Here is a 51,418-nt window from a genome sequence, read left to right as displayed (position 1 = left end):
CAGCAACTTCCAGCGCCATTGCGATGCCTTACGCAGCCGCTATGTCAATTGGACGAGAGGATGGAGGCGCAAAACTCTCGGCGCAAGCCGATCGAGCCGCTCCGCAAGAGATCAGGTGCGAACCTTGCCATCGTTCTGGGAGCCTATATGGTTAACAGAACGTTAACCGGAGCAGTATGCATAACATTTTGGAAACATTGTTGTCAGGTGCGATGACCGAAGCGAATTCGAGATTGGCTCCCTGTCCGAGATGTGTCCGAGGTGATTGAAAACAGTCAAAGGAACTGCCCAAACAGCCGAGTGCTGAATGAGATGAATTCGGGCCTGAACCGCCCACCGGATCCACTTTGTTCCCCTTGTTTCCTCGCCCGACAGGCCAAACCCTGCTGCTACGTTATAGCCGGCAACTAGATGAAGCGTTGACGGAACCATCCAATTCCATCGAACTTACGACTTTGAACAAACGTGGCTTTGCGTTATCAAGTTGCGTCAACGAATTGCCAAGGTACGCCGATGGCCGCCACGCCGCCGAACCCACGCCTGATCGGATATGCCCGCGTATCCACGGACGAGCAGACGACCGACCCGCAGGTGGACGAGTTGAGAGCGGCTGGATGCCTCGTCGTCCATCAGGAGAGCGCATCTGGCGCGTCCCGGAGCCGTCCGGTGCTGATCCAGCTTCTCAAGCGGATCGAGCCGGGCGAGACCCTTGTGGTCGTCCGTCTGGACCGCCTCGCCCGCTCGGTGAGCCACCTGCTCGAGGTCGTAGAGCGTCTGGAAGCCAAGGGAGCGCATTTCCGGTCCCTGAAAGACCCGATCGACACCACCACCCCCCAAGGCATGTTCTCGCTCCAGGTCCTGGGCGCAGTCGCGCAACTGGAGCGGTCGCTGATCGCGGAGCGCACGAAGGCCGGGATTGCGGCGGCTCGGAAGCGCGGGAGGCATCCCGGCAATCCCGGCATCCGCGCAGGAGACCCGACGGCTATCAGGAAAGCGGCCACGGCGTGGAGGCGGGCCCACCTTGACAAGGTTATTGAGACCGCCGACGAGTGGTTGCCGACCGTGCGGAGGATGCGACCGCACCACCGCTGGAAAGACGTTGCGAACGTCCTGCGGGCAAAAGGCGGCAAGGACTGGGATCCCGACGTTCTCAGGAAGACGGTCCAACGGATGGTCAAGGAAGGATTGGCGGAGCCGGAGCTGATGGAACGGTCGCCGCGACGAACGGACAGCGAACGGCTGGTGTCGCTCGTCGCTGGCATTGCCATGTCCGATCCCGACAAGACGCTGCGCGAGATCGCCAGCCAACTGGAGAAGATGCGGGAGCGAACGCCTCGAGGCGGCGTGAAGTGGGGGCCGTCCTCGGTGAAGTCGCTCCTCGATCGCGCCGCCAGCCTCGGCTACGAGGTGCCGAACCGGACGCTCAAGGACTTTCTCATCGAGAGTGCCGGCGCGGCCGGGGACGACGATGACAAGTTCCTCGAGGACGCGATCCAGCAGGTTCGGGCGATGGGCCCCGCTGACAGGTGACGACGTGGAAACGCTCCTGCATAGAACGTCCATGAAGAACGCCTTGAGCATCCTTCGCTCCGGCCGGATACACGGCATGAACGACCCCAAGGGAAACGGCGGCAAGGTAGAGAGGGAGATGCTTCCTCACTTCACCCCGGAGGGCATCGAGACGGGCTCCAACGAGCTCAACGCCACCCATGAGGTCACGCTGATCTTCGAAAGCGCCCTCCCCAGGAAGCATGTCAAGCGGCATGTTCCCGTCAGCACCTACAAGCGGAACTGCATCTACACGGTGAACGATACCCTGGAACGGTTCTGGCAAGCGGTCATCGTTCCCGGCTCGAGACCGATCCGTTTCTGCGGGTTCGAGTTCGCGGCCGGCTTCGAGCCAATCGAGGGGCAATTTCGGGAACTCAAGAAGGCGGCGCGATCCCAATACGCCGTCTGGCCGAGTTACATGGAGGATCCCGACTTCCGTCGCTGGAAACTGTTCTTCTGGCGGCTCGGGCATCGGTTGGAGCGCATGTTCGCACCAAGCCGCCACTGACGGCTAGGTCTCAATCCTATGGGTCGTTCAAGTTAAAAGACCCTTTCGCCCTAGTCCGGGCGGAAACCTTAATTGCAAATACTGTTGGCACGCAGTGCGTGTGTGAACTACAAGATAAGATTATCCGCTAAAGATACAAAAAACAGAGATCCACAATGAAGGCTATAGTTGGGGCACTAACCGCACTCCTAATCCAAACAGGCTCAGTATACGCACAGCCAAAAGCAGTAAGCTCAGCGGGCACCGCAATCACAACTAACTCGCGATGGGTCATCCTCGCCGCTCGACAGCAACTTGAAGAGGCCACCTTATTTGCTCAGCAATACAGTGGTCAGCTTCCGAACCTGCGGATCTTCCAAGCCCAGAACGGCTGGTATGCAATTGCACTGGGGCCACTTCAGGCGGCATCCGCGCAAGCATACAAAAACAATCTGGTAGCCGCAGGATCCATACCACCCGATTCCTACCTCTCGAAAGGCGACTTCCTTGTCGCAGAGGTTAAAGCTGGCAATCAGGCACCTCCAACGAGAAACGCGTCCCCAGCGGTTGTCAGTGTGCCCACCTATGCGCAGCAACAGCAGCCGACAACACAATCACGGTTACCGAGATCAACGGCCGAAATGGAAGTTGGCGATCTCGTTCTCCTGTTCAATCCGGCAAAGCAGAATGAGCGGATTGCCAAGAATTTGGACGGTAAAGTAACCGTCCGTCAGCCACCGGGACGCAGTGATATTTGCAAAGATCACATGCTGTATCTCGACTTGAAAAACCTGAAGGAGAAGCCGCAATACGGACTTTATAAGGAGTTCATGGATGGTGAGCTGAAGAAACTCAACCTTTCCATCGACTTCGAGAATACCTATAGCTGCGGAAGCTCCTCAAACCCGACCTTCACGTTACTACTTGTGCGAAAAGAAGGATCTCTCGATGGTGACTTGGATGAGCTTTGGGGCCAGACAGAGCCCCTGCTTCATATCAAGTGGCGTGATTATCAGCGACATGTCGCGGCCAAACAGGAGGAACAGCAGAAGGTTGCCTCCGCGATAGCGTCCATGACGCGATCGGTGCTGAATGGTTCTCGGAAGGGTTACGGGATCCTCGTTACTGGGCAGAAGGGAGCATTCTGCGTCTCTGCTTCGGACCCGAGCACTGGAACCGAATATGGTAAGAGGGTTTTGAAGGGACTGGGCTGGGAAGGCGAGCCCTTGGACCCTCGCGGATCCCTTGAGGATGCCTTCGTTGACCTCAAGTCCGGCCGATGTGCGGCCTATATCGGCCCCTCGAGAGATCTAGCCACTCTTGGCGGTGCGCTTGAACGTGAGCAACGGGTAGTCATGATCACCGATCGATGGGTCAGCGACGAGGATGCCACGAGGATCAAGGTCGCAATCGCAAGGGAAGAGCAAGAGCGTGCGTCCCTTAAGTCCAAGGTGGCGGAATGGGCTAGATCGGAAACCCGAATTTCAGGGATATCGGTTGATCTGCTCTCGAACGCGTTCGCGATGAAGTCGGCCTGTCCGAACCTTGGATCACGCTTCTCAAAGCAACTTGATCTCATTGCTGAATATATCGGAAACGCGCAACTGCCAGACAGTGTCTCGAACCTGACTGAAAAGATCGCCACGTTTCGAGACTTCGCGAGCAGACAAGGCTGTGAGCAGGCAGTTGACGTGGCAGAAGTCACTTCGGCAGCACTCGGTCAACAATGTTCTAATGATAGCGGCTGCGCGGACTACGTGAGCACGATTAGGAACAGGGAAGATCAGCGTCGGAGGGAACAGGAGCAGCAGGCAGCCCGAAGCGTGGCGATGCAACGAGAAGCAGATCTTACTGAATACCCATACGAGGTCCAGATCTCTTGCCACATAGGCCAGACCCCCCTTCCGCTTATTGGTTGCACCGACGGTGGTGCGATCCGAATCCGCAATGGAAACAGTGGTCAAACCTACGATGAGCAAGCCCTCATGCAGGCTGGACAGGCAGTACAGGCAAAGCTGAGACGAAGCTTCGAAGTAAGTGCAAGGACGAATGGTGAGAGCAGTTTGGTCGTCAAAGTGGTCGTGAGTGACCGGAACGGGAAGGTTCTCTTCTCGGATACAGCAACTGGCTATGCGACAGTAAGGATCACGAACTAGGATCCCAGCCGACCAGCGGCATACAATCAGGAAACAGCCTTGCACAGAGATGTCCGGGGCTGCTCCCTTTTGGGGCTAACCTAAATCCATCTGGCAGTTTGATCAGTTTTCCATGATCCTATTGAGTCGATCCGCAAATGGGGCAGGTGATGTGCAATCTCTATTCCGTCTACACGACGCAAGAGGCCATGCGTCGGGCCTTCGCCGTCGCCCGGGACAATGCCGGCAACGTCCCTCCTCTCCCCGGCATCTTCCCCGATCAGATGGCTCCAGTCGTCAGGATGCAGGATGGCGAACGCGAGCTCCTGCAAATGCGATGGGGTTTCCCTCCACCGCCGAAGGTCGGCAACCAACCGGTGACCAACGTACGCAACGTCTCGTCACCGTTCTGGAAGGCGTGGCTGAAGCCGCAGTATCGCCTCCTTGTCCCTCTTACCTCGTTCTCAGAATACGCGGACATCAAGCCAAGGAAGACCCCGATCTGGTTTGCTCTGAACAAAGAGCGACCGCTAGCAGCCTTCGCTGGCATCTGGCGCCCCTGGAAAGGTGTCAGGGGGACCAAGGCAGAACCCGCGGAAGGGGAACATCTCTTGTTCTCGTTCCTCACATCGGAACCGAACACCGTTGTTGCGCCGATCCACCCAAAGGCGATGCCAGTGATCCTGACGACACCGGAGGAATATGAGGCCTGGCTGACAGCCCCCGTTTGAGGATGCGTTGAAGCTCCAGCGGCCGCTGCCAGATGAGCTGCTGGAAATCGTTGCCGAGGGGCAGCGGTCGGATAAGCCGGACGCGGCATAGATAGGACGGTGGCCCTTCCCCATGATATGGAGCGGGCAAAACACCATCAGGATAGGTCCATGTCAGACTACGGTTCCAACGCGCGCTTCATTTGCCCGAATTGCCAAGCCGTGAACGTCGTTTGGCTGTCGGTCCCGGAACCGGACTACACAGCGGAGAAAATGTCCGACATGGACTCGGAGGGGGAGGATGAAGTCACCTGCACGAGCTGCGGCGAGACCTTCATGGGATCAGCGCAAGATTTGTGCCTGATTGTGCGGTAACGCAGTACGTAGCAAGAACGCGCGCCCTCAAGCAGACGAATAGAACTCGTCAAAGCCTTGTTAGGCTTGGTTTTGGTGTCTGAGACGTGGTCGCGGGCGGAGCACATGGATGAGAACGGTAGAACCGCTGGATGCGTCGTCAGAATGGTCTTGTGATGCTGAGTCTGGCGCATAGGATTCGTCCTGAAGCAGCAAGGTGTTAGCAGATGATCGTGAGCCTTCCTCTGCTTTGATGCAGCGCGTCAGATCTATCTCCTCGCCGACAGGGTTGCCGATCCGTTCTATCTTAGCGCTCAATCTGACACAGATCTTGCGCTAGCCCCTGGGAGTACCGTGCTCAACGTTGGAAGGTATCTGTTGCTGATATGGAGGCGAGGCGAAATGGGCCTGCCCGATCAAGGGTAACGTCAGCGCTTCGGGCGAGCGAATCTACCATACGCCGTGGGACCACTTATACGGAGCAACAAGCGTTAATACGGCGAAAGGCGAACGTTGGTTTTGCAACGAGGCTGAGGCCGAAAAGGCAGGCTGGAGACGCGCATCCCGCTGAGGTTATGTTTTGTCACACCGACGCATATACTGCAATTTTTTTGCTGTCCACCTTAACTACTCTTGAAGACTCGTAGACACGAACCTTCACTTGTTTGTCGCGACTGATGGCGCAATTCCAGCAGATTCCATATAACATAGATTTGCCAGATCAGTGTTGTCTTGCTTCAGATGACCTTCCCTCAAACGGTAGATCTGCCGCCGGAGTGTTTCTTTTCGATCTTGCATCCGAGTAGCCAGTTCCGCAGCTTTGCTGTGCTGGGTGCGAGCATCCACGAGATTCGCCTCAAAGAGATCTCGTTCGCGTGAGTTCTCGCACATCGGCTTCGCCTTACAGTCCGTGAGGAGCGTATTTGCGGCTCGTATCCCCTCATCCGCGACAGATGTTAGGTCAATAAGAAGGTGAAGGACTCTTTCTGCTTCGAGCCATCCCAAGCATAGGGCCTTGAGATCCGATGAGGCCATCGATTGACGAGATAAGCTCGCCGCGTTGGCCTCACCGGAAACGGTCAGTGAAACTTTCAGTAAGAGTCCGAACAGAACTGAAGCAGACCTTAAACTCGAGCGCTGTGACGAAAGCACGTGCCCTCCTTACGATGCCGGCGCACTGATTTTTCTGTTGCGCTCCTCTGCAATCTTGACGGCATTAGCGAGCGAGTCCCCAAGATCTCTCAAATTCATCAACGCAGCTTCCATTTCCTTTCTGGCTCGTTCCACACCCTCGCTAGCGATGATGTCTTCGATAAATGTTCGATCCTTCGAAAGTTGGGTGAGCGTATTTTCGGCTCGATCTACTTCCTTCAATAAATCCTGGCGAAGTTGCCGAAGATTGTCTGCATGGCCCTTCCAAACTGCAACTCGCTCAACCCACCTTGGATCACTTGCTGCTCTATCCTCAGCATTCTTTCTTCGTTGGTCGACAGAAACCAACAAGTCATTAATAGCCTTCATCACCTCACCCTTCTCGCCAAATGTAGTGAGGGCCGAAGTAGAGGTTCCAATCAGGTTGTCCAAAAACTTCCTTGCCTGCTGCGGGTCGGCAGCTAGATTGATTGCGTCAAGAAGGGCTTTTTGCTGGTCGTTCAACTGATCGGCGGACTTTTTCGCGCTCGTTAAAGCGGTTGTCATCCGTTGTTGGAAATCGTCACTTTGAACCGACTGACTGGCAGCAGCCCCGGTTAGCGAAGCTAGGATTAGCCCCGCTAAGCACCATTTCTTCATCGTTTGCATTTGTTCCATCCTTCAAGATTTTGGGTTAGCCTAAGGAAGGCCGCTTCACGTACCGCTCTCACCAGGCACGGGTTTTGGCATCTTCTTTGTAAAATCCTCGAGCGCCTTATTGAATCGGTCTAGCGCATTAACCGTGACGTCAAACTGTTTGCCGCTTTCCGCGAAAGCAATTCTCGGCTTAGCCGCCTGAATATCTCGAATCGCTTTTGCGAGTCCGTCCTTTTGAACTGTGGTGGCGGCTGCTATTTCCGTGAGGCGCGCCAGCCGCTCCTTTTCTCGGTCGACTTGGTCCGGATAAACCCTTTGCGCCTCTTCAATTCGCTTCTGGATAACACTTCCGCTCCGATTTGCCTCTTCTATAAGGCCGCCTGTGCCCTCAATTTTATCGATGAAATTCCGCTGCGCTTCGATGAGCTTATCAAGTTCCTGTTCAATCTTGGCCCACGATGGTGGCGATCCGGCTTGCCCACGCAGGTTTCGAAATGACTCAGTGATGCTCTTCGCGCAGGCTTCTCCTATCTTGGCGGCATCGACGAGCCGCCCGTACCGCTTTTCTACCTGATCAGGGTTTCCCGCTGCTCCGGTGCTGTCGATGCTGCTAAGGAGGCTGTTAAACTCCGCGCACTTATCCGCTGGAAGTGCGTTAGACGAAGGTGCTGAATTATCAGGTGACCCTTGCTGGGCATGCACGGCAAAACTGCCGAATAACAGTCCTGCTGTGATCGCGACAACTTTCAAACTGTTGGACGACATGAGTTTCTCCTATTGTCTAATCAAAGGCTGCATTGTTTAGTGCTGGACGCAAACGACCCTTTGATTGACTCGACCGTGCCTAAATAGTCCTTGTGTTCATGGATCAAACTGACGTTTTCAATCTTGATGCGGATTAAATCGGCATGAATTTTGAGCAAGAGTCCGACAGGCTCGGCGCTCCCTTTTACGTTGTCGACCTCTTTTTCTATTTTCGTTGCCTGAGTCTCTACACATGCATTAAAACTATCAAGAACCAGGCCCTCATTATTCTTTTGCATGAAGGAATTCATAGCCTCAAGTGCTTTCTTCATTGGATCTAGGTAGGCCTTACAAAAGGCTCCAATATCCGACTGTTGCGCTTTCTCTGCGATTTTACGCAGAGACTTCCACTCTTCCACTTGTTCATGCGCTATCTTGACATGGGTTTTGATAAGCGCGAGTCGACTTGAGTAGTCAGGCGATCGGGCCGGACAATCTTTTGGTACGACTGGAAGGCGTGGTATTGGTGCACTCGGTGCAGTTGCTGTGGCAGCACTTGCTGTTGACGGCGGTTGCATTTGGGGCAGATCGGTTTTCTGGCTAGCCTCGACAACCTTAATATCCTCCGGGTGCTTGAGCGGTTCCGAAGAAGGCCTCTGCTGCATCCTTATGTTGCCAATGTAACTAGAGTGAACCCATCCATATTTGCATGGCCCGGTGTAGGACCTCTTCGCCGGCGATGGTGTTTGTACGTTACAGTCATTTGTGCCCTGTTGGGTCGAGTATACAACGGCAAACCAAGAATCGGTTTGTTGGCAGATTGCAACGGGAGACCCGTTGGTGAGCCGATCGACCTCTCGGTGCGATACCCCGGGACCGCTGCGGACAGAGAGGAAACTCTCTGTTTGAGGCTTAAGGCGGGAGACAACACCCGTGCTCGGACAAGCTGGATTATTGAAGTCGCCTCCAACCACCACTGCGATGCCATCTGGAAACGGAATAAAACTGTCGATGATCGCGCCGGCTGTCCGATCAAAATAGGAAGCAAGTTCCTTTTCGTAACTGATCAACAGACCTCGTATCTCTTCTGGTCCAGCAGTGTAGGTTTGAAGGAATTTACCTTTGGGTGTCTCCCCTACGATAACAAAAGAGTCTGCCTCAAATTTCGAATGGTTGATTTGTACGTTAGGCCGGATCCGAGTAATGTTTTCGTAGATTTGGCGTAGGTTAGAGGTGTTTGAGTTTCGAACGGTGTCAACAGTAATTCTATCATCAAATGTTTGCCAGCGGCTTCCGCCATTTTGGCTTACACCTTCCTTGATCAAGATGTGGGTAGGCAGTCTGATCTCTATGCCAGTTCTTGAATCAGTGACCTTTGTCAATGTGCTTGATATGGTTACAGGACCAGATGGAGCGATAGGTTGTCGGGTGCGCTGTCTGTCATTCTGGATACCTTGCTGGATCATCTCGCGGATAAGTGGGTCAAAGAGATGTATTCCTCCAGACTGGGAGCGCGCCGAATAAGTCGGCACAAAGGCGCCGACGAGAACAAGCAAAGTGAGGAAAACACTTATCCTGGGCATTTGTGAACTTTTGGGAGAAGTACTGGAGTGGATGGGATCAACGTTGGGCGGGTTTGTAGATTATGGCGTAAGTTCTTCATACAGGGGATAGCAATTTGCGGCTACTCCTTTCCGTTGGAATGAGCATCAGATCGAGTGGGCGGTAAGCAAGGATATAGGAGCGTGGCCCCGCCGAAGATCAGGGTGTAGTATTCTGGGTTCCAGCCGCTCTCTGACAGGGAATGGGATCAGGCTGTGGCGACTTGCGGCGTCGCAGCCAGATACATCTGGAGGCCGGGCGCAGATGTGATGTGGTCGCCCGGCGGGATCATCCTTGAAAGCCTTATTCAAGGCCATGTAGCCGCGAAGCAGCAACAACGGCCTTTCGCCAGGAAGACCGCCGCCGTCCACGTAGGATTTCATGGTGGAACGTGTCAGGACGCAACGCTCGGCCGCCTCGCGCAGCGTGAGCCCGCTTCCCCTGAAAAGGGCGATGAACTCGACCTTGCGGGCGCGCCTCGTTTCCATCGAGTCCGGCATGGCATTCCTCCTTGTATGGATGTTTCCTCGATCCTGCGGGGCAGTAATTTTCGGCGCAAGGCAAATCCTACGCCCATGGCGTAGACAGTGACCGCCGGCTACCATCCTCGGCATGAGACGCATTCACCCATTCCGTCCCCTCGGCCTCGCCGTCTCGCTCGAACTCAATGATCCCCCTGCCCTGCTGGCGGAGCTTCGGAAACTCGCCGCCGCCCAGGCCGGAAAGGCATCGTCCGGACTGTTCAGGGATGCATACAAAGCGGCGCACTTCCTCGCGCAAGCGGCCTCGCTCTTCGAGGAACCGCGCTATCCGAAAGCGGCCGTCAAAGCACCGGAGTTCGTCCGCGCGGCGCAGGAGGCAGCGCGTCACCTTCGCGCCGTCGTCGCCCAGCCGTGGCCCGACGTGACCCCCGAGGGCAGGGAGAAGGCCGCGGCGGCATACGAGGATTTCGCCGCAGGACTTGAGTTGATGGCCGCAGGGACCGTCGTCAGGCCCGACTGGAACAACTTCCTGACCAATATCGGGAAGGCAATCGGGACGATCCCCGGGCGGCGGTTCACATGGCGGTTCGACACCCTTCCAGGCTTCGCCTAGGGGAAGAGGAAGGAAGAGCAAGGCCGGGAAGGCGGGATCGCCCTCCAATAAGGAAACCCCGCCGTAGCGAGGCTCCAATCCTTCACTGGTCGGTATCGGCTGTCGCGGCCTTAAGCTGCGCCCTCCTGCCGGGTGTCCCCACGTTCGGGTCGCCAAAGTGCCTGTTGCTGGTGCATGTGAAGTCGGCTCCCCCGTTCTCGCAGTGATCGCCGCCCGCACCCGATGGAGCGGGAACCGTGACCTGAAAGGTGGTGCCGTCGTCGCGCACCCAGGTTTGCGTCTGTTGAGACTGTTGCGCGGTCGCGCCGACCGCCGACATGGATACGAGCGCAACCGCGCCGGCGATCCCGATAAGTGTCCGCTTTGCGATCAAATGCCCCTCCCCCGTTATCGGCCGGCGACATGCCAGCCGTTCCAATTCGTGTTCACGTCCTGATCGAATCCTTACGCGGCGACGGCGTAGGGCATCGCGCTCTTCTTCGGGAGCTCGAGATAGACGAGGCTGTCGTTCCAGATTTCATCGACCACGCACTCAATAAGGAAGTCGTCGCTGCCAACGGACGCTCGTCGCGGGCGACCGTCAGCCAGAGATCCTCGTTGGGTTCGCTATGGTCCTCCAGGACGGCAGACCACTCGTTGACACCGCGATAGATGTAGAGGGTGCCAAGGCTGGTTTCGGAGCCGTGGGAGATGCAAACGGTGCGTTCGATGGTGCGGCCTTCGGTGGAGATCATGGTAGCGTCCTTTCGCGGGTAACGTTCGATCGTTACCTTTATAGGATGGGTGTATTTCGCCCCCACGTCAACGCGCCGACAGAAAATGTTCGCGGCTCCCGGGAGCGCGGGGCCAGCATGTCACCAACCGCTCAAGGACTTGGCTCCGATCCCCTGACTCACTTCCTGTTCCTTCTCCCCTAGACCCGCAGGGTCTTATGGATTCATCGGCTCCTACCGTCAGGGGACCCATAAGGAATCCTATATGAATCGCCTGACGGTCCCAGAGCGTCGCGGCAAAGGAAAACCCCGCCGAAGCGGGGTTCCATGTCGTCCGGGAGGGACCCGTCAGTAGTAGTAGGAGAGGTCGATGTTCCCGAACGCCGAGTAGACCTGCCAGGACTGTCCCGGTCCGACCGGGAACGTGATGGCGCACTGCTTCCAGAGCGAGTTGTTCGCGTCTGCGTCCATGGCGCGCGTGATACCTTGGACTTTTCCTTCGAGATGGCAGACGTTGAAGCCAGGATACCCGCCATTAAAAGCGGTCACGATGATCGTGGACCCGGTGTCATTCACGTCAGTGTAGTTCCCCCCAATGATCCCGAGGTCCTTGTATTTGCCTGTGAAGCCGCTTGGCATGGTCCACTTGCCGCCCATGCAAGTCAGGAGGTTTCCCTTGTTGTCGGACTGGACAAGCCCCCTGGGCGAGCAGGATTGCCCGGCCACCGCGTCGGAAGCCAGGCGGAGTTCGTCCGCCGTGATCCTGCCGCCGGCAGTCAGGGTTTGGGTCTGAACATCGTAGGTGGTGACGGACGCGCCCTGGATGTTGGCGTTCGTGTAGATGTTGCCTTCCGCCCAAACGCCTCCCTGAGTGGTCACGCCATGCCTGGAGGTAAGCTGACCGTTGGCGGCATTGATGTTCCCATTGTTGGTGGTCACGCCCCATCCCGCCGTGACGGTGCCGTTGGCCGTCATGTTGCCACGCGCGGTCACGTCGTGGCCCTCGATGGACTGCGAGGCCCATATGTTGATGCCCGACACGGTGGCTCCCGACGAGACGTTACCGCCCGCCTGGACGTTCTGCGTGGCATAGACGCTCTGGTCCGTGGCAAGGTAGCCGTCAGCGGTGACGTTCCCGCCAGCGGTCACGTCCTTCTTCGAGGCAATGTTCCCGTCCGCCGAGATCGTCCCCTTGGCGGTCACGTCCTTCGCGTCCTTGATGTTGTTATTGTTCATGTCGATCTGCGTGTGCATCCGGTTGGCTTCCGGGACACCAATATCGGTCCTGTAGAGGTAGTCGGCCATTGCCGTTCCCTCCATGTAGGCCAGGGTGGCGACGAGGGACACACCAGCGCGCGGAGCGGCACCGCTCGTTCCCCAATCCGCTGCCTTGGACCGCCAGCCGCCGCCCATGCCGACGATGTGTCCCGCGTCGTCGGAGTTTAGGGGCTTGGCCGGAACGTAGCCGCCCGATGCACCGACGAATTGTGCAGCCTTGGCAAGCACCCGGTCGTTCATGGTGCCAGTTGACGACCAGCCGCCGCCCATCGGCTGGGCCGTGGTCACGATCCCCTCGATCTTGTCGCCGCTCGGGCTGGAAACCTTGCGAACGATCAGGACGTGGCCCTGGTTGTAGCCGTTCTTGTCAACGAAGGATGGGGGTAGGACACCCGCTCCCTGCAAGGACTTCAAGCCGCCGACGAAGGTTCCGGTCCCGGTGGCCGGGATCACGGTGGGCGAGGTCGTCAGGTTCGCAAGGAGGGTCGCGTTGTTGGCCCTGATGTAACTGGCTGCGCCATACTGGACCTCGATCAGCCGCTCCGCCATCGCCTTGGCCTTCATGGTTTCAGCACTGTCACCCTGCACGGTGGCGAAGTGCGCCAGCAGGGCCGAGGCGACCCCGAGGACCGCGGCCGTCTCGATCAGGGACAATCCGCGCTGACGGCGAATGCTATGTTCCTTGATGCTCTTCATCGAAATCATGGTTCCCCCCTTGGTTCTTGGCACCCTCAATCCTGAGTCCGGGCGGATTCCGCGGCAAGCGAAAAGTTACGCTGTGAGCGTAGTGGCTTCCTCCTGGCTCCACTCGATTCCACGCAAGGCTTCTGCAAGTTTCAAAAGGAATGTCTCGATCTCATCGAGTTCGAGGCCCGACGCACCGCTGACGGAGCCGCCCCACCGCCGCCCGAACGGACGAAAGTTGATACTGACACGTCGGTCCTGCCAGCGTCCCTCGCATCGGGCTTCAATGAAGATGAGGGTCTTCCTGGTCGTGACCCTGACCTCAAACGGCCCCGCGAAAAACTCGGCGGATCGGGTGAACGCCCTGCGGGCCTTCTGGATCGCAAACCTCGGCGTGGCCCGATAGAGACGGTCACAGGCTGCGGTGACAGCTTCGAGCGTCCCCCGCGCCGGATGGTCGGCCTCGCCCCGGGTGGGCGCGGTTGCCGCGTCAAGAAGGACGGAAACAGGATTCATGTAATGGCCGGCCGTCACTGCCCGCCCCCGGTCTGCGTCTTGGGCTTCGCGAGCGCCTGCCGGATCGCGGAATAGGCGCGGAGCCATTCTGACTTGGAAGCCTCGATCGAGCGCGTCACCTCGGCCTCGATCGCGTTCCGGTTCTCCCATGCGACGGCCGCGAGTTCCTCAAGGTCGCCCTGCGTCGCCGTGGCGAGATCGTCCAGGGTCTTGACCCTCCCCTCAAGCCGCTCGATCGCGCTGGAGGCCTGGGGAGCGGCATACGCCCCCGAGGCAAGGAGGAAGCCGGCCATTCCAAGGACGGCGGCGATGGTGGTCTGCGTGGTCTTCCTCATGTCTGGTTCCCTCCCTGTTCGTTCTTGTTTCCTGCTCCCCAAATGGCGGCAGTGCCGCCTACTGGCCGTCCTGCCCCGGCATGTTCACGACGTTCTGGCCGACGAGCGGATGGGACGTGAATGAAACCGGAGGCTTGACGCGATCCGGAAGCGGCTGGCCCTTCGCCGCCGCTTGCATGTCCTCCCTGGCATCATCCAGGGCATTGTTCGCGCTGCGGATCAGGTCCTCGGCCCTGACAATCCTCTGCATCAGGGGAAGACGCTTCGCCCTCCAGGCGGGGTTGTCGTCCTCCTTGTAGGTTTCCCTGATCTCCGTGCTCACGTCGCGGACCTCGGCGGTCAACGCCCTGATCCCGGTGTCGCTTCCTGCCCCGGCAGGGACGACGATGAGTGCGCCAGCGAGTGCCGCGATGCCGCCGATGAAAGCCCCGACGATGTGGTCCGTGTTGAAGTTCATGGTGTCTTGCCCCCTGTGATTGTGTTGACCGTGAAAGACCTGCTCACTTCTTGTCGGGCGTGGTTGCCCCGTAGACCGGGCGATGGTCGATCCACGGCTCCATGCTGTCCAACTCGGCCTTGTCGGCGGCATTTCTCACGGCGTTTTCAGCCTCGCTCCTGACCGCCGCCAGTTCTTGCTGGATGCGCTTGAGCCTCGTCTCAAAGACGACGATCGTGAAGAACCACTCGATATTGTCCCGGGCGACCAGCTTGTGATCCCCGGCTGCGTCCGCTCTCATGATTTCGTCACGGAGCGATCCGATAGCCTTTTCAAGTCCCCGGACGTGTTCGAGATGATCCAGCTTCGGTTCCGCTGCGGCTGGCGTGACGGCCGCGCTCCCGAGGACGGCCAGACCGAGGACGGAGGCGGCGATGTGGTTCCTGATGCTCTTCATGGTGTTCCCTCCGTGTTTGGTGTCGTTCCTCAATGTTTCGGCAATTGCCATCGCTTCCCGGTCTCCCTCTCCCTTGCCTTAGCTGCTTCCTCTTCGATCGCCTGGAACATGGCCTCGTCCTTCCTGTCCTGTTCGGCCTGTTCCTCGCGGGCCTTCCGCTGGAACTCTTCGTATTCCTTCTCGGCTTTCGCGGCCCGTTCTCGGTCCTCCTGCTCCGAGGCCAGGAGTGCCTTTTCTGTCTGCTCCAGGCGGTAGCGCGTGGCCCCAAGCGTTGTTACCCACCACCCCCGGTCGGTCCTGCTCGAAACCGTGGGTTCGGCAACGCGCAGTTCCGGAAGAACCGCCTCAACGTCCTTCTGGATTGCTATGGCCTCGAAGTAGGCCGCGTTCACTCGGTCCCTGACGGACTCGATCGTGAGCGTCGGCTTAACGTCGCCGCCGAAAGCCCATCCGGCCAGCACGGCGGCGACAACGCCGACAGCGGCCCCTTTCAGGAGCGGGAACTTGCCGCCAGCGAGTTTCAGGATGCCGTCGCCCAAAGCGTCCACGTAGAGGGACAGGGAATAGGAGAAGAGACAGCCGGCCAGCTTGGCCTTGCTCATCTCGCGGACGACGGCCCCTGCGGCGGTGCCTTTCGAGGTGCGGAAGCGGCCGTTTTCCAGTTTCGAGAATGCGTAGGTGTCAAACCCGGTGACGATCCCCAGGCTGGAGCGGCAGCAACTGCAAATGACCTTGAGGTCGCTGGGCTCGAGCCTGCCGTCTTCCTTGCGATCCCCGCTCTCGACCCAATCGTCCATGTGCAGCGGCTCGACCATCCGGCCGCACTCTTCGCACGGCAGGGTTTCGAACGGATCGTAGCCAAAGGACTCGTCGTCAGCGAAGTCGTCGTTGTCTGCCTGAATGCTCATGCCCCCTCCCCGCTCGTTGTGCGTAAGTCATGCTGTGCGTAAGTGTCACCTCGTTGCAAGTCGCCGGCGACGTTCCGGGGAGGGAACCGCCGCTAGTGAGGCACGGCGGCTTCCTTTTCGCGCTTGATCCTTCGCCACGCGGCGACGGCCTTTCCGACCCCCAGGAAACCGTCCAGCGCGTAGGCGAAGGAGTAGAAGAGCATCATCAGGGACAGGGTGAATGCCCCGAGGTGGAACTTCTTCCCGTTCAGGACTACGCGGTAAGGCTTCTTCCCCTCGTCGCTCAAGGAAACCAGGATGTGCTGCTCTTGCCTCCAGGCTTCCTCGCGCCAGTCGCGGCACTCGATGCACATCGGCTTGTAGTCTCCTGGCTTGCCCTCGCGGCCGACGCACACAAGGTCGGTGTCGTGGAGCCGCTGGATGGTCTTCTTGCAGTCGCAGCACTGGACCGTCGTGTCGGGATCGAATCCTTTCATCTCGATCCGGATACGGTTGGCGCAGCACCCGCAAGCCGTCTTCATCCACTTCGCGCCGTTCGAATCCTTGGCATCGACGTAGGTGAAGCTGTCGAAGTCGCTTCCGGGCTCGGTTCCTTCCTCGGTGCCGCAGAACTCGCACACCATCGGGGCAAACGGGTTGTCGTCGTCGGTGTCCCAAAAGTCGTCGTCGGACGGCGTGGCCTCCGTCGTCTCGTCGGCGGTTTCCATGAACGGGTTATCCGGACTCTTGGCGAAAGCTACGACCTCGGCCATTGCCGCCTCGGGACCGTTGGCATACAGACGCTCCATCGCGTCCGTCAGGTCAGCGATCCTCGCCTCTAGCTCTGCCTTCCTGTTCCCCTTCGGAAGTCCCTCGGAGCAGGACGCGCAAAGGATAGCGTCGTAGGACGCGTCGCCGTCCTGGATGTGGAGAAGCGCGGCCTGTTCCAACGCCTCGTCGGGGATCCCGGTCCCGCAAGCCCCGCAAGGGATCGGCTGGAGCGGATCGAAGCCGTCGGCTTCCTCGGGAGCCTCGCCCGGGAGGCGGAAGTAGGTGCCTGTCTTGCGGCGGAACGTGTCCCTGACGTGCCGAATGAAAGCGTCCTCGTCCTCGGTGTCGCGGATGAAGGAGTGTTCAAGCCCGAACTCGCCGTTGGTTTCGAGGACCGGGACCGCCTGGTGGAAGGAGATGCTGTTCACGTTCACGATTGCCACCCAGCAATCGGACGTGTGATGGACGGCCAGGACGGCGGGAATGCTGCCGTAAAGGAACACGACCCTCTTGATGGTCAGTAGGTCGTTATCCTCCTGGTCAACCGGACGCTCCGCGATAACGGACGGCTCGGTGTCGATCTTCCGGACTGCGCTCTCAATCATGGTGCTTGCCCTCCCCCTTGTTGCTGTCAGCCTTGGCGGCTGGTGCCTCGATCGTCGTCGCTTGCTTTAGGGCGACCGGAGGCGGCGCGTCGTCGCCCCCGAACAGTGCGCCCATCAGGAAGACACCGAGGAACCCGAGGGCGATACCCGATGCAAACGTCCGCTTCTTGGATTCCGCGATCCAGAGAAGAGGGATCGCGAGGAACAGGACGGCGACGGCGACCGCGAACAATGCCGTTTCAAGGAAGTGCGCCACCCGAGACGGCCTGGTGCTGGCCTTGGTCTTCGGCTCAGACTTCGGCGTGGGATCGACCATCTGCCTGACCGTCTCGGCAACGTCGCCCTTGGTGCGGTATTTGCGGTTGCCTTCCTGCGAGATGAGGAATCCGCCGTCGTCGTCCCACTCGTCGGGAGTGATGACGATGCTCCCCTTGGGAAGGACACGCGTCGCTACCTCGTCGGCAAGGAGCAACTGGTCGTCAGTCTCGGCTTGGTGGTAGCGGTGCCCATAGAAGGGTCTAGGCGGGACGATAACCGTTCCCGGCTCCAGGAATCGAAACGCAACATCCTCGGCGCTCCCGAAGCTGTCGTTTCCGCCCTTCTCGAAGACACGGTAGCGCGAACCCCTGCCATAAGGCCCGGCGACAATGTAGCCGTCAGAGATGAAGCGGGCTCCCAGCGCGTTGCCGTTGACGTAAGGGTCTTCCGGGAAACCCGGCTCGTTGACGCGGTAGAAGCCGCCCCTCACAGCCGTTGCCGTGAGCTCCTTCGGCTCGGCCAGGGGAGGCATCGGCATATCCGCGAACTCGTCACCCTCGAAAAAGTCCACGTCGTGAGATGCGGACTCGGAAGCGGCCTCGGCCCTGTCAACAATTGGCTTCGCGCAGTCGGGGCAGTAATTCACCCAATGGGAGCCGCCGCTGCTCGTTTCGAGGGCCAGTTGCCACCTCGTTTTCTCGGTGATCGCCGTGCCGCACTTGTCGCAGGGGCCATCGAACTTTTCCGCGTCCTCCGCGAACGGATCATCATCGAAGTCGTCGTGGGAAGGGATGGAGGACGGAAACGCCTCGGCCTTCGGCTCGTCGCTCCAACTGGAGAAGTCGAAATCCGCTCCGATTACGTTCCCGATCGGATCGACTGGCTTCGGCGCGGCGGGAGCCTCGTTCGATGCCTTGGGCGACTTCCTGCTCATGGTGGGCTTCTTGGCGTTCGTCATGCGGTCAATCCTTTCGTGCGTGGACTCGGATCAGGGGAAACCGGAGGCTTGCAAGCTGCTAGCCGTCGCCGGCTCCCTTCCGGTTGCGGGAGGCGCGAGAGATGCCCCGGAACGCCGCCTCGATGGCGCGGGAAATGGCCGCGAACACGTCTAGGATCGTGTCGGCCACCTTCCACAATGATTCCTCGTCGGGCTTCCGTAGGCTGGGCTTCTTCATGCCGCCCTCACCTCGACCTGATCGGTCACGTCCTCGATGCCCTCGGGAGCGACCAGGTAGATGCGCCCGCTTTCGGGGTCACGGTAGAGGTATTCCTTGCCGTAGGGCTTCTTGCCCTCCATGCGCTCGTTCCAGCGAACGATGATGCGGTTGAGGCAGAAGCCGATGGGGAGGACGCAAGCCAGCACCCACCAGCCGCTGAACGGCACGGAGGCGGGAACGTCCAGATACCAGTCGTCCCACATATGAGTCCGCACGGTCCTGAACGCATTCGTGAGGTTCTCGAACACGTAGTAGAAGAGGATCGTCGCCCCTAGGAGATACGGCCACGCGTAGGCGATGAAGCCCTTCCCTTGGTTCTCGAGCTCCTGCTTGGTTTCTTCTTTCATCGCGTGTCCCTCCTATCGGTTGTCGTTGCCGCGCTGCGCGTGGGCCTCGCGGATCAGGTCTGCCAACGTCCCGAAAAGCTGGACGCGCTGTGCCTCGGGCATCTCGTAGGGGCAGGACACGGTATCCGTGACCTTGAGCCAGTGAAGGATTCCGAGTGCCGCGTATTCCGCAAAGTCGTAGCGGCTCGTGTCGCGGTCGATTTCTTCGAGCGTGTGAAAGGGGAACTCCTCCCCTCTCTTGAGCATTCGCCGGAGCTCGTAGATACCCGGAGCGATGACGTATGGCTCGGTCATGTCGCCCTCACTCCCCGCAGTCGACTGGCTCGACGCAGGACGGCGTGTAGCCGAGCGTCCAGGTGTGCTTGCACTCCATGCAAACGGCCTCTTCCCGGTCGCCCATCGCATCGCAGGGCTGGCAATCGTAGTCCTTGGAACCGCACTGGTAGCAACGCATGTTGTCCTCCCTTTTTGCTGTTTTGTAATAGAATCATGCTTGTCGGCGGCGTTCAGCGCAATCGAAATCATTACGCTGTGAGCGTAGTTGGTTGACGGCGTGAGCAAAAAGAAACCCGCCGAAGTGGCGGGTTTCTCAAAGGCTCCGGGGTGTCGGCGGTTCAGGACGGCGGGACCACGCAGCCCTTCCAAGATAGGTAATCCGCATCGAGGCAGGACGGACATTTGACCACGCTCGTATCCTTGCCGTCTGCCTTGTTGATGGCCGCGCAAGTTGCCTCATCCTTGATCGTGCGGCTGACTCGTGCGGAATCGACGATCCAGTCCCCTTCTGGGGCCGCCGCGAGGTAATTGCCCTCAACCAGCTTTTGAACCAGGGCACCGTCAATTTCGGGCGGATACCGTCCATGCTCGTCGTGGTATAGCTGCAAGCCGCCCTCGATCGACATCGCGCCGTTGGTGTATTCGATGAAATGCCGCGTTGCGGATGCCTCTGAATACACCTCGCCGCCATACCAGAATGCGGCAACGGAAAGCACTGCGATCAACAGGACCGAAACGACGGCGACAATCAACTGGAACATGCTCGTCCTCCCTCTTGTCTCTTGCCTGAACTCTGGTCGCCGGCGGAAAGGATTGGGAGTCACGTATGCGTGAGCGAATGTGCAAAAGGAAACCCGCCACGCGGGCGGGTTTCTCGATGCCTCGAAGGGATCGGCTAGTCAGGAGTGGAGCAACCCGGAAGCCCCTTTTGGGCTTCGTCGTCGCATCGCGGACACACCGCGCCAAAGCCGGCGGCTTCGTTGATGATCGCGCACTGTCCCGTCTGGACCGGACGGTAGAGTTCGTCGGTCGAGATCTTCCAGCCCTCGTCCCGGAGCGGCATGAGGTAATTGCCGGATACCAGGACTTCAACCAGCGCGTCGTCCCTCTCGGTCGGCCAATGGAGCTTGTCCTGATAGTAGAGTTGGATAGCAGCGTCGATCTGCTGCGCCGTCATCTCAATGCCGACGAGCTTCGCCCTGCTCGATGCCTCGGCGAATGCCTCGCCACCATACCAGATCGCTCCGATCGCAAGCACGGAGCAGAGGACGATCGCTACCGTGGCGACAATAAGCTGAAACATGCTGTCCCTCCCTTTTTATGATGACGTACAGGGTGCATTCCGCCCCTCTTCGGCGCAACCATGAAGTTACGCCGTGAGCGTAGTGGCGCGCAGCATCCGGGATTCCCTTTTCCTACCCCCTCCTTCGTGCCAGCGCGTCAGCGGCGGAATGGCGCAGGACGGCCGCGCGGGACCGGAACGCGACTGGTCCGCTCGGAGCGGACCAGTCGGGGATGCCTTATCGAAGAGGTAGGCGGGGGATTACTCCCCGCCGTTGGCCTTCTCCTTGCGGGTGCGGATGACCAGGCGACCGCTGACCGTGATCCCTGCGGGGATCGTGAGGTTGAAGCCCTCGCCGTCGTTGTGAGCCCAGAGAGCTCCGACCTTGTGCCACATCGCCTTCTCTCCTTCGCCCTCGACCACGAACATTTCGTGCGACGGGAGGTTGGAGCGGCGGGTTTCGGAAGAGGTGGTGTTGGTGAGGGTGTTCGCGTTAGCCATCTTGGCTCTCCTTCGCTTGGGGTCGCCCTATGCGACCGTTCGATGCCCTCCTGTCCGGAAGGGAAGAGCCGTGTAGCTGGATGGCCGTAGGCCACGCTTGCGCCCGTCCGTGAGCGCACGGAGCGTCCGACGTAAAGGTATGGGTATCAATGAACGGTGCTTGGGAACGGCCCTTGAAGGGGAGCCGGAAATGGCAGAGCCACCCTCGCCCCACCGATGACGGACTTGAGACGCGTCCCCCGGGATGCTGCAAGGATCGAGGCTGATCGAAAGGAAGAAGGCCCGCAGAACGGGCCTCCAAGGGAGAAGGAAAAGCGAATGGGTCAGTAGGCGGCTTCCTCGGGAGGAAACAGATCGGCCCAACTGGTTCCGAGTCGCCCGGCATAGGCATCCTCGTAGCCCAACTCGGCTTCCGAGGGGTCTTCGATACCCATAGGATACGGCAGACCCGACGACACCGCGAAGGCGTAGCCCGCGAAACTCCCCGCGCGGTTGTCCGGAGGCGTTCGGCGCATTCCGTCCATGAAAGGACGAGAATCCGCGTCCAGCGCTTCCGAGACGGCCTCAAGCCACTCGGGATTGCTGCGGTCCTCGATCGCCAGCCAGATGCATTTGAAGATGTAGAAGGTGAGAAGGTCGGGATCGCACTGCAAAGAGAACGCGATGGCACCGTATCCGTCCGAGAACGGCACGTAGAGAGCCGGCACCGGTTGCCACACGTCGGTTGGCGATTTCGGCTCCTTGAAGATGGACGTGGCTTTGATCGGTGTCCCGAAGCGGACGTTGCCGCGCACGGCGGGGACGTAAACCCGCGGCGCATAGGCAATGTTGACCCAAGGGGCAAGCTTCTGGATGAGCATGACCGTTGTGTCTTTCTCGGCGGCTGCTGCCCTGTTGACCGGGCCACCGGACATAGCCCAGCGGCCAACCTTCTCTTCCCACGGCAGCGCGTAGTCGAACGGCTCCTTTCCGGGCTTGATGATCTTGGCGTAGGACTCGATCTTGCTAGATGCCATGAGCCGCCTCCCTGAACAGGACCTCGAGGTTGGGGTTCATGGTGTCAGCCCCTGGCCTGGCGGCGGGCCTTTTCCTGCCGCCTCCGGACCCTTTCGAGTCCGTCAGCGACCTGATCGGCGGTGATGCCGGCCACGGCTTGCTCGATGCCCCGGTAGAGCGTGAGGTCTTTCTCTTCCGGCCACATCGTCTCGTAGCCGTCACGGCAAATGCGAACGCGGACCCAAAGCTCGTCGCCGTCCCGGAAGGCGTAGGGAGCAAGATACACGTCGGCCGACTCGTCCCCGACGTAGAGGGCGATGACCTCGTTGTCGTCCTCGGCCACGCGGAAGGACAGCCCTTCGATGGAGGCGATGGCGGGTGCTTCGCCGTTCCTGATGACTGACCGCGCCGTCGCTGCGTAATACTCGCTGACAGGATTCTTCATGTGCGCTGCCCTCCCCTTCTGGTGGTGATGCCTCGCATCCTCACCAGGGATCCCGCCGGCGGAAAGTGCAAAAAGCAAAAAGGACAGGGCGATCCCTGTCCTTCGGATTCTTGTGGCCGGGGTCGGTTCCCGCCGTCAGTTGCCGCATTCGGTGGCGGGCCTCCCCGGATCAGCGGATAGCCGGATTGGCGTAGAGGTATGCAACCTCCTTCGGGACAGGCATCAGCTTCCGCATGACGGCCCCAAACAAGACCGAGTGAAGAACGTCCTTGGCGACAAACCAGGCCACGCAGACGAAGAGCGCGGGGATGATGCCGTGCCGCTCAGCGATAGCGGACAGCAAGGCGATCTCGATCAGAACCAGCGGAGCCGTGAAGAAAAGTGTGAGCATGTTGTTGTCCTCCTTGATGTGAATGGTTGCGGGATGGAGAGCCAGAAACAATCCCGGCTCCTGTCTATGCGGTGCTGTTAGCCCCACCGCCTCCTGCGCCGCCGCGGCTTGTGGTTGGGATCGGTGATCTCGATCCAGCGGCGGATGATGGCGGTGACTTCCTCCCGGGCGACACCCGGCTCCACCTCGCGCTCGGCAATCGCCAGCATCTGCTGTCGGGCGGCATCATTCTGGTAGGGATTCCCCTCGATCCGCATGAGGCCGTCAATGTCTTGTTCGGAAGCGCGTGGCTTGACGAGGTAGCGGATCAGGTTCGGATCCAACCAATCGTATTTGACGACGTTCTTCTTTCTCATGGCGGCGTTGCCTCCTTCCTGGTTTCAGGTCCTTCCCCCTGACGAGCCGTCGATCCGGTTCGGCGGCTCGCGAGAGAGAAGGCCGGGGACTGGACCCGGCCCGGTTTCGATCAGTGGATTTTCTCGGACAGGACGCTGTTCGCCACGCGGCGGAGATCGCTGTCCCCCTGGGTCATCCCCAGCACGTTCTTCCAACCATGCCACCTTTTGATCTCGCCCTTCGACGGCACGTATTCGTCGTCGTGGAGGCTGTCGCAGTAATCCAGGATCGCGTCCTCGGCAGCGGCGCGGATTTCTTCGGCGGAGAATTCGATGCGGCTCATGGTGGTGTCCCCTTCGTTGTGCAACGTTCACTCGTTACATCCTTATCGTGGGGGTAAAACGCACCCAGCACAACACGCCGGCAGGAAATATTTTCAGGTTGTCGAGTCAGTCGAAAAGAGTTTTTGACCCTCACCTGGGACGGCAGCGGCAAGTTGTTGACGAAGCCGCGCAAGCACAGAGAAAAGCGGTATCGTCCACATTATTTTCGGATACTGACCCATTCCTTGTTCCTTCTCCCCAAGACCCTTTGGGGCGTGTCGCACCCGGACAATTCTTCTCGCCGGCTCTTGCAATGGGGGAACATACGCACACACGATCATTTCGCACAGATAGCGAAAAAGGGAGGTGCGGAATGGGTGGTGAGAAGAGCAACAATGGGATGGCTCCCCTTAACGTGGTGGGGTTGGCTTACCTTGGGATCGCCTGCACTTTTGCGGTCGCGGCCGCGCTCCCGTTGACGAACACGGCGATCGGACTGGCGCACGTCGGCGGGCTGGTCGGGCCGGAAACGCTTGAGAGGGTGCAGAACCCGTCCTCGTCTACGCTAATCGCCGTCGCCCTCGCACTGTTCGCGGCCATGATGACCATCGGGTTCCGCAGCGTGAGGTCCACGCTGCGGAATCTTCCCGGGAATGGATGGAATGCGGATCGGATGGATGCCGTCCAGGGACTCGGTCCCTACTTCGCGTTCCCGATCTCGGCCGCGACCGTGTTCCTGATTTGGAAGGGTGTCTCATTCGGCGTGACCTTCGCCCTCGGCCTCGGCCTCCTGCTGGCGTGTCTGGCTGGGGTAGCCGGCTACTGCGTCCTCAAGGATCGTGGCACCGGAGGCCGCGCATGAGGAAGCTTCTCAAGTTCCTCGCCTACGTGACTGGCACGGCATCCCTGCTCTTCCTGATTGCCGTGATGCACGTATGGGCCGCGTTCCGGATCGTCGGTAGCTTCAAGTCCTGGCAGGGCGCGATCACGGACACGATGGCGAACGGCGACCTTCTGGTGGCCGTCCTCTTCGGGTTCCTCGGGCTCGCAATCATTGGCGAGTGGACGATCCGCCGCATGTTCGGCCGTCCGCTTCGCAAGCGTCGGTGGCGCGGTGTCGTGCTGGCCTCTCTCGGCCTGTTCGCTGCCATGACGGCCTCCCTCGTCTACAACGGGATGGTCGTTATCGACACCGTGAGCCGCAAGGAAGCCGGGACTCTCGCACTCGATACCACGCCCGCACTGGCCGACTATGTGCTGGGTTTCTCGGTCCTAATCCTGCCGTTCGCGGTGTTCGCGGCCAACTCGCTCTTCGGCCTCGCCGTCCTCTGCATGGGCCGTCTCGCTTCCGCAGTCCGTCGTCGTCTCATTCCCGGGACGGCCTCGCTCAAACTCAAGGGAGGTGTCGCATGATCCACGCACTCAAGCACTCGGCCAAGAGCCGCATTGGAATCCTTCTGACGGGCCTCGCGCTCTACGGCGTGGCCTTGATGGAACTCGGGAAGCCGATGGAGTTCGGTGATCCCGCCAGCACGGCACTGGCCGTCGTCGTCGCCGGCATCGGCCTCTGGATGTGGGAGGTCGTCCATAATGCCCGAAGGGAGGCGGGTTGAGCGGTAGGGGGTTGTGACTTGCTAGGGCGCGTCCCGCTCTTTGGGGAAGCGTCCGGGAACGGAGGGAAACGAAGGACTCAATGACACCGCCGCGCAAGCGGCAAACGAAAGGGGGGACCAATGGCCTTTGACGCACTCGGCCAATACGAGCCGAAACCAATCGACCTCCTGGCGCAGCCGGGACAGAACGACATCGCTTGGCAATTCATCACGACGATTTATCCGTCGGGACAATACACCCCGTTCACGATGGCGTCGTTCTATTTCAACGCCGCACTCTGCATCGTGGCGATGATCTTCCTGTCCTACTACGTCATGCACTTCCTCGTTCAATCCGCGAGGTCGGGCTATGTAGGCGGCAAGGAGTTCAACAACATCTACGGGCCGCTCCGTATCGCGTTCGGCTTCGCGTCCCTCGTTCCGATCTTTTTCGGACTAAACGGGGCGCAGATGCTTGTCCATCTTCACACGCGGGTCGGAACGAACATGGGGAACATGGTCGCTCTCATCCAGGTCGATCAGACCGTCAAGGAGGGAAAGCCGATCGCAAACACGGAGATCGGCGGTCACGAACTCGTCCTCAAGATCGTCCGTGGTGAGGTGTGCCGCACCGTCTTCAACGCCAAGGTGGAGAAGGTGTGGATGCCATTCGGCGACACGGCGAACCGATACTTCCGTCCGCTGCCCCCGGTCGGCGGTGAGGACGTGAAGGGCATTCTGGTTGACGGCAAGCGGTGGGATTACGGCCCGGAGTGCGGCGCGATCACTATCAACATGCCGAAGACGGAAACTGGCTTCGAGACGAAGCGGTATGAGGCCGTCAAATCCGTTATCGGCTCAGTCCGGACGGGAACGGAAGGCGCTGGTCAGGTCGGAGGCTCCATCGCTCAGGCTTACGTCGAACTCTACGGGAACGGCCTCGGAACCCACGGCGATGCCCGCGAAGAGAACGTGGTCGCCGGGGACAAGGCCGAGCCGATCCAGGTGAAGGCGATGCTCGAAAACGGCTACCTCAAGGCGCACGTCGCCCCGGTCATCAAGAAGGCCGGTGACACCTACGACGCGGCAGTCATCGCGGCTGCGGCGGAGGAAACCTCAAAGGTGAACGCCGCCGTCCGGGAGAAGCTGGTTGAGAACATCAAGGACCAGGGCTGGGTCGCAATGGCGGTCTACCCGCGCGCGCTCGTTCAGGCCGGAGCCCTGACGGCTAACTTGGCTGGCGAAAAGCCCGCCTACAGGGAGCCGAACCGGACCACCTGGAAGAGCTTCGGGGCCCAGATGAAACTGGTCTTCGAAGTCCTAGACGAGCAGATCAAGATCGAATCCGAGGGCGTGGGGCTTTCCGCGAACGACCTCGCGTTTGCCGGCGACGAGTCGATGAATTGGCTTGCCAAGGGACTGGCGAAGTTGAGCCGTCCGCTCATGGAGTACGCCATTTCGATCGGCAAGAACCCGTCCAACGATCCCACGGGCGACTCGATCCAGTTCGGCAACATCGTGGTCATCGCCACGGAGAACACGGTTGCCCTCCTTGCAGCGGCGACCATCCTGACGCACAACTTGGCCTCCGACTCCCTCGGTGCCGATGGCCCGGTCACGTTCCTGACCCCGCTCATCCTGGCGATCATCAAGTTCGTCTGGATCATCGGTGTCCTGAACGCCCACATCCTTCCCATGATCCCGGTGATCCATGTGATCTTCGGCTTCCTCGGATGGCTTCTCATGGTTGCCACGGCGACCATCGCGGCCTCGATTTGGGCGTTCCTCTTTATCCGCATGGAGGGCAAGGACTTCTTCGACGGACCGCACAAGGCAGGTAGCATCATGCTTCTCAACGTCATGCTGCACCCGCCTCTGATGATGCTCGGCTACGGCCTCGCGCTTATGCTCGATGTGCCGCTCCAGAACTTCATCAACAAGATTTTCCCGCTGGCCTTCGCTGGTCAGTCCGGGGGGTCTCTGAACACCATCTCGGGGCTGTTGGTCAGCTACGCGATCTATCTCTATCTCAAGTGGCACGTCAGGATGAGGCTCTACGGGCTCATCATGCGCGTTCCCTACATGGCGATGGAATACGTCGGGTCGCGCCTCCAGGGCTTCGGTGAGGATGGTGCCAACACGACCATCGGTGGCCTCGCCAGCATCAACCAGCAGGGCGGAAATCAGGTCACTGGAAGCCTCGGCGCGGGTCACAAGGCCAACGAGGATGCGAAGAAGGACAGGCTGGAGCAGGAACGCCGTGGCAAGCTGGATCGCGTCATGTCCCGCAAGCGCACCTGATCTGGCAGAAGCCGGAAACGTTGAAGGGGAGGCTTTCGCCCCCCCTTTTCGTTGCCTCGATCGCGGTGATGGTCAGTTTGGGCTGGGTGTCGGCTTCCTCTTCGTCTTCGTCGGGAGCCTGATGACCTCGGGTTTGCTGCGGGGAAGCCAATCCCGGGGCGAGCTCAGGAAGACCTTGAACTCTTCCACGCGGCCCCGGCGCATGGTCCAATTTGAGAGTGCTTCCTTAAGCATGAAGAGCATCGGGAACCATGTGAGGGCGTAGAACGGCCACCAGGACCCCACCTTGTAGGAGATGAGAACGTAGGCGACGGCGATTGCGCCCAGGAACCAGAAATTGGCCCAGGACTTCTCCACTCCCTGCATAATGTCCTTCTCGGTGTAGCCTTCGTGAGCGGCCACATACAGCCAGCGTTCCTCCGGGGTTCCTTCCGGAGCCTCGATGGGACGCTTGGCGGTCGTCGCCCGCTTAAACGTCGCCTTGGTCAGATCAATCTGCATCTTCGTATTGCCGAAGATCGACTTGACCCAGTTGATCGGCTCGTCCGCAGCCGTCAGTCTCGCTACCCATTTCCCTACCATCGTGGCCCTCCCCTTCTTAGTGTGTGCGAAACGATGGTGTGTGCGTATGTCCTTCCATGTAAAGAGCCGGCGGGAATGCGGGCGCGGGTTCGAGCCGGGGACAGTTGCCGCTATTGGGAGCGGTAGAACTCCGCAAACCGGAGGGTGCTTTCAATCATCATCCGCTCATATTCCTGATCGGCCTCGGTCCGGTCGTCGCCGTCGCTCGTATCGAACGGGAACTTGCGGAAGAGGTGGACTTGATACTCATACGTCTGCGCGATGATTTCCTTGGCTGGCCGTCTGTCGCTACCCGTTATCCCGTCGAACTCGATCGCTTGCGAAGGGTCGAAGAGCGGCACAACCCGATCCTCGAACTGGCGGAATAGGATTCCCTGCCCCGGGAACTCGGGATCGCTGTGCGTCGCAAGGAAGCTGTCCGTCCCGGTCACGCCCCAATAGCCGCCGCGCCAGCGGGGACTGTCGTCCGGGAGCATGATCGGTTGGAACAACCACACGGACGGCTTGATGAGATCGAAATCAGAGATGCGCGACTTGACCTTGTGATCGTAGCTCAACCCTTCGAGCAGGAGCCTTCCGGCGTTCTCGCCGCCGGCAAGCTTCGTGATTGTGGCCGGATGGGGAAATCCGCATCCGTGGGAGTATGCGAAATCCGTAGACGCGTTCAGGAGCAAGAGGTCGTTGATCCTTAACATGAAGCAACTCGGCATCTCCGCGAAGACCAGCGAGTTCACGCCGAACGCGTTCAGTCCGTCCGGATGGTCCTGGAGCGGGTAGATCGCAAGCATCCGGTCCTTTTGTCCGACCCTCTGGTTGACGTAGAAGTTGGGCGACACCTCGACCGGGTGGTTCTGGATGAGGTGGTAGTTGATCCAGAGTCCGGTCCTTACCTTGTCAAGCCAATCGAGCAGCGTGACGTAATCCCGAGCGGCCACGGCCTCTCGTTTCAAGAGCCGCCCGACGACCTCCTTCGCGCGGGTTTCGAGCCGGGAGTATTCCCCATTGCATTCCTTGCAAGCCGGGACGACCAACCCGTTCCAGGAGAACCGGACCTCCTTCCCCCGAGAGTAGTCGGTTCCCATCGTGACCGTCCTCCTCGGATCCCCGGTGAGTTCAAGGAGCCACATCGGGAGCATGTGTTCGCGGTTTTTGTCCCTCGGCTTCTCGCCGCAGAAAACGCACGTCTGCCGTTCAACGATCACTGATTGCCCCCACGTCGTCCTTGTTGACTGGAGGTGGCGGCAGGAAACGCCCTTGTCAATCCGGAGACGCGCCCGACGCGCGGAACCGTCAGGTGGCTCATATAGGATTCCTATGGGTCGCCTCACACTAGGAATCGGTCACTGAAAGGGACGATCCTTCGGATCGAGAGGGGGATAGGAAGGAAGAACGCAGGGCAAAGAAAAACCCCCGGGGACGGACCCGAGGGCAAGGCGGCGCAAGAACGCGTTCGAAAGGAGCGGTGTCGTCAGGCGATCAGAAGAACGAGTAGACGAAGCGGTCGAAGCCCGACGCGTAGATGAAGTAGTCGATTCCACGTCCCGTCAGCGGGTTCACGAAGGCGTAGACCATTAACAGGGTGCCGAGGCCAACCACCGGAAGGCCGAAGAAGTTACGCAGGAGGCCACCCTCTCCGCGGATTGCCATGCCGATACCAGCCAGCATGAGGCCCGGGAAGAACACGGAAACAACGTCGAAAACCAGCTTGGTCTGCGCCAGGAGCAGGAAGAGAACTCCGAGGCCAAGGGCGACCTTGAGAATGGTCTTGATGTATGCCTCTCCAACCGCCTGCATCACGCCCTTCTGCTGCGGGACCTGGCGAATGACCTTGCGGGTGGTAGGTCGGGAAACGGTGTGCGCTGCGATGGTCATGTCATGAACCCCTTTCGATCTTCGAACTATCTCTACATTAGGGTGCGTAATACCCCCTGTCAACGAAATCTGCCTGGAATCCCCAGGACTTAGCCTAACCCTCTGAACCAGAAACTCCTTTTTCCTTCCCCCCAATCCGCCGGCAACGCCGGTGGTCTTCCGGTCGTCGTCAGGCGGCTTGTTTGGTAACGTTCCTCGTCCTCTTCCGTGGGGTTCCCGCTGGCTTGATCTTCCGCCCCTGCAACTCCGACTGCGTTTCCGCCTCGATCTCCAGCAGCCGCTTCCGGTAGGACCGGATTTCCTCGGTCGAGAGGAAGAAGGCCACTCGGTCAACCATCACGACCTCGCCCCAGGGAAACCCGGTGCTGGCTGCGTTCCAGGTGTTGAGGAACGGTGCAACCGGACGTGTAGCCCCGTTGAACGTTGCGCGATATTCCGCGAAGCCCAAGTTATTCATCGCGCGGACCAGCGTGAGGTTTGGACTCTTTCCCGGCCGAAGGATCGCTGCCGCCCCGGCCAGATTCCCGGCCCACTGCGCCTCGTAGAAAACGTCTTCCGGCTTCGTTCCGGGCTTAATGGCTCTCATTCCCGACATGGCTCCCTCCCCTTGTTATGTGTGCGTAAGTGATCGTGTGCGAAAATGCGCTTTCACTGCAACCGCCGGCGAAACGTCGAGCGTCGAACGATCTCGAAATCCTAAAATTGCCGGCTTCACAAACGGATCGGAGCCCGGGATAGTAGCCCGGCTTCAAACAGGAGAGACGCAATCGTGACGACGGGAACGGAACATAGGACCAAGGGCGACACCGCCCCTGCCCTGTCCGCCGTCGTGCGTCCGGGAAGCCTTCGCATCGCTCGAATAAAGGGGCCGCTGGTCCGGTGAGGCATCCCCGGTGATCCCCGGGGCATCGCTCGTCAGGCCGCGGCAAGGACTCCGAATCCTTTCCATCCTTTCGAAATCCGAAGGAACGAGCGATGACCCTCTTCTTCACGTCAGACACCCATTTCCGCCATGCCGCCATCCTGCACCACGACCGCCGGCCGTTCGTCTCGGTCGAGGAAATGGAAGCGGAGATCATCCGACGCTGGAATGCCCGCGTCCGTCCCCGCGATACCGTCTACCACCTGGGCGACTTCGCGTGGGGGAAGGCGAAGGTCGTTGCCGAAATCCTCCCACGCCTGAACGGCCACATTCACCTGATTTGGGGAAACCACGACCACAACACGGTTCGCCGGATGACGGAGTGGGCCTCTTCGCAGCCGTATCTGGAGATCAAGGACGGCGACGACCTGGTTTGCCTCCACCATTACGCACAGCGGACGTGGAACCGAGCGAGATACGGCAGCTACCACCTCTTCGGTCACTCCCACGGCAATCTGCCGCCGCAAGGCCGCTCGATCGACGTTGGAACGTGCTGTTGGGACTACAAGCCCGTCACGCTGGCCGAGATTAAGGCGCGCCTGGACGGACTCGGGCTACTGGAGCTCGCCGGCAACGAGAAAGCGGAGGCGGTGAATGGATGAATGTGGCAAGAGATGCCTACTGATACCAGCGGCTTGTATCGACCTGAAATACAACCTCGTCAAAGTTCGTGAGGGCATCCACGGATGACTGCATCGTCATCTCGAATGGAAAGCTCTGGCGCATCTTTGCTCCATCGCCTCGCCGCCAATCCGAGTTCGAACCCCATTGGAGCTCCACGGACAACGAGCCTGAAAGCTTGAAGTGAACCGTTGTTTCAGTAACCGCCGTGATGGCCATGTCCTCGACGTAAGCCTCCTCGACAGAGTGGTGGGTAGCAAGCTCGTCCACCTCCGGTATCGTCTCAAGCACGAACGCTTCCACGGCCGCCCGGTCGATAGCGTCCTGGAGCGTGTGCAACACTTCCTCACTGCACTCCGCGAACGACTCGAAAAGGCCGATCAACGCAGATAACGCCTCCGAGACAAAGGATTCGACCTTTCCCTTGTCCGGTTCGATCACTCCCGGGCGAACGTGGGTGAACTTGTTCAACTCGTTGATGGCATCAATCGCGGCCCGGTGCAGGTGTTCAACGTCAACGCCGACCTCGGCAATGAACTCATCCGATAGCCCCCCTTGGGTCGCAAACTTGGCCCTTTGCGCCCTAGTCGGCCCCTTGGTGCCTGGCTCGAGTCTATACCAAGAGCATTTCGTGACCCGCTCGTCCGGGGCAAGCAGATGAAGCGTGTGGCTATAGAGCTCGCGCACCGCCGCAGCGAATAGGTTCAGGCGGATAGGATTTTTCTCGTCGCGGACGACGCGCATCGCCCCGGTCAACACATGCTGCGAGAATTCGTCCAGCAGCTTAGGCCGCAGCTCCTTCTCCAACTCCGTGTCAGATCCTGGCTTCAACACACATGCTCCCCAATCGAACCAAGCGGATGCTCGATATACCGAGATTCCGGGCCGGGTCCATTGCCGTCTTGGCACCGATCCTGTCGCTCGGGGGAAGCCAGATCCTTCCGGACCCCTACCTTGTCGTCCGCGTGTAGATGTTCCTGACGATGGAATGCAGTCGCTCCATCGCGTCCCTTACGTCCAGGCTGTCGTCCACGACCTCGTTCGTCCGGAGCCAGATGAAGTGACGGACTTCCTTGAGGATGCAGAGGGACACGCGGTGATAGTCGCCAAGCATTCCTTCGGCCGAAACCCAGCCCTTGTCGGCCGCTCTCTCCTTCTTCTCGATCGTCTCAACGATCTTCGCGTCAACGGCCGCAAGATCGCCCTCGCTCTCGCACCACTCCGCGATCTTCCCCCATGTGAGGACGCCTGGAGCGGCCATGAGCGCGTCGTCGGACCAGGCAATGGCCGTGACCGGATCGGCGGCGACGGCCTTCTGAAACTGTCGGAGGGCGTTCTCGGCCAAGGATTCCTGATACCGGGCCTCGTCGCGGAGCCAGTTGATGGCCCGGTCCCCGCGCTCGGGTTCGTCGGGCATCACGGCAAGCCGCGCCCGGGACGGCGGTTTATAGACGTGGCTGTCGTAGATCGGCGTGGTCGGCTTCAAGCCCTTCTCACGCCAGCGGTCGAGGACCGCGAGGGCGCGACGCTCTCTGTCCTCGTCCACGTCGGAAAACGGTTGCGGAGGATCACACGCGACCATTGGCCCGTCGTTGCTCACGACGAGACGCAGACGGTGCCGATCAGGATTTGCGGTGTCGTCGGTCATGCCGGAAACCTCAAGCCGAGGCGGCGACGGAGGCTTTCGGCTTCCGAGTGGTGAAGCTGTCGATCGCCTTTGTGCAAATCGTCCGGACGATCATCGCCGGGATCAAGGCGAACCAGTAGGACCACGAAAAGAACTCATCGACCATGCGAGGGAGCAGTTCATAGGGCGCGAGCTCGATGGCCGAGACGTTCTGGAACAGGACCCCAAACCCGAGAAAAATGGTTCCAAGCCTGTTGATCTCGTTGTTCCGCGCCTCGATCTTCCCGAGGCGGTATGCGGCTTCGATCTTCGCCTTGGTCGCTTCCGTTTCAATGGTGTCAGTCATCGTGGTCCTCCCTTGTTGTTGTCCTTGAATCTTGCGGGCCGGCGATTCCGGCGGCAAGGAAAAGTTACGCTGTGAGCGTAGTGAGTCCTTCCCGGGCAAAGGAAAACCCGCCGTGAAGCGGGTTCCCTAGCGGTCAGGATTCCTGTTTCCTGTTCCCGCCTCCGGTGCCGTCCTTACTGGCGGAAGCCTCGGACCTTGCCGAAGGCATAGGAAACGCCCGAGATCACTCCCAGCGCGAGGATACCCATCATGCCGAGGAAAGCTGCGGCGATACCGAAAGCCGCTGCCGGATGGATCACGCCGCCGCCAACGTCCCGGAGGATGGTGCCGAGGTCGAAGAAGCCGACTTCATTCATGGCGTGATGGATGCACGTGGCCGCACCGACGATGAACAGACCTACGAAAGCGTCTGCGGCCTTGATGTTGCGGATGCTTGCGTTTTCGATCTTGTCGGTCATGGCTCGTAGTCCTCCCTCGTTGATTGTCGTCGCTCGGCGGGAAAGTGGGGAGCCGGGGACTGGACCCGGCCCCGGTGTCGTCAGGCGGCTTCCTGCGCCTCGGCTGCGGCCTTCTTGGCGGCATCGTTCTCGGCCCAGCGGGCGTAGAGGTCGTCGTCCTTGATGGCCCACTGGAGAGACTGACGCGCCTCGGACAGTGCCTGGAGGTGAGCGAGGCCCAACTTGGTGAGATAGTTGCTGTCCCCGATCCTCGAAGTCATGCCCTCGATCTCCGAGTCAATGCGATCCGCGATCTTACGCACCGTCTCTTCGCCCTGGAGAATCTTGCGGCAGATTTCGCCCCATACCTTGATCCGGGCGGCGGAGACGTGAAGGTCCGTCCGCATCTCAAGGGCGCGGAACGGATCGGCGGCGAAGTCCTCCTGGAAATACGCGAGGGTGTTGAAAGCACTCGGGAGATACCGCTTGCTGGCGGCGATGACGGCTGCGTTCAGGGTGGGCGGCGTGAAATCGGTGTCGCTCATGGTAAGGTCCTTTCGCTGGCAATGCCCCTCGGCATTACAAGCAAATGGTGGGTGTAATTCGCGCCCACGTCAACGCGCCGGCAGGAAAAAGTCGCCGCTTTGAAGGGCAGCGGAAAGGACTCGATCCTCTGGCTGGCTGCGAATGCTTCGAGGCTCGAAACATCTCAAACGGAAAAGCCGCCGATCCCTGTCAGCGGCCCCCTGGAATTCTATTTTCCTTCTCCCCTATCCTTGAGGAAAGGCCGGGATCACTCCCCGGCCTCGGCCTCCGCTTCTGCGGCGTAGGACTCGTTCATGGCCCGCAGGGCATCCTGGAGACGCTGGAGGGCGCGTTCGACCTGTGCGCTCTTGAGGTCGTTGGCGGCATCGTCAATGAGGTGGAAGAGTTCGTGGCTGCTCATGGCTGGTAGCTCCTTTCGTCCGTAACGTGCGAACGTTACAAGGAAAGTATGGGTGTAAATAGCACCCACGTCCATAGCCGGCGGAAGGATTGGGATGGCCGGGGATCGGACCCAGCCAAGGATTCAGGCGGCGAGGGCTTCCCCGATGCGCCGTCCGGTTTCCTGCTGCAATGCGTCCTCGGCGGCGCGGAATGCGACCAGTGCGCGGTCATGGGCCACGGAGGCGGCGCAATAGGCTTCGAAGGCGGCGCGACGGCGTTCCGACCTGACGCTACGGAGTGCCTTGCGTCCTTCCTCCCGGGCAGCTTCCAAGTTCTCGGTCGCCGCCGCCAATGCATCGGAAGCCTCGTCGTAGGCGCGGCGGAGTGCCGGGTCTTCGAAGTCGCGGATGTTGATGGTGTCGATGTTCGTCATGCTGGCTGTCCCTCCCTTGCTGGTTGTTGTCGGGGCTTCTGCCCTCCCCGAAGCCGTCAACCGCGCTCGTCGGCGGCTCGGGGGAAGGCTGGCGACTTCTGCCGCCGTGGCCGTCCGGTCAGGCGGCGTTCTTCGCGGCCTCCCTGGCGGCGAGGACCTTTGAGATCATGCCGAGGCCGACGAGTTGGTGGATGCCGCCTTTCACGGCGTGGCACTGCCCCCTCTGAACCTTGACCCCGTAACCGTTCTCGTCTTTCACGTAGAGCTCCCATTGGTCATAGGAGTTCCGGCGATAGTAGGAGAAGCCAGTCTCGATCCCGTCCAGGAGGACGGCCCAATGCAGGTTGGTGTAAGTGCTTCCCCACGGATGCTGAAACTCAACGCGGGACTGCTTCTTGCTGCACCGAGGCAGCAGGGCATCGACCTCTTTCCAGTGAAGGCGCACGGAATCGAGTTCGGAGTAAGCCGGAAACACCGACTCCTTCATCTCGAACTCGGCGGAACCCGCGGCCCGGGCGGCGCGGACCTTCTCGGCAAAGCCGATCTCCGCGAGGTAGCCCATGCGGTCCCTGATCTCGTTGTTCCGGCCGCTGCCCCTGATCCAGCCTCCAATGCTGGACTCGCATCGGGTCCAGATGTTGAAGAGCGGCTGGAACCCGAGGTTGGTCGGCTTGCCGTTAACATGGACGATCTCGGTGTAGTCGATCTCGATGATGGTCACGCCGTTGTTGGTGTCGTTGCTCATGGATTCAATCCTCCTGCTGGTTGTCGTCGTCGGGGAAGGTGCCGGGGGCTTGCCCCGGCTCCGGGGATCAGGCGGCTTCCATCTCCTTGAACCACTGGCCTTCCGCCAGGTCGCGGAGTTGATGGGCATTGAGGCCGAGGCCGAGGCGGGCGCGGGCCTGGAGGACCAGCATGGCTTCGATCGCAATTGCGACCTCGTTCGCCGTCATCCCTTCAACGAGGCCGAGGACGGTCCAGCGGTCGCTGATCGCGTCCAGGCGGTCGATGCCGAGGCCGACCTTGGCCTGGAGGTCCTTGTAAGCGGCCTCGTCCTTCGCCTTGTAGGCGGCTTCGAGTGCCTTCTTGTCCTGCTTGAGAACCTTGTCGGTGTGCCGCTGGAACCCGTCCAGGGCTTGGTCGATGACGAGGGTGACTGCGTGGCTGCCGTGGTTCTGCATGGGTGGTAACTCCCTTTCGATGTGCAACGATCACTCGTTACATTTACGATGGTGGGTGTAAAACGCTCCCAAGTCAAACGCCGAAAGGAAGCCGACAGAAGAAAGTTCAGAAGGGGGGAAGGAAGGTAGAGCGGCCAGTTATGGGGAGCTCCCCACGCACGTTATCCAGTTTCGATTGGCTGGTTCCGTCCCGAATGCTTCGGGTTTCGAACGATCCCGACGCGGAGACCGCTGGGCGACTTCTGCCGCCCTCGATCGTCAGCCCGGGATCGTGGAAGCCGGGATGCCGCGATCCTGGTAGGCGGCGTTGCCTTGGTTGGCCGGCCGCTTGCCGATGACTTCCAGCCGAAGCTTGAGGCGGACATAGAAGTCGGTGTAGCGGTCCAGCCATTCCTTAAGGTCAGCCTGGACCCGCTTCTTGAAGAGGTCGCCGTTGGGCCGCTTCCTCTCGGAGTAGTGGCCCGTGGGTGCCTCGGTGCCGTCGTCGGCACGGAAGATGAGTTCGGCCCGGTCGTTGGCGGGATCGGAAGCCTTGACGGTCACGATCTCGTAGCGGCCGGCGATGGTATGCAATGCGTCCCTGTCCTCCATGATTTGAACCTCCCTCGTTCGGGTGGCGGATGAGCCGGGGATCGTCCCCGGCCCGGTTTCAGCTTGCCAGTCGTTCCGGCTCCCCAAATGGAATGTCGTCCGGATCGGTGCCGGCGGCATCCAGCTCTTCCAGTGTCTCGACCTCGCACCGCTTCCCGGTCGCCGCGCGGTGCCGCTGGTAGAACTCAAGGACTCCGAGAAGCTGGTCCCGGGCATCGAGCCCGATCGGGTCGTCCTCCTTGTCGGTGAGGACCGCGTGAAACGTCCGGGTGATCGTGCCGTCCGCCGCCAGGAAGGCGACGTAGGCAAGCCACCGAGGACCGGATGCCGGGTCGAACGGGTGTCCTTCCTCAAGGAAGATCTCGTAGTCGCCGGCGACGGCGTGGAGTTTCGCGTAGTCCGTCATCAGGCCGCTACCTTCGCGGCCTTGCGGGCCGTCCTTTCGGCATTGCGGACCTCGATCCTCGCCACGGTGTCGTTCATCTCCCCGACCTCGAAGCGAAGGCCAGTGCGCTTCCGGTAGGCGCGGAAGTTGCCAAGGGCTTTGATGAGCCTGCAACGGACCCGCCTCTGGTTCTTGTCGTGGGCGATCGTGGTGTCCGCGTAATGCCCGGTCGCCGTCTCATGGCCGTTCGAGTCCTTGAAGACGAGTCGGGCCGCCCACATGGGCGCGGACACCTTGTAGGGGATGAACGAGATGTATTGAGTTTCCTCAACGATGATCTCGTAGTCGCCCTCGGCCGAGTGAAGTGTTTCATGGTCGGTCATCGGTAACTCCTTTCGGTGCGGTGTCTTGCGGAAGGTTGGAGCCTTCCCCGAAGCGGTCGCCGCCGGCCGCTCGGGGGAAGGCCGGGGATCACTCCCCAGCCCCGCCGTCAGTCTTCGAGGCGACGCAGTGCGCTCATGGTCCGGTCGAACGCCGCCGCGTCCAGTTCGTGGCCCTTGAACGCCTCAAGCACTTCCTCGGCTTTCCGGCAGACTTCATCATCCCAGCCGGAGCCCTGCATCACCCGCAGGGAAATCACCTCGACAACGTGGGTGCGCTGTTCCCTGTGTCCGGCCTCAAACCGGGCCTTGGTTGCCTCGTCGGCGTTTGCGGGAGGGAAGCCGTAGTAAACCTTCATGGTAGTTCCTTTCTTGGTGGCTTGCGGGAGGTTGGAGCCTCCCCCGAAGCGGTCGCTGTCGGCCGCTTGGGGAGAGGCCGGGGTGGTCCCCAGCCTCGGTCGTCAGGCGGCTTGCTCGTCGGGCCAGCCCTCCGTCTCGCCAATGAAGGACTCGTATTCCTCCGCGACGTGGTGCTGGAACCAGTTGCGGCGGAGTTCGTCCCAGCCGAAGTCCTCGATGTGTCCGACGCTGACCCGATCCCCCATCAGCCAAGCGGCGAACTTCCTCATGTGTTCGTCGTCGCGGCCTCGGGCCTTGCCAACGTCGCGGAGTGCGTTGACCACATCGTCGGCATCAATCGTGATGACGGCAGTCAGGGTCTTGGCGGTGGCGTTGCGTGTGTTCGTCACTGGTAAATCCTTTCTTGGTGGCTTGCGGAAGGTTGGAGCCTTCCCCGAAGCGGTCGTGGCCGGCCGCTCGGGGGAAGGCCGGGGACTGATCCCCGGCGATCCGGTCACGCGCTCTGGCGGACCTTTCTCTTGGCCTCTCGGGCCCGCATCCGGTTGATCTCAAGCCGGCGGCCGGTCTTGGCGCGGTGTTCGCGGTGGCGATGAAGTTCGCCCCGGAGCATGGCCCGCAATCCGGAGTAGTCGGGATCGTCGGACTTGAGCGTCATCGCCTTGATCCCGGTCCAGGTCTTCTCGCCCTTGGAGTCGATGAAGACGACGTGGCCTTTCCATTTGTCGTGGACGATCGAGAAATGAATCCCGTCCATGACGATCGAGTAGTCGGCCTCGATGTGGAGCCGGTAGTCGCCCTCGGCGGCGTGGAGTGCTGCGTAGTCAATGGTCACTTGGTAAGTCCTTTCGATGCGGTCTGGTGGAAGGTTGGAGCCTTCCCCGAAGCCGTCGCCGCACACGGCGGCTCGGGGGAAGGCCGGGGACTGGCCCCGGCCAACCACCGTCAGTCAGCGACCGAGGCCAGGAGGTCTGCCCTGGTGCGCGCCGGCTTCTTCTCGGCCGTCGCGGCCTCCCGCGCCGCCAGCCTCGCGGCCTTCTCGGCCTCGCGCTTCTCCTTCTGCTCGATCTCCCACCGCTTGCCCGTCTGCTGGCGATAAGCCTTGAGGCGGGTGAGCGCGTTGAGCAGCCTGGCGCGGACGATCCGCTTGTTGGGATCTCCAGCCTGCGAGGTTTCGGCCTTGTAAGAGGTGGGGGTCTTCACGCCCTTGGAGTCGATGAAGACGACCCGGGCCATCCACCTCATCTCCGTCATCGAAAGGTCGGTGCGGAGCCAGAAGCCCTCGCTGATCTCGATCTGGTAGTTGCCCTCGACGGCGTGTTGTGCGGCGTAATCCATGCGGTAACTCCTTCCGTAGTTGTCAAGTGATGTTGGAGCATCACGATACTAAGGTAGCCGATCCTTAAGCATACGTCAAGACTAAGCCGTTTCCGCCGATGAAATCGCTTCGAAAGTCAATGCATCAATACGCTATGAATACAATACGAATACTATATATCCACAGGATATCCACCGGAACTACTTACGGGCTCTACTTGCAGCCGGAATCGAGGGCATTTGAGGCCGAAATCGGGTCTGCGGGTGACCCGGGCGGCGCATCCTGTCGCCAACGGCTTGAGGACAGCTTTCGGACGGCTCTGGCGACCCAAGGCCACTCTTTCCTCCTCTTCCCCTAGACCCGCAGGGTCTTCCAGAGTCAGCGGTGTCTACCGTGAGGCGACCCATAGGAATCCTTTAAGAGTCGTCTGACGCTACCGAGCGTCGCCCCGGGCGCGACGGCCTCCCCGAAAAGAAGAAACCCGCCTTGCGGGGCGGGTTCGCTTCGTCACGGTGCCGGATGCCTATGCGGCCTTGTCGTCGTGTCCTTGGAGGGACCGGATTTGCGCCGCCATGCAACTGACGGCTTCGGCAAGGTTCATCGCCGCCGATCTCATGTCACGCGCCCCACCGCCCCGAAACCGCATGTCCTGCTCGATGCGGTTCGCCTCGGCGGCGTTTACCTCGACCAGCTTCATCAGTTCCTCGATCCGGGCTGCGTAGTCGTCCTTCCGCCTGTAGTCCATCAACTGCATCTGCCCCCTCCCCTTGTTGGTTGGCTCCTGAATGGTTGCCGCCGCCGGCTGCATCGCAAAAGCGGTCAGTGGTCGTCGGCGCATAGCCGCTAGAACCATACCTCGATCGACTCGTCCCTGCCGCGATCCCGCAGGAATCGGCTGTGATCCTCGATCTGCCACCTGATCTGTGGTCCCCAGGCGATCTTCCCGGCCAGCCCGCGATTGAGGGCGGCGTTCACCGCCTTCTCCACGCCGTCACGCGCCGCCACGTCGGCCGGCACGTTGGCCTTGAAGACGTAATCGCGTCCCGACATGCGGACGGACAAGTCGCGCTGGGCCTCGCCCTCGACCAGTCCGTCCGCGCGGCCAGCCTTGAGTTCGGCACGGATCTCGGCCTCGATCTCTTCCATGAAGTCCTCGTTGCCGATGCACATCGCGTCCATGTAGTCGCCGTTCATCCGCTGTCCTTTCCTTTTCACTGAATCCTGACGGTCAGGTCGTCGTCACGTTCCTCCGTGACGATCCCGAAAGCCCGGGCTGTGAGTCCGATCTCGAATAGGGCTTCCGAGAAGTCGCGGGACAGTCCCTTTCCTGCGTCGATCCGAAACTCCCGCGCTCGGGAATCCAGGTAGACGCGCGTTGTCACGTCGCCCTGGAAATCGGGATTGACCGCCCAAAGGACGAGGTAGAGACGCTTGCCGTCCTTCGCCGGCATCTTCCCCTTCACGAGTCCGGTCGCCATGATCGCGTCGGCGGCTTCCGCCATCGGATGCTTGGCGACCCGGGCCATTGATTGGCCCCCGGTGCCAGCTTCGGCTTGGTTTCCTCCGCGATGTGAACGGCTCCCTTGAGTCCGCGGACCAGGAGCGCGAGTGTCGCGGATTCCGTAGGGTGAGAATGCTGGATGCGTTCCGCGATCCACTCGATGTTGCTCGATGCGGAGGCGATCGCGTAAATCGGGCCTTCCAGCGCGGCTTCATAATCCACGTCGTCGTTCTTCATGGATGGTAGCTCCTTTCGTCTATTGGTGATGGAACCCCTCAAGGGGGAACGTCGCGGCTATGCCGCGACGAGCTCGAACGGTCCCTTGATCGGGAAACGTGCGGTGCCATCCCACGTCGAACCGGACGGCTCGATGAAGCGGAACCCGGCCTGTTCGGCGGCTTCCATGCCGTCAACCCCGAGAAGGGACTTCGAGACGGCGTTGAAGAGCGAGAGGTTCGCGTAGTGAAGCGCGTCCAGCTTCTCCTTGTAGACGGCCTCGCGGTCCTGATTGCCGACGATCACGGCCTTGCGCTCGGCCTTGCCGCCGATGTGGGTGTCCGTGATGGAGTAGGCGGCGATCTCCGTCCCGGTGCGGACGATCAGGTGAACGTCGCCGTCGTGCGGGAAGAGAAATGCTTGCTTCGTGTCGGTCATGGTGTCGTTCTCCCTGTGTTGGTGTTGAAGTCGTGGAGGGTGTCGGGCATCCCTCCCCGGAACCGTCGTCGCCGGCGGCTCGGGGGAAGGCCGGATTCTTCCGGCCCCGTCGTCAGTCGGCCCCGAAAAGGTCAACCTCCGTCGTCGTCGCCAGCTTGCCGAGTAGCGGCCTGACACGGTTTGCGATCATGGATTGGCTCATCTCGGTCTGCCCGGGCGACCGCTTGATGGACACGGTGCCTAGAGGCTCGATCTCACCGCCGTCCGCCAGCTTCGAGACTTTGACGCGGACCTTGGGAGTGTTTGCCTGAACAAAGCTCCCCTCGATCTCGTAGAGGTGGCCGTTCAGTTCGAACCGGGAGCCGTGGTGAAGGGGAACCATCTTCTGCAAGGATTCCAGCATCACGCGGCCTCCTTCTGCTCGGTCGTCGCGGACTTCACGGTGATCCGGTTGTTCCGGAGGATTGCGGCAACCATCGCCTCGCGGTGTCTCTCCTGAAACGTGAGGTCCAGCTTGCCGCCCTGCTTTGGGTAAAGGCCGATCTTTTCGTAGCCGACGAACCTCCAGCCGTCCCTGGAACGCTTGAGCGTGATCCTGCTCCCGGTCACGCCGTAGTCGTATGAGTTGGATTCCGGCCCCATCGATGTATGGACGGCGACGACACCGACGCTGTGGGACGGAGGCAACCCGGCCTTCGCAAGTCGGCTCTCTGCCAGTTCGGCAACGTTCCTGATGCCGCTGGCCGGATGCGTCCACGTCGTGGCACGGCCACGGATCGGCTCGATCGCGGCTTCCAGTGCGGCTTCGTCGGTTACGAGGATGTTCAGCTTCTTGCTCATGCGGTCACTCCTTTCATGCTGGTTGGTATTGGTGATCTGTCAGTGGCGGTCGGTGATGACCGTTGGCGGCTTGCGTTTTTCTTGTTGCGGCAGTTCGACGCCAGCCCTGCGGGCATGTCTCGCAGTCCTGTTCAGCGCGACCTGGCCCTCCACCTTCTCGATCTCCCAGCGGCGACCCGTCTTGGCGCGGTAGGCGCGTAGCCGTTCCAGGTCTGCTTGGAGGGCTTTCCTGACAATGCGCTGCTCGGGATCGCCGTATTTGCCTTTCTGGCAGGAGTAAGTGGTCGGCGTGGCCCTGCCGCTCACATCGCGGAACACGATGCTGGCGAACCACATCTTGCCGCTCCCTTTGACGACGATCTCGTAGTCCCCCTCGAACCGATGCTGCTCTGCCAATGGAATCCCTCTGGCCATTTCCCACCTCCCTCCGTTGCTCGTTATCGAAGCCAATGACCGTCGATCGTGATCTCGGGGCATCGGTCCTTGAGGAATGCGAGGAAGGCAGGATTGGGGAACACGCCGGGTTCGCAGGGAGCCTTGGAAGCGGCCCCGAAGTCTTCGAGGAAGGCCAGTGCCTTCTTCCAGGTCTTGCACCGGAAGTATGGTCGGCCAGTCGCCCTAAGTCCGTACCCGGGGCAAAGTTCGAGTTCGACCTTGCGCGGGTTGTCCGCCGTGCGCTTGATGAGGACGACGATACCGAGTCCTTGGGCCAGAAGGAGTGCTCTGTTCCTGTCGGTCATCTGATTGGCTCCCTGTCGTGCTGCTGTCATTGGATGGGGAGGCCGGGGCGATCCCGGCCTGTCGTCAGAGGCTTTCGACGATCGGCTGGCGGCGCATGTGGGCCAGGCTCTCGCGCAGCTTCGTGAGTTTCTTCCCGAGGTGGGAGGTGGCGAATGCCAGCATCGGCTGCTTGGAAACGTTTCCGTAGGACCGGATCTCACGCTTGAGGCGAAGGATGCTCTCCAAGTGAGCCTTGCGGCCGTAGCGGTAGTGATTGATCGTTATCGGGCAGCCAATCCGGCGCGGCTTCCTTTTGGTCTTCGTCGTCATGGCGTTCCCCCTCCGTGTGGCTTTTTCAAGCATCCACATTAGGAGTGTGGGGGTATAAAACACCCTACGTCAATGGCCGAAAGGATTCGCCGCAGAAAAAGATCGCGCCACCAGAAGGACTCCTGGAGCAGCCGGGACTTGACTACTAAATGTTGACGATGGGCCGTGATTGCTGGCGTTCGGGAATGCTTCGAAACCGACGGCCAATACGCAAGAAACCCGCCAAGCGGCGGGTTTCGGAATGGGAAATAGGAAAGTGGAATTGGGACGGTCAGGCGGGTTCCTTGCCGCCGCCTTCGGCCAACCCGGCGATGAAGTCCGCGACCTCGTTCCAGGCGACGGCCTCGTAGTGCGCCGCTGCGTCGAGGACGGGCCTTGCCTTGCCGCCCTTCTCATTCTCGTAGTCGAGGTCGGGATTGACGGCCCGCTTCCGTAGGTTGGCCTCGAATACGCCGATCAGGGAGTCCAGTCTCGCATCGTAGGAAACTACCCCCCACACATATCTGCGCTGGACGGTGGCGCAAAAGTCGTCCCCGGAACCGATGAGGAAGAGTCGGGAATCCTCCATCGCCTCCTTTGCCCAGCCTTTGATACACAAGTCGGCCTCGGCCATGCGCCTATTCGCCTCTCGGTCAATAATTGCGAGTTCGGTGTCGGTAAGTTTTCTGTCCATCTGTGGCCCCGTTTACTCCGTGTTCCTTTTGCCCGAATGGAGCCGGGACGACCCGGCTCCGGTGCCGCCGCCTCACGCCGCCTTCTGTGCCGCCCGCTCTTCGCGCCTGACGAGTTTGTCGATCGCCTCTGCCACGGAGCTCCAAGCGGACAGACGCGCAAGGTCCATCTCGTTGCGGCTCTGGCTGGTGGATGTGCTTCCCTCCTTGGCTCGACTGAAAAGCTTGAAGTTCACGGCATCGCGGATTTCGCGGAAGGTGTCGTAGCATTCGGTCATGCCGGCCACCTCGTCCCATACTTGCACGTAGGCGGTGTTAAGGAACATGTTGTCGGCCCATTCCATCGCGCGGACTGGATCCTTATGCGCGTCCTCCAACCACTTGGTCTGCCTCTCCTTGCAGGCCTCGATGGTGTCTAGCGCGGTCTTACGCAGTGCGGCGATGTGGTTCGTCTCGGTCATCTGAAAACCCCTTCGTGTTCGTCGCTATCGTGTCGTCCCGGGAAGGGAGCCGGGGGATCGCCCCGGCCCTCTAGGATCAGGCCGCTGCCTGTTCGTCGCGGTGGTCGTCTTCCCAGGCGAGGTCGAGGATTTCCCTCTGAACGTCGCCCCAAGCGGCCAGCTTCGCGCGGGCCATGATGTTGTGGCAGTCGCTGGTGGAGCGCGACGGGGACGTGGCCTCGTTGACGAGGCGGAGGCTCACCAGGTCGCGGACTTCGAGGAAGGACTTGCGCCCGCGCGTGAATGCGCCGACTTCCTTCCAGACCTCCGCGTAGGCAGTGTTGAGAAACATGGAGTCAGCCCACTCCAGGGCGGAACGCGAGTGGTCCTGAACGTCCTCGATCCACTTCGCCATCGCCTTCTCGTTGGCTTCGACTTTGCGGTTAGCGATTACGTGGAGGGCGGCAATCTTGCTGTCGGTCATGTGGTAACTCCCTTTCGCTTGCAACGTCGCCTGTGAATGACGTTACAAGAATAGTGTGGGGGTAAATCGCACCCTCCGTCAATGCGCCGAAGACGAATCTTTGAAGAAAAATAGATGTTGCCGCGCCTGCCGGAAGCATGAAGCCTTGCGGTTACTAATAGTTGACAAGCGCAAGGCGAGAGGGCGGATGCAATACTTCGAAATCCGAGGCAACACGAAAAGACCCGCCGTATTGGCGGGCTTCTCGTCGTGGGGAGCTCCCCATGAGGTGGCGGCTACGCGCCGGGGATCGCCTCCGGGCGGAAGACCTTCGTCGCCATGAGATCGACCGCCGTCTCAATTTCGGGGACGGCCGCGCCGATGGCCGCAACCACCTTCTCCAGTGCCGCCGTCAAGTCCGGATCAGCCTCGCGCCGGCTGACGGTTTCGAGGTCGCACCGCATCCGCAGGATCGCGGAATAGGCGGCTTCGACGGTGCGGTGGTCGGCTCTTGTGGTGCTGTCTGTCGTCGTGTTGTTTCCCCTCGTTGTTGTTGCTGTGTCAGGCCGCTTGCTCGATGATTCCCAATTCCTGCTGGCTCCCCACCACCGCCTTCTCGATCGCATCGAGGTCGGCGCGGAGGTTGTTCAGGAAGAGGCGGAGCAACATGAGCTCGCCGCCGACCTTGAGGTTGACGTTCAGGTCATCCAGGTCGCCGTGAAGGATTCCGTGGAGCGCGTTGCCCTTTGCGACGATGCCCGTCAGCTTCTCGATCGCCCGCTGCGAAGTCGCGTTAGCCGTCGAAAGGCGTTGAATGACGGCGATCCTCTGGCCCTGGTTCATGGTGTCTCTCCCTTGCGTCTGTTGGTGTCGTCTCGTTCCGGGAAGGAAGCCGGGGACCTGCCCCGGCCACGTCGTCAGGCGAATTCGGGACAGTCGATGTGGAATTCCATCGCATCGAGAACCTTGATCCACGCTGCGAGGGAGCAACGCTGGTAGAGGTTCCTCATCTGGCAGGAAGACCCTTCCACCCACTTGCCTGCGGATACCTTCTCCGCGACGTGCTTCTTGATGCGCCAAAACTCTACCTCGGGGTCGATCTCTGCGATCTCCTGCCAAGCGCGTTGAGCGGCCTTCGTCTCGAAGAGTTCAACGGCATCAAAGACTGCGTAGAAGAAGTCCTCCCTGGACTTGGCCTCGAACTTGGCAAGCTTCTTGTCGGCCTTCTCGACCTTGCGGGCGGCGATCTGAATGAGCGTGGCGGCGCTTGTGTCGGTCATGTGGTAAGTTCCTTTCGTGTAGCAACGATCTCTCGTTACAGGATTAGTATGGGTGAATAGGGCGCCCACGTAAATAGCCGACAAGAAGAAAGTCACTGGCAGACAAGGATTATCTCGGCTTCGGCGGCTCTAGTCCTTTGCATCACCAACCCTAGTCAAAGCAGCATCGTTCTAAAGCTTCGAAGACCGAAATAACTACTTCGGAAATCGAACGATCCTCTTTGCCAACGATTGGCAATGCCGGAAGCCCACCCAGCCCGCGTTCCTTTTTCCTCTTCCCTTTCGGGCCTTGGCCCGGAAAAGCGAAACCCGCCACTTGGGCGGGTTGCTGTCTCGATCGCGGGGCCGTCCGTCACATGCGGGCGGCAAACCGATCCTCTCTCTCGTAGCGACGTTCCCGCGACGGCTGCGGCTTGTTGAACTTGAGGGTTTCGTTCGTGTCCGCGCTGCGATGCTCCACGCGCTTCCCGGGAAGAACGTCGGTGTATCCCAGCTTCTTGCCGTTCGAGTCCTCCAGCGGGTAGCGGCCAGGATCGAGTTCGCTGACTGGCGCGGACTGGACGGCCTCGAACTCGGCATCCCAAATGTAGACCCCGCTCCTGTCCTCCTTCACGCGGACGCGGAAGTCGCGGCGGTCCTCGGCGGCTGGCTCTTCGGGGACGGGATCGGCCGCTTTGGAGCCGGCTGCGGGCTTAGTCTTGTCGTCCGCGAACGCCGTAAAAAGGTCGTCAGCAGCGTCGCCGCCAGCGAATGCGAAATCATCGGCTCCCTTCTTGGCAACGAAGGTGTCGAAGAAGGACTGGCGGCTCTCGCGCTCGGCTCGGGCAGCGTCCCTGTGAAGGAACGGGCTCTTGCTTGGGGCGACAAACAGGCCGCTCTGCTTGTTGGCCTTGTCCGCCTTCTCAATGTAGAGCTCGATCATGCCCTTGCCCCAGGCGGCGGTCAGCCGGGCAAGGGACAGCATCGGGTGGATCTTGTCGGCCGGGAGGGACACCGGAACGCGCTTGCCGTCCGCTCCCGCCTTGCTCTTGACCAGGATCGGCATCCCACGGACCAGAAGCCCCTTGGCGGCATCGCCGCGCATCCGCTCCGGAAGGACGAGCTCGAGTCCCTTTGCCTTTGCTTCGCGCATCATCTTGAGGTTGACGGCGGGATCGTCGGAGGCGACGGCATGGACGGTTCCGATCCATCCGCGCCGCACTGCCTTTCCATCAGTCCCCTTCTCGGTGCTGACGGAGTAGCCGAGGATGTTGCGCGGCTTGCCCTGATCGTTAACGAGGTCCTGCGGCTGCACACCGCTGAATCCCATCGTGAACGCCATCTCGTCCCAGCCGTGGACGGCGGTCGCCGGGTCGCCGGGTCCAATCTGCCCCGCCAGCTTCGCTTGGAGGGAACGCCTCAAGGTGCCGAAGTAGGACAGTTCCGGGTTGACCTTCGAAGCCTTGTGATGGGTGTTGGTCTTCTCATAATGCAAATAGTTGACGGATTTCTTCTCGTAGAGATTGAGGCCGAAGTCCTTCAACTTCGCCTTGAGCGCGTCAATCCCGTCCGTGGGATTGAGCGACCGCAGGACGCTTGCGACGTTCTCCCTGATCTCGGTCAGGGTGTCCGCGGCGGTCTGGACGAACGACGGCGCGACCGTCACCGGAAGCGGCTTGGACGATTGCAGGACGGCCGCAACGCCCTTCCAGTCCCCGAACGGGGATTGCGTCTTCGGCCTCGTCAGGAACGTTGACCCCAAGAGGTCGATGAGCCGCCCCGCAGGACCGCTTGCAACCTGCTTCGTGAACCGCTCCAACCAGCCGTCGTTCCGTGCGCCCGATACCACTTGCACCGCCATGTCGCCCTCCATTGCTTGCGATGCCTCTAGGGTTGTCGCGGGGATCGCAACTGACCAGAAAAGCGGAAAATCGCCTTGATCGAGATCCTGCACGACGTGAGGGTTGGAGCGACGAGCCGGCTTTCCAGCAGTTGGCGAGGCTGGGTCGCTCTGGCCGCATTGACACCAGCCTCGTCCTATTCCCCTGACCCGCAGGGTCGGTTAAAGAGCGAATTCAGGCTTGCGCCGCTCTACCGCCTCTCCGTGAGATCATTCCGTGCTGAGATTATGAATAGCGACCTTCACCAATTACTATTCAAAACGCTTTCCTTCAGGAGCACGAAGACAGTTGGCAGCGTCGTCACTCAGCACAAAGAAGAATATGATCTTTTCTTTAACCATGCTGGCGACCCAATAATAGTGAGATGGAAGGAGCTGAAGCGGTTACAGGATGGAGACAAGCCACGCATCATTGCCGCCAACCTCAAGGCTCAACATCTATTTCGACAAAGCTTGCGAGGTCTCGAAGGACTAAAGGGCTATCGCGAAATAGATGACCAAGTTTGGCTCGATACGGCCTTGAAGCTCCTTAAAGCCTTCATGCCAAAGCGAGACACTCTCGATCCCCCATTCTATGGCGCGTTAACGGATACAAACACCAACGAAACCAGATTTGGGACGGTGCCCTACCCACATGGTCGACCGAAGCACCATTGGCATGTTTTGAGCAGCTTCGAGAAGCGAACTGTCGTCACTTGGAAGACCTTATCCTCGATCAGCAGACGAGAAAACCGGGCCGAAGATCGCCTCAATGATGAAGATATCGAGCTTATTAATCTCTGGACGAACGACAGCGACGAAAAGCTTACCCGCGATGAGGTGGATAAGTGGTCCGACTACTCGCAGACTCTGCCAAGGTTCAAGCGATACATATATGCGAGAATGGCCGAAAAGTTCGTTGCGGATTTCTATCGATACCAACTAGGCGTGAGCGCTGTTGATGTGTCGATCCTTCAGGTTAGCGGCCGTGACGTGCGCTGGAAAACGCACGACATCGAGGCCGACACCTTGATTGATGTCAAGAACGCGACCGTCTTCACCAGCAACAGGCGACGGCATAACTACGTCGATAAATTCAAGGCCGTTGCAGGGGTGGATGTCGCAATTGCCGGAGTGCTAACCGATGGCAGTGGGCCTGACCGTGAGAAAGGAATCCGTCAGACTCTGCTGGGACTTGTTACGAGGCGCGATGTTCAGGAGTCTACGGATGCTGTGAATACGCTCCCGGATCGCCTCTTCCCTGTGACAGTTCATTACGATACGGGCTACATTCCGGCCTGGGCGTTCGAGATAGAGGCATACACGCCTGATTACACGGTGTTGTATGAGTGGGCCGCCATCCTCGCCCGCAAACCGGAAACGATCATGGCACTGGCGATCGCTTGCGGTCGCCATCAGGAGTGCGATGTCTACCAAGTCTTGAGCCAGTCTCAAAGGGATCTCGTGGATCGGTTCGCTCTCGCCGTGTCCCGGTCTTCGTATCGCAAGCTGACTATCGCGCTCTTTGCCCTATCCGAGTTTATGCACTCCGTCGTCAGAGGCGAGAACGGAGCGGCGGTCATTCGCTTTATCCGAAGGATGATCTCGGTTGAGAACTTCACCGATTGGATTCGCCGCGAACCCGCGCAGGGATCGTCTGGTAGCGGACCGTTCGAGCGGAGACATGTGTTCAAGATTATGGAGTATGAGATTGATGTTGACTGCCCCGGGGGAGATTCCGGAGCCCTATACGATCCCACGGGTTCACTCTCTGACCTGCTGAAGATGCTGGAGGAATGTGGTGAGCGGATAGCCTTATCAGGTATCAACTTCCGGCATTTCGACGCTCCAAGTCCCTACATGCTCTTGGGGAAGACTGATCGCGGGGAGAAGCTGACCATCTACACCTACTGCGGAGGCAAGTCGAAAAGCGGCTTCCGTTGCGACAACTTTCCGTTGACGCTGGTAAAGCACCCCAACTGCCAGACGTGTGGCCGCTTGGTATGCAACGAATGTGGCTACTGCTCGGAGCGTTGCGAGGAAAGATTCAAGCGAAAGCGTCCCGACGACGATGCCGATTAAACGTTACGGCTCCAGGCAAGAAGAAACCCGCCCTTGCGGGGCGGGTCTCGTCGGGTGCGGGATCGTCCGCTGGCCGTCACATGCGGCGGCTGGCCAATGACTCAGGTACTGGTGGAACGTGATATGGGATTGAGCCGCTGAGCCAGAGCTGCTGCATCTGGTCCTAGGCCTTCAGGCGATACTATCCCGGCCTTGATGAGCTTGTCATCGATGTCCCGCTGGCTTGTCTGCGCAGGATCATCAGAGGGAAGATATCGGCTCTTAAGGTATAAGATCATACCCTTGGGACGGGATCTTTTCCGGCGTAGAGCCCTTAAATCAACCTCAACGATCTCTGCCACCACTGGAAGAGCTTTTGTAGCGTCCTCGCATCGGATCCCGCGGACCAGCCCCTCATCGGGCGCAACGTCCAGGAAGTCGCTGGAGCCGATGTCAGCTTCGGTCACCTCGGCACAGCCTATAACGACGCGAATGGCCGCTGGTATCCGCGGCAGCGCGGAGGCCAAGAAGCGGAAGGAACCGTTGCAGGTTCCGCCGAGGCCATGCCTCAATGCTTCGTCAATCGCTTCTCTAACTTTGTCCGGTTTACCGACTGAGAATAGAAGTGCTCTCGCCCGTTCCATCGCAGCGGCATGACTTCCGAAGAACGTCCGGACATCCCTTTGGATAGACTTAGGCAACGTTGCATAGCGCGGGGCACCCGGGAACTGAGTGAGGGCGAAGTGAACAAGCAGATCATCAACTCTCGCTTCAGCAGCTTCTTTCAGGCTACTAGGATTGAATGCGTCAACACAAAGAGAAAGAGCTCGCTCAAAGGAGACACGTGCCTCCGCCAATGAGCCAATGATGTCATCCCCCACCTCGGTAATGTCAGGAAGGCGGCCGAGTTCGAGCGCGATGCCCCAGATAATTTCGAGCTGAGGCGCGATCCGTTCTCTGATTGAGGTCGGCACCCGAGCGGCCTTTGTCGGGCGCTGGCGCGGCACAGCACGGAAGGTTTCAGACAACATCGAGGCGCGGGAGCGTCTGCGGTATGTGATTTCCTGCTCAAGCTCCTTGTCCCGGAAGATCGCGACGATCCCAGGAGCTAGGGAAATTGGGTTCTCCTTAGTTGCGGATGCCACCAGATGACGTAGGTCTTCTTGCGTAAACAAGCGCTGGAATGTGCCCCACGTACTCAGGAAACC

The 51,418-nt window shown here is 60.1% G+C and carries 76 protein-coding genes and 1 pseudogene (2 of these 77 only partly in view); 13 read left to right on the top strand and 64 right to left on the bottom strand.

Annotation, left to right across the window (positions count from 1 at the left end; genetic code table 11):
- A protein-coding gene (locus tag BB934_RS46425; protein ID WP_099516277.1) for a hypothetical protein crosses the window boundary here: on the bottom strand, nt 1-19 show its start. Its footprint begins 161 nt before the window's first position; only the first 19 of its 180 coding nucleotides appear in the window; it begins with the start codon at nt 17-19; its stop codon lies beyond the left edge, outside the window.
- Nucleotides 20-513: 494 nt separating this feature from the next.
- Between BB934_RS46425 and BB934_RS46420 the strand changes: the two genes are divergently transcribed.
- The 6 genes and pseudogenes from BB934_RS46420 (at nt 514) to BB934_RS51550 (ending at nt 5,808) form a co-directional block, all read left to right on the top strand.
- The gene (locus tag BB934_RS46420) at nt 514-1,530 is read left to right on the top strand and encodes a recombinase family protein (RefSeq protein ID WP_099516276.1); all 1,017 of its coding nucleotides are present in this window, start codon (nt 514-516) and stop codon (nt 1,528-1,530) included.
- Between the two features lie 76 nt (nt 1,531-1,606).
- Nucleotides 1,607-2,059 carry a hypothetical protein gene (locus BB934_RS46415; protein ID WP_157934778.1) on the top strand — a complete coding sequence of 151 codons (453 nt, stop codon included), beginning with the start codon at nt 1,607-1,609 and terminating at the stop codon, nt 2,057-2,059.
- Between the two features lie 155 nt (nt 2,060-2,214).
- Complete coding sequence (locus BB934_RS46410) at nt 2,215-4,194, top strand: hypothetical protein (protein ID WP_157934777.1); 1,980 nt, start codon at nt 2,215-2,217, stop codon at nt 4,192-4,194.
- Nucleotides 4,195-4,343: 149 nt separating this feature from the next.
- Nucleotides 4,344-4,995 (top strand): annotated as a pseudogene (locus BB934_RS46405) (SOS response-associated peptidase).
- A 59-nt stretch (nt 4,996-5,054) separates the two neighbouring features.
- Nucleotides 5,055-5,258 carry a hypothetical protein gene (locus tag BB934_RS46400; RefSeq protein WP_099516273.1) on the top strand — a complete coding sequence of 68 codons (204 nt, stop codon included), beginning with the start codon at nt 5,055-5,057 and terminating at the stop codon, nt 5,256-5,258.
- Between the two features lie 394 nt (nt 5,259-5,652).
- A complete protein-coding gene (locus BB934_RS51550; protein ID WP_472436454.1) occupies nt 5,653-5,808 on the top strand; it encodes a sunset domain-containing protein in 156 nt (51 codons plus the stop codon).
- A 590-nt stretch (nt 5,809-6,398) separates the two neighbouring features.
- Here the strand turns inward: BB934_RS51550 and BB934_RS46395 are convergent.
- From BB934_RS46395 to BB934_RS46380, 4 genes are all read right to left on the bottom strand, one after another.
- Complete coding sequence (locus BB934_RS46395; RefSeq protein WP_099516272.1) at nt 6,399-7,037, bottom strand: hypothetical protein; 639 nt, start codon at nt 7,035-7,037, stop codon at nt 6,399-6,401.
- A gap of 45 nt (nt 7,038-7,082) precedes the next feature.
- Entirely contained in the window at nt 7,083-7,790 is a 708-nt protein-coding gene (locus BB934_RS46390) for a hypothetical protein (protein WP_099516271.1), read from the bottom strand.
- Nucleotides 7,791-7,810: 20 nt separating this feature from the next.
- Nucleotides 7,811-9,352 carry an SH3 domain-containing protein gene (locus BB934_RS48350; protein WP_237050949.1) on the bottom strand — a complete coding sequence of 514 codons (1,542 nt, stop codon included), beginning with the start codon at nt 9,350-9,352 and terminating at the stop codon, nt 7,811-7,813.
- A 126-nt stretch (nt 9,353-9,478) separates the two neighbouring features.
- Nucleotides 9,479-9,871 (bottom strand): hypothetical protein, encoded by a 393-nt coding sequence (locus BB934_RS46380; RefSeq protein ID WP_099516270.1) that lies wholly within the window; start codon nt 9,869-9,871, stop codon nt 9,479-9,481.
- 112 nt (nt 9,872-9,983) lie between these two features.
- Here BB934_RS46380 and BB934_RS46375 point away from each other — a divergent pair, with 112 nt between their 5' ends.
- Nucleotides 9,984-10,466: a hypothetical protein gene (locus tag BB934_RS46375; RefSeq protein WP_099516269.1), complete on the top strand. Its 483-nt coding sequence runs from the start codon at nt 9,984-9,986 to the stop codon at nt 10,464-10,466.
- Between the two features lie 82 nt (nt 10,467-10,548).
- On the opposite strand, the gene BB934_RS46370 is transcribed toward BB934_RS46375, so the two are convergent.
- The 22 genes from BB934_RS46370 to BB934_RS46280 form a co-directional block, all read right to left on the bottom strand.
- Nucleotides 10,549-10,839, bottom strand: coding sequence for a hypothetical protein (locus tag BB934_RS46370; RefSeq protein ID WP_099516268.1), 291 nt, complete (start codon nt 10,837-10,839; stop codon nt 10,549-10,551).
- A gap of 52 nt (nt 10,840-10,891) precedes the next feature.
- Nucleotides 10,892-11,200 (bottom strand): hypothetical protein, encoded by a 309-nt coding sequence (locus BB934_RS48345; protein ID WP_157934776.1) that lies wholly within the window; start codon nt 11,198-11,200, stop codon nt 10,892-10,894.
- A gap of 327 nt (nt 11,201-11,527) precedes the next feature.
- A complete protein-coding gene (gene pilV / locus BB934_RS46365; RefSeq protein WP_099516267.1) occupies nt 11,528-13,162 on the bottom strand; it encodes a shufflon system plasmid conjugative transfer pilus tip adhesin PilV in 1,635 nt (544 codons plus the stop codon).
- Nucleotides 13,163-13,228: 66 nt separating this feature from the next.
- Nucleotides 13,229-13,657 carry a hypothetical protein gene (locus BB934_RS46360; protein WP_157934775.1) on the bottom strand — a complete coding sequence of 143 codons (429 nt, stop codon included), beginning with the start codon at nt 13,655-13,657 and terminating at the stop codon, nt 13,229-13,231.
- Between the two features lie 14 nt (nt 13,658-13,671).
- Nucleotides 13,672-13,992, bottom strand: coding sequence for a hypothetical protein (locus tag BB934_RS46355; RefSeq protein WP_099516265.1), 321 nt, complete (start codon nt 13,990-13,992; stop codon nt 13,672-13,674).
- Nucleotides 13,993-14,050: 58 nt separating this feature from the next.
- Nucleotides 14,051-14,449, bottom strand: coding sequence for a hypothetical protein (locus BB934_RS46350; protein WP_099516264.1), 399 nt, complete (start codon nt 14,447-14,449; stop codon nt 14,051-14,053).
- A 43-nt stretch (nt 14,450-14,492) separates the two neighbouring features.
- A complete protein-coding gene (locus BB934_RS46345; protein ID WP_157934774.1) occupies nt 14,493-14,918 on the bottom strand; it encodes a hypothetical protein in 426 nt (141 codons plus the stop codon).
- A complete protein-coding gene (locus BB934_RS46340; protein ID WP_099516262.1) occupies nt 14,915-15,793 on the bottom strand; it encodes a hypothetical protein in 879 nt (292 codons plus the stop codon). The genes BB934_RS46345 and BB934_RS46340 overlap by 4 nt, the downstream gene beginning before the upstream one ends.
- Nucleotides 15,794-15,885: 92 nt before the next feature.
- Nucleotides 15,886-17,148 carry a hypothetical protein gene (locus tag BB934_RS46335; protein WP_099516261.1) on the bottom strand — a complete coding sequence of 421 codons (1,263 nt, stop codon included), beginning with the start codon at nt 17,146-17,148 and terminating at the stop codon, nt 15,886-15,888.
- Entirely contained in the window at nt 17,141-18,364 is a 1,224-nt protein-coding gene (locus BB934_RS46330) for a hypothetical protein (RefSeq protein WP_099516260.1), read from the bottom strand. Before BB934_RS46330 ends, BB934_RS46335 begins: the two co-directional genes overlap by 8 nt.
- A gap of 58 nt (nt 18,365-18,422) precedes the next feature.
- A complete protein-coding gene (locus BB934_RS48340; protein WP_157934773.1) occupies nt 18,423-18,581 on the bottom strand; it encodes a hypothetical protein in 159 nt (52 codons plus the stop codon).
- Nucleotides 18,578-18,970: a hypothetical protein gene (locus BB934_RS46325; RefSeq protein WP_099516259.1), complete on the bottom strand. Its 393-nt coding sequence runs from the start codon at nt 18,968-18,970 to the stop codon at nt 18,578-18,580. The genes BB934_RS48340 and BB934_RS46325 overlap by 4 nt, the downstream gene beginning before the upstream one ends.
- 12 nt (nt 18,971-18,982) lie before the next feature.
- Nucleotides 18,983-19,264, bottom strand: coding sequence for a hypothetical protein (locus BB934_RS46320; protein WP_099516258.1), 282 nt, complete (start codon nt 19,262-19,264; stop codon nt 18,983-18,985).
- 7 nt (nt 19,265-19,271) lie between these two features.
- Nucleotides 19,272-19,424, bottom strand: a complete 153-nt coding sequence (locus BB934_RS48335; RefSeq protein WP_157934772.1) for a hypothetical protein — start codon at nt 19,422-19,424, stop codon at nt 19,272-19,274.
- Nucleotides 19,425-19,584: 160 nt separating this feature from the next.
- Complete coding sequence (locus BB934_RS46315; protein WP_099516257.1) at nt 19,585-20,007, bottom strand: hypothetical protein; 423 nt, start codon at nt 20,005-20,007, stop codon at nt 19,585-19,587.
- Between the two features lie 134 nt (nt 20,008-20,141).
- Entirely contained in the window at nt 20,142-20,549 is a 408-nt protein-coding gene (locus BB934_RS46310) for a hypothetical protein (RefSeq protein ID WP_099516256.1), read from the bottom strand.
- 240 nt (nt 20,550-20,789) lie between these two features.
- A complete protein-coding gene (locus BB934_RS46305; RefSeq protein WP_099516255.1) occupies nt 20,790-21,029 on the bottom strand; it encodes a hypothetical protein in 240 nt (79 codons plus the stop codon).
- A gap of 323 nt (nt 21,030-21,352) precedes the next feature.
- Entirely contained in the window at nt 21,353-22,045 is a 693-nt protein-coding gene (locus BB934_RS46300; protein ID WP_099516254.1) for a hypothetical protein, read from the bottom strand.
- 44 nt (nt 22,046-22,089) lie between these two features.
- Complete coding sequence (locus BB934_RS46295; protein WP_099516253.1) at nt 22,090-22,470, bottom strand: hypothetical protein; 381 nt, start codon at nt 22,468-22,470, stop codon at nt 22,090-22,092.
- Between the two features lie 169 nt (nt 22,471-22,639).
- The gene (locus tag BB934_RS46290; protein WP_157934771.1) at nt 22,640-22,861 is read right to left on the bottom strand and encodes a hypothetical protein; all 222 of its coding nucleotides are present in this window, start codon (nt 22,859-22,861) and stop codon (nt 22,640-22,642) included.
- A 77-nt stretch (nt 22,862-22,938) separates the two neighbouring features.
- Nucleotides 22,939-23,217 carry a hypothetical protein gene (locus tag BB934_RS46285; protein WP_099516251.1) on the bottom strand — a complete coding sequence of 93 codons (279 nt, stop codon included), beginning with the start codon at nt 23,215-23,217 and terminating at the stop codon, nt 22,939-22,941.
- Between the two features lie 110 nt (nt 23,218-23,327).
- Nucleotides 23,328-23,540, bottom strand: a complete 213-nt coding sequence (locus tag BB934_RS46280) for a hypothetical protein (protein WP_157934770.1) — start codon at nt 23,538-23,540, stop codon at nt 23,328-23,330.
- 353 nt (nt 23,541-23,893) lie between these two features.
- Here BB934_RS46280 and BB934_RS46275 point away from each other — a divergent pair, with 353 nt between their 5' ends.
- The 4 genes from BB934_RS46275 to BB934_RS46260 all read left to right on the top strand — a co-directional run bounded on the left by BB934_RS46275 (nt 23,894) and on the right by BB934_RS46260 (nt 27,413).
- Nucleotides 23,894-24,382, top strand: coding sequence for a hypothetical protein (locus BB934_RS46275; protein ID WP_099516249.1), 489 nt, complete (start codon nt 23,894-23,896; stop codon nt 24,380-24,382).
- Complete coding sequence (locus BB934_RS46270) at nt 24,379-24,933, top strand: hypothetical protein (protein ID WP_099516248.1); 555 nt, start codon at nt 24,379-24,381, stop codon at nt 24,931-24,933. The genes BB934_RS46275 and BB934_RS46270 overlap by 4 nt, the downstream gene beginning before the upstream one ends.
- Nucleotides 24,930-25,133, top strand: a complete 204-nt coding sequence (locus BB934_RS46265; protein ID WP_099516247.1) for a hypothetical protein — start codon at nt 24,930-24,932, stop codon at nt 25,131-25,133. Before BB934_RS46270 ends, BB934_RS46265 begins: the two co-directional genes overlap by 4 nt.
- A gap of 120 nt (nt 25,134-25,253) precedes the next feature.
- Nucleotides 25,254-27,413, top strand: coding sequence for a DotA/TraY family protein (locus BB934_RS46260; RefSeq protein WP_099516246.1), 2,160 nt, complete (start codon nt 25,254-25,256; stop codon nt 27,411-27,413).
- 72 nt (nt 27,414-27,485) lie between these two features.
- Here BB934_RS46260 and BB934_RS46255 read toward each other — a convergent pair whose 3' ends face one another.
- From BB934_RS46255 to BB934_RS46240, 4 genes are all read right to left on the bottom strand, one after another.
- A complete protein-coding gene (locus tag BB934_RS46255) occupies nt 27,486-27,995 on the bottom strand; it encodes a hypothetical protein (protein WP_099516245.1) in 510 nt (169 codons plus the stop codon).
- 110 nt (nt 27,996-28,105) lie between these two features.
- Entirely contained in the window at nt 28,106-29,197 is a 1,092-nt protein-coding gene (locus BB934_RS46250; protein ID WP_157934769.1) for a hypothetical protein, read from the bottom strand.
- Between the two features lie 274 nt (nt 29,198-29,471).
- Nucleotides 29,472-29,867, bottom strand: a complete 396-nt coding sequence (locus tag BB934_RS46245) for a hypothetical protein (RefSeq protein ID WP_099516243.1) — start codon at nt 29,865-29,867, stop codon at nt 29,472-29,474.
- A 169-nt stretch (nt 29,868-30,036) separates the two neighbouring features.
- On the bottom strand, nt 30,037-30,462 hold the full coding sequence (locus BB934_RS46240) for a hypothetical protein (protein ID WP_099516242.1): 426 nt from the start codon (nt 30,460-30,462) through the stop codon (nt 30,037-30,039).
- A gap of 380 nt (nt 30,463-30,842) precedes the next feature.
- On the opposite strand from BB934_RS46240, the gene BB934_RS46235 reads away from it, so the two are divergent.
- Nucleotides 30,843-31,391 (top strand): metallophosphoesterase family protein, encoded by a 549-nt coding sequence (locus BB934_RS46235; RefSeq protein WP_099516241.1) that lies wholly within the window; start codon nt 30,843-30,845, stop codon nt 31,389-31,391.
- 16 nt (nt 31,392-31,407) lie between these two features.
- On the opposite strand, the gene BB934_RS46230 is transcribed toward BB934_RS46235, so the two are convergent.
- The 32 genes from BB934_RS46230 to BB934_RS46080 all read right to left on the bottom strand — a co-directional run bounded on the left by BB934_RS46230 (nt 31,408) and on the right by BB934_RS46080 (nt 48,131).
- Nucleotides 31,408-32,241 (bottom strand): pPIWI-associating nuclease domain-containing protein, encoded by an 834-nt coding sequence (locus tag BB934_RS46230; RefSeq protein ID WP_099516240.1) that lies wholly within the window; start codon nt 32,239-32,241, stop codon nt 31,408-31,410.
- A gap of 118 nt (nt 32,242-32,359) precedes the next feature.
- Entirely contained in the window at nt 32,360-33,058 is a 699-nt protein-coding gene (locus BB934_RS46225) for a hypothetical protein (RefSeq protein ID WP_099516239.1), read from the bottom strand.
- A gap of 10 nt (nt 33,059-33,068) precedes the next feature.
- On the bottom strand, nt 33,069-33,383 hold the full coding sequence (locus BB934_RS46220) for a hypothetical protein (protein ID WP_099516238.1): 315 nt from the start codon (nt 33,381-33,383) through the stop codon (nt 33,069-33,071).
- Nucleotides 33,384-33,556: 173 nt separating this feature from the next.
- On the bottom strand, nt 33,557-33,841 hold the full coding sequence (locus tag BB934_RS46215; RefSeq protein ID WP_099516237.1) for a hypothetical protein: 285 nt from the start codon (nt 33,839-33,841) through the stop codon (nt 33,557-33,559).
- An 80-nt stretch (nt 33,842-33,921) separates the two neighbouring features.
- Nucleotides 33,922-34,365: a hypothetical protein gene (locus tag BB934_RS46210; protein WP_099516236.1), complete on the bottom strand. Its 444-nt coding sequence runs from the start codon at nt 34,363-34,365 to the stop codon at nt 33,922-33,924.
- Between the two features lie 248 nt (nt 34,366-34,613).
- Nucleotides 34,614-34,766, bottom strand: coding sequence for a hypothetical protein (locus tag BB934_RS48330; RefSeq protein ID WP_157934768.1), 153 nt, complete (start codon nt 34,764-34,766; stop codon nt 34,614-34,616).
- 123 nt (nt 34,767-34,889) lie between these two features.
- Nucleotides 34,890-35,180, bottom strand: coding sequence for a hypothetical protein (locus BB934_RS46205; protein WP_099516235.1), 291 nt, complete (start codon nt 35,178-35,180; stop codon nt 34,890-34,892).
- 118 nt (nt 35,181-35,298) lie between these two features.
- Nucleotides 35,299-35,925 carry a helix-turn-helix domain-containing protein gene (locus BB934_RS46200; protein ID WP_099516234.1) on the bottom strand — a complete coding sequence of 209 codons (627 nt, stop codon included), beginning with the start codon at nt 35,923-35,925 and terminating at the stop codon, nt 35,299-35,301.
- Between the two features lie 67 nt (nt 35,926-35,992).
- Nucleotides 35,993-36,361, bottom strand: a complete 369-nt coding sequence (locus BB934_RS46195; protein WP_099516233.1) for a hypothetical protein — start codon at nt 36,359-36,361, stop codon at nt 35,993-35,995.
- A gap of 258 nt (nt 36,362-36,619) precedes the next feature.
- A complete protein-coding gene (locus BB934_RS46190; protein WP_099516232.1) occupies nt 36,620-36,952 on the bottom strand; it encodes a hypothetical protein in 333 nt (110 codons plus the stop codon).
- A 58-nt stretch (nt 36,953-37,010) separates the two neighbouring features.
- On the bottom strand, nt 37,011-37,358 hold the full coding sequence (locus BB934_RS46185; protein ID WP_099516231.1) for a hypothetical protein: 348 nt from the start codon (nt 37,356-37,358) through the stop codon (nt 37,011-37,013).
- Nucleotides 37,358-37,720, bottom strand: coding sequence for a hypothetical protein (locus BB934_RS46180; RefSeq protein WP_099516230.1), 363 nt, complete (start codon nt 37,718-37,720; stop codon nt 37,358-37,360). Before BB934_RS46180 ends, BB934_RS46185 begins: the two co-directional genes overlap by 1 nt.
- A 107-nt stretch (nt 37,721-37,827) precedes the next feature.
- Nucleotides 37,828-38,076, bottom strand: coding sequence for a hypothetical protein (locus tag BB934_RS46175; RefSeq protein WP_099516229.1), 249 nt, complete (start codon nt 38,074-38,076; stop codon nt 37,828-37,830).
- A 102-nt stretch (nt 38,077-38,178) separates the two neighbouring features.
- Entirely contained in the window at nt 38,179-38,466 is a 288-nt protein-coding gene (locus tag BB934_RS46170) for a hypothetical protein (RefSeq protein WP_099516228.1), read from the bottom strand.
- 104 nt (nt 38,467-38,570) lie between these two features.
- A complete protein-coding gene (locus tag BB934_RS46165) occupies nt 38,571-38,909 on the bottom strand; it encodes a hypothetical protein (RefSeq protein WP_157934767.1) in 339 nt (112 codons plus the stop codon).
- A 110-nt stretch (nt 38,910-39,019) separates the two neighbouring features.
- Complete coding sequence (locus tag BB934_RS46160) at nt 39,020-39,412, bottom strand: hypothetical protein (protein ID WP_099516226.1); 393 nt, start codon at nt 39,410-39,412, stop codon at nt 39,020-39,022.
- Nucleotides 39,413-39,915: 503 nt separating this feature from the next.
- Nucleotides 39,916-40,146, bottom strand: coding sequence for a hypothetical protein (locus tag BB934_RS46155; RefSeq protein ID WP_157934766.1), 231 nt, complete (start codon nt 40,144-40,146; stop codon nt 39,916-39,918).
- An 89-nt stretch (nt 40,147-40,235) separates the two neighbouring features.
- On the bottom strand, nt 40,236-40,586 hold the full coding sequence (locus BB934_RS46150) for a hypothetical protein (RefSeq protein WP_099516224.1): 351 nt from the start codon (nt 40,584-40,586) through the stop codon (nt 40,236-40,238).
- Between the two features lie 17 nt (nt 40,587-40,603).
- Entirely contained in the window at nt 40,604-40,918 is a 315-nt protein-coding gene (locus tag BB934_RS46145; protein WP_157934765.1) for a hypothetical protein, read from the bottom strand.
- A gap of 269 nt (nt 40,919-41,187) precedes the next feature.
- On the bottom strand, nt 41,188-41,547 hold the full coding sequence (locus BB934_RS46135; RefSeq protein WP_099516221.1) for a hypothetical protein: 360 nt from the start codon (nt 41,545-41,547) through the stop codon (nt 41,188-41,190).
- 112 nt (nt 41,548-41,659) lie between these two features.
- Entirely contained in the window at nt 41,660-41,950 is a 291-nt protein-coding gene (locus BB934_RS46130; RefSeq protein WP_099516220.1) for a hypothetical protein, read from the bottom strand.
- Nucleotides 41,950-42,387, bottom strand: coding sequence for a hypothetical protein (locus BB934_RS46125; RefSeq protein ID WP_099516219.1), 438 nt, complete (start codon nt 42,385-42,387; stop codon nt 41,950-41,952). The genes BB934_RS46130 and BB934_RS46125 overlap by 1 nt, the downstream gene beginning before the upstream one ends.
- A gap of 39 nt (nt 42,388-42,426) precedes the next feature.
- Nucleotides 42,427-42,801, bottom strand: a complete 375-nt coding sequence (locus BB934_RS46120; protein ID WP_099516218.1) for a hypothetical protein — start codon at nt 42,799-42,801, stop codon at nt 42,427-42,429.
- A gap of 23 nt (nt 42,802-42,824) precedes the next feature.
- The gene (locus BB934_RS46115) at nt 42,825-43,127 is read right to left on the bottom strand and encodes a hypothetical protein (RefSeq protein ID WP_099516217.1); all 303 of its coding nucleotides are present in this window, start codon (nt 43,125-43,127) and stop codon (nt 42,825-42,827) included.
- 64 nt (nt 43,128-43,191) lie between these two features.
- Nucleotides 43,192-43,437: a hypothetical protein gene (locus BB934_RS46110; RefSeq protein ID WP_099516216.1), complete on the bottom strand. Its 246-nt coding sequence runs from the start codon at nt 43,435-43,437 to the stop codon at nt 43,192-43,194.
- Between the two features lie 271 nt (nt 43,438-43,708).
- A complete protein-coding gene (locus tag BB934_RS46105) occupies nt 43,709-44,110 on the bottom strand; it encodes a hypothetical protein (protein WP_099516215.1) in 402 nt (133 codons plus the stop codon).
- Between the two features lie 72 nt (nt 44,111-44,182).
- On the bottom strand, nt 44,183-44,569 hold the full coding sequence (locus BB934_RS46100) for a hypothetical protein (protein WP_099516214.1): 387 nt from the start codon (nt 44,567-44,569) through the stop codon (nt 44,183-44,185).
- Between the two features lie 76 nt (nt 44,570-44,645).
- Nucleotides 44,646-45,032, bottom strand: a complete 387-nt coding sequence (locus BB934_RS46095; RefSeq protein ID WP_099516213.1) for a hypothetical protein — start codon at nt 45,030-45,032, stop codon at nt 44,646-44,648.
- A gap of 275 nt (nt 45,033-45,307) precedes the next feature.
- On the bottom strand, nt 45,308-45,475 hold the full coding sequence (locus BB934_RS48325) for a hypothetical protein (RefSeq protein WP_157934764.1): 168 nt from the start codon (nt 45,473-45,475) through the stop codon (nt 45,308-45,310).
- 97 nt (nt 45,476-45,572) lie between these two features.
- Complete coding sequence (locus BB934_RS46090; RefSeq protein ID WP_099516212.1) at nt 45,573-45,854, bottom strand: hypothetical protein; 282 nt, start codon at nt 45,852-45,854, stop codon at nt 45,573-45,575.
- A gap of 74 nt (nt 45,855-45,928) precedes the next feature.
- The gene (locus BB934_RS46085; protein ID WP_099516211.1) at nt 45,929-46,291 is read right to left on the bottom strand and encodes a hypothetical protein; all 363 of its coding nucleotides are present in this window, start codon (nt 46,289-46,291) and stop codon (nt 45,929-45,931) included.
- Between the two features lie 352 nt (nt 46,292-46,643).
- Nucleotides 46,644-48,131 carry a hypothetical protein gene (locus BB934_RS46080; RefSeq protein WP_099516210.1) on the bottom strand — a complete coding sequence of 496 codons (1,488 nt, stop codon included), beginning with the start codon at nt 48,129-48,131 and terminating at the stop codon, nt 46,644-46,646.
- Nucleotides 48,132-48,206: 75 nt separating this feature from the next.
- Here BB934_RS46080 and BB934_RS46075 point away from each other — a divergent pair, with 75 nt between their 5' ends.
- Nucleotides 48,207-50,231: a hypothetical protein gene (locus tag BB934_RS46075; protein ID WP_099516209.1), complete on the top strand. Its 2,025-nt coding sequence runs from the start codon at nt 48,207-48,209 to the stop codon at nt 50,229-50,231.
- Nucleotides 50,232-50,332: 101 nt separating this feature from the next.
- On the opposite strand, the gene BB934_RS46070 is transcribed toward BB934_RS46075, so the two are convergent.
- Nucleotides 50,333-51,418: the 3' portion of a DNA phosphorothioation-associated putative methyltransferase gene (locus BB934_RS46070; RefSeq protein ID WP_157934763.1), read on the bottom strand. 864 nt of this gene lie beyond the right edge of the window; the window shows 1,086 of its 1,950 coding nt (coding positions 865-1,950); its start codon lies beyond the right edge, outside the window; the stop codon is at nt 50,333-50,335.

The sequence above is a fragment of the Microvirga ossetica genome (genome assembly GCF_002741015.1).
Taxonomy (GTDB): Bacteria; Pseudomonadota; Alphaproteobacteria; order Rhizobiales; family Beijerinckiaceae; genus Microvirga; species Microvirga ossetica.
Note: the sequence above shows the minus strand (reverse complement) of the source record. Positions and strands in the feature narration are given on the sequence as shown.

What these genes read in the sequence shown, in the direction of transcription:
- BB934_RS46090 (WP_099516212.1), bottom strand. Translation starts at nt 45,854, where the DNA reads ATGAACCAGGGCCAGAGGATCGCCGTCATTCAACGCCTTTCGACGGCT.
- BB934_RS48340 (WP_157934773.1), bottom strand. Translation starts at nt 18,581, where the DNA reads ATGAAGAAGCCCAGCCTACGGAAGCCCGACGAGGAATCATTGTGGAAG.
- BB934_RS46220 (WP_099516238.1), bottom strand. Translation starts at nt 33,383, where the DNA reads ATGACTGACACCATTGAAACGGAAGCGACCAAGGCGAAGATCGAAGCC.
- BB934_RS46185 (WP_099516231.1), bottom strand. Translation starts at nt 37,358, where the DNA reads ATGACGGACTACGCGAAACTCCACGCCGTCGCCGGCGACTACGAGATC.
- BB934_RS46150 (WP_099516224.1), bottom strand. Translation starts at nt 40,586, where the DNA reads ATGAACGGCGACTACATGGACGCGATGTGCATCGGCAACGAGGACTTC.
- BB934_RS48335 (WP_157934772.1), bottom strand. Translation starts at nt 19,424, where the DNA reads ATGCGTTGCTACCAGTGCGGTTCCAAGGACTACGATTGCCAGCCCTGC.
- BB934_RS46360 (WP_157934775.1), bottom strand. Translation starts at nt 13,657, where the DNA reads ATGAATCCTGTTTCCGTCCTTCTTGACGCGGCAACCGCGCCCACCCGG.
- BB934_RS46325 (WP_099516259.1), bottom strand. Translation starts at nt 18,970, where the DNA reads ATGAAAGAAGAAACCAAGCAGGAGCTCGAGAACCAAGGGAAGGGCTTC.
- BB934_RS46175 (WP_099516229.1), bottom strand. Translation starts at nt 38,076, where the DNA reads ATGAAGGTTTACTACGGCTTCCCTCCCGCAAACGCCGACGAGGCAACC.
- BB934_RS46400 (WP_099516273.1), top strand. Translation starts at nt 5,055, where the DNA reads ATGTCAGACTACGGTTCCAACGCGCGCTTCATTTGCCCGAATTGCCAA.
- BB934_RS46225 (WP_099516239.1), bottom strand. Translation starts at nt 33,058, where the DNA reads ATGACCGACGACACCGCAAATCCTGATCGGCACCGTCTGCGTCTCGTC.
- BB934_RS46315 (WP_099516257.1), bottom strand. Translation starts at nt 20,007, where the DNA reads ATGTTCCAGTTGATTGTCGCCGTCGTTTCGGTCCTGTTGATCGCAGTG.
- BB934_RS46395 (WP_099516272.1), bottom strand. Translation starts at nt 7,037, where the DNA reads ATGCAAACGATGAAGAAATGGTGCTTAGCGGGGCTAATCCTAGCTTCG.
- BB934_RS46160 (WP_099516226.1), bottom strand. Translation starts at nt 39,412, where the DNA reads ATGGATTACGCCGCACAACACGCCGTCGAGGGCAACTACCAGATCGAG.
- BB934_RS48325 (WP_157934764.1), bottom strand. Translation starts at nt 45,475, where the DNA reads ATGCGGTGCGACCTCGAAACCGTCAGCCGGCGCGAGGCTGATCCGGAC.
- BB934_RS46380 (WP_099516270.1), bottom strand. Translation starts at nt 9,871, where the DNA reads ATGCCGGACTCGATGGAAACGAGGCGCGCCCGCAAGGTCGAGTTCATC.
- BB934_RS46215 (WP_099516237.1), bottom strand. Translation starts at nt 33,841, where the DNA reads ATGACCGACAAGATCGAAAACGCAAGCATCCGCAACATCAAGGCCGCA.
- BB934_RS46115 (WP_099516217.1), bottom strand. Translation starts at nt 43,127, where the DNA reads ATGACCGACAGGAACAGAGCACTCCTTCTGGCCCAAGGACTCGGTATC.
- BB934_RS46280 (WP_157934770.1), bottom strand. Translation starts at nt 23,540, where the DNA reads ATGAGCCGCATCGAATTCTCCGCCGAAGAAATCCGCGCCGCTGCCGAG.
- BB934_RS46110 (WP_099516216.1), bottom strand. Translation starts at nt 43,437, where the DNA reads ATGACGACGAAGACCAAAAGGAAGCCGCGCCGGATTGGCTGCCCGATA.
- BB934_RS46335 (WP_099516261.1), bottom strand. Translation starts at nt 17,148, where the DNA reads ATGATTGAGAGCGCAGTCCGGAAGATCGACACCGAGCCGTCCGTTATC.
- BB934_RS46305 (WP_099516255.1), bottom strand. Translation starts at nt 21,029, where the DNA reads ATGGCTAACGCGAACACCCTCACCAACACCACCTCTTCCGAAACCCGC.
- BB934_RS46285 (WP_099516251.1), bottom strand. Translation starts at nt 23,217, where the DNA reads ATGAGAAAGAAGAACGTCGTCAAATACGATTGGTTGGATCCGAACCTG.
- BB934_RS46330 (WP_099516260.1), bottom strand. Translation starts at nt 18,364, where the DNA reads ATGACGAACGCCAAGAAGCCCACCATGAGCAGGAAGTCGCCCAAGGCA.
- BB934_RS46120 (WP_099516218.1), bottom strand. Translation starts at nt 42,801, where the DNA reads ATGGCCAGAGGGATTCCATTGGCAGAGCAGCATCGGTTCGAGGGGGAC.
- BB934_RS46105 (WP_099516215.1), bottom strand. Translation starts at nt 44,110, where the DNA reads ATGGACAGAAAACTTACCGACACCGAACTCGCAATTATTGACCGAGAG.
- BB934_RS46295 (WP_099516253.1), bottom strand. Translation starts at nt 22,470, where the DNA reads ATGAAGAATCCTGTCAGCGAGTATTACGCAGCGACGGCGCGGTCAGTC.
- BB934_RS46410 (WP_157934777.1), top strand. Translation starts at nt 2,215, where the DNA reads ATGAAGGCTATAGTTGGGGCACTAACCGCACTCCTAATCCAAACAGGC.
- BB934_RS46310 (WP_099516256.1), bottom strand. Translation starts at nt 20,549, where the DNA reads ATGTTTCAGCTTATTGTCGCCACGGTAGCGATCGTCCTCTGCTCCGTG.
- BB934_RS46085 (WP_099516211.1), bottom strand. Translation starts at nt 46,291, where the DNA reads ATGACCGACACAAGCGCCGCCACGCTCATTCAGATCGCCGCCCGCAAG.
- pilV (WP_099516267.1), bottom strand. Translation starts at nt 13,162, where the DNA reads ATGATTTCGATGAAGAGCATCAAGGAACATAGCATTCGCCGTCAGCGC.
- BB934_RS46235 (WP_099516241.1), top strand. Translation starts at nt 30,843, where the DNA reads ATGACCCTCTTCTTCACGTCAGACACCCATTTCCGCCATGCCGCCATC.
- BB934_RS46100 (WP_099516214.1), bottom strand. Translation starts at nt 44,569, where the DNA reads ATGACCGAGACGAACCACATCGCCGCACTGCGTAAGACCGCGCTAGAC.
- BB934_RS46340 (WP_099516262.1), bottom strand. Translation starts at nt 15,793, where the DNA reads ATGAGCATTCAGGCAGACAACGACGACTTCGCTGACGACGAGTCCTTT.
- BB934_RS46255 (WP_099516245.1), bottom strand. Translation starts at nt 27,995, where the DNA reads ATGGTAGGGAAATGGGTAGCGAGACTGACGGCTGCGGACGAGCCGATC.
- BB934_RS46200 (WP_099516234.1), bottom strand. Translation starts at nt 35,925, where the DNA reads ATGAGCAACGACACCAACAACGGCGTGACCATCATCGAGATCGACTAC.
- BB934_RS46245 (WP_099516243.1), bottom strand. Translation starts at nt 29,867, where the DNA reads ATGACCATCGCAGCGCACACCGTTTCCCGACCTACCACCCGCAAGGTC.
- BB934_RS46420 (WP_099516276.1), top strand. Translation starts at nt 514, where the DNA reads ATGGCCGCCACGCCGCCGAACCCACGCCTGATCGGATATGCCCGCGTA.
- BB934_RS46415 (WP_157934778.1), top strand. Translation starts at nt 1,607, where the DNA reads ATGAACGACCCCAAGGGAAACGGCGGCAAGGTAGAGAGGGAGATGCTT.
- BB934_RS46210 (WP_099516236.1), bottom strand. Translation starts at nt 34,365, where the DNA reads ATGAGCGACACCGATTTCACGCCGCCCACCCTGAACGCAGCCGTCATC.
- BB934_RS46355 (WP_099516265.1), bottom strand. Translation starts at nt 13,992, where the DNA reads ATGAGGAAGACCACGCAGACCACCATCGCCGCCGTCCTTGGAATGGCC.
- BB934_RS48345 (WP_157934776.1), bottom strand. Translation starts at nt 11,200, where the DNA reads ATGATCTCCACCGAAGGCCGCACCATCGAACGCACCGTTTGCATCTCC.
- BB934_RS46125 (WP_099516219.1), bottom strand. Translation starts at nt 42,387, where the DNA reads ATGAGCAAGAAGCTGAACATCCTCGTAACCGACGAAGCCGCACTGGAA.
- BB934_RS48330 (WP_157934768.1), bottom strand. Translation starts at nt 34,766, where the DNA reads ATGAGCAGCCACGAACTCTTCCACCTCATTGACGATGCCGCCAACGAC.
- BB934_RS46195 (WP_099516233.1), bottom strand. Translation starts at nt 36,361, where the DNA reads ATGCAGAACCACGGCAGCCACGCAGTCACCCTCGTCATCGACCAAGCC.
- BB934_RS46190 (WP_099516232.1), bottom strand. Translation starts at nt 36,952, where the DNA reads ATGGAGGACAGGGACGCATTGCATACCATCGCCGGCCGCTACGAGATC.
- BB934_RS46180 (WP_099516230.1), bottom strand. Translation starts at nt 37,720, where the DNA reads ATGACCGACCATGAAACACTTCACTCGGCCGAGGGCGACTACGAGATC.
- BB934_RS46265 (WP_099516247.1), top strand. Translation starts at nt 24,930, where the DNA reads ATGATCCACGCACTCAAGCACTCGGCCAAGAGCCGCATTGGAATCCTT.
- BB934_RS48350 (WP_237050949.1), bottom strand. Translation starts at nt 9,352, where the DNA reads ATGCCCAGGATAAGTGTTTTCCTCACTTTGCTTGTTCTCGTCGGCGCC.
- BB934_RS46155 (WP_157934766.1), bottom strand. Translation starts at nt 40,146, where the DNA reads ATGCAGTTGATGGACTACAGGCGGAAGGACGACTACGCAGCCCGGATC.
- BB934_RS46095 (WP_099516213.1), bottom strand. Translation starts at nt 45,032, where the DNA reads ATGACCGACAGCAAGATTGCCGCCCTCCACGTAATCGCTAACCGCAAA.
- BB934_RS46145 (WP_157934765.1), bottom strand. Translation starts at nt 40,918, where the DNA reads ATGGCCCGGGTCGCCAAGCATCCGATGGCGGAAGCCGCCGACGCGATC.
- BB934_RS46130 (WP_099516220.1), bottom strand. Translation starts at nt 41,950, where the DNA reads ATGCTGGAATCCTTGCAGAAGATGGTTCCCCTTCACCACGGCTCCCGG.
- BB934_RS46290 (WP_157934771.1), bottom strand. Translation starts at nt 22,861, where the DNA reads ATGCTCACACTTTTCTTCACGGCTCCGCTGGTTCTGATCGAGATCGCC.
- BB934_RS46375 (WP_099516269.1), top strand. Translation starts at nt 9,984, where the DNA reads ATGAGACGCATTCACCCATTCCGTCCCCTCGGCCTCGCCGTCTCGCTC.
- BB934_RS46275 (WP_099516249.1), top strand. Translation starts at nt 23,894, where the DNA reads ATGGGTGGTGAGAAGAGCAACAATGGGATGGCTCCCCTTAACGTGGTG.
- BB934_RS46205 (WP_099516235.1), bottom strand. Translation starts at nt 35,180, where the DNA reads ATGACGAACATCGACACCATCAACATCCGCGACTTCGAAGACCCGGCA.
- BB934_RS46350 (WP_099516264.1), bottom strand. Translation starts at nt 14,449, where the DNA reads ATGAACTTCAACACGGACCACATCGTCGGGGCTTTCATCGGCGGCATC.
- BB934_RS46270 (WP_099516248.1), top strand. Translation starts at nt 24,379, where the DNA reads ATGAGGAAGCTTCTCAAGTTCCTCGCCTACGTGACTGGCACGGCATCC.
- BB934_RS46390 (WP_099516271.1), bottom strand. Translation starts at nt 7,790, where the DNA reads ATGTCGTCCAACAGTTTGAAAGTTGTCGCGATCACAGCAGGACTGTTA.
- BB934_RS46260 (WP_099516246.1), top strand. Translation starts at nt 25,254, where the DNA reads ATGGCCTTTGACGCACTCGGCCAATACGAGCCGAAACCAATCGACCTC.
- BB934_RS46240 (WP_099516242.1), bottom strand. Translation starts at nt 30,462, where the DNA reads ATGTCGGGAATGAGAGCCATTAAGCCCGGAACGAAGCCGGAAGACGTT.
- BB934_RS46320 (WP_099516258.1), bottom strand. Translation starts at nt 19,264, where the DNA reads ATGACCGAGCCATACGTCATCGCTCCGGGTATCTACGAGCTCCGGCGA.
- BB934_RS46080 (WP_099516210.1), bottom strand. Translation starts at nt 48,131, where the DNA reads ATGGCGGTGCAAGTGGTATCGGGCGCACGGAACGACGGCTGGTTGGAG.
- BB934_RS46300 (WP_099516254.1), bottom strand. Translation starts at nt 22,045, where the DNA reads ATGGCATCTAGCAAGATCGAGTCCTACGCCAAGATCATCAAGCCCGGA.
- BB934_RS46135 (WP_099516221.1), bottom strand. Translation starts at nt 41,547, where the DNA reads ATGACCGACACGAAGCAAGCATTTCTCTTCCCGCACGACGGCGACGTT.